We start from the raw sequence: 56931 nt of genomic DNA, 5'->3' as shown, positions 1-56931 counted from the left end.
TACGCATGACTTCGCGACCGACAAAGCGCTCTGGCAATATACCCAGGATCTGAAAAATCAGTTTCTGCGTAACGCCCCGCCGCTAAATAAAGTCATGTATGACAGCAAGATCCACGTTCTGAATAATGCGTTGGGGCTGCATACCGCCGTCTCTCGCGTGCAGGGCGGTAAGCTCAAAGCCAAAGCGGAGATCCGCGTCGCCACCGTGTTTCGCAGCGCCCCAGAACCCTTTTTACGCATGATCGTCGTTCATGAACTGGCGCATCTGAAGGAAAAAGAGCACGACAAAGCGTTTTACCAGCTGTGCTGTCATATGGAGCCTCAGTATCACCAACTGGAGTTCGATACCCGCCTGTGGTTAACGCAACAATCGTTAAAGCAAACTGCGTAGTCGCGCACTGGCTTTGTCTTCAGGGCATGCTAAATTGACGAAAGAATCCCTTTTCGCAGCCTGAAGGCCTTTATGATACGTTTCGCAGTAATTGGCACAAACTGGATCACCCGCCAGTTTGTCGATGCCGCCCATGAAACCGGCAAATATAAGTTAACCGCAGTCTATTCTCGTAGCCTTGAGCAGGCGCAGACCTTCGCCAACGATTACCCAGTCGAACATCTGTTTACCTCGCTGGAAGCGATGGCGCAAAGCGAGGCGATCGACGCCGTCTACATCGCCAGTCCAAACTCTTTGCATTTCCCGCAGACTGAGCTGTTTTTGCGGCACAAAAAGCATGTTATTTGCGAAAAGCCGCTGGCCTCCAACCTGGCGCAAGCTGAAGCCGCTATCACCTGCGCGCGTCAAAATCAGGTCGTGCTATTTGAAGCGTTTAAAACCGCCTACCTGCCTAACTTCCTGCTGTTACAGCAATCGCTCCCAAAAGTTGGAAAAATCAGGAAAGCGTTTATCAATTACTGCCAGTACTCCTCGCGCTATCAGCGCTATCTGGACGGTGAAAACCCGAACACGTTTAATCCGGCGTTCTCCAATGGCTCGATTATGGATATCGGTTTTTACTGCCTGGCCTCAGCGGTTGCGCTGTGGGGCGAACCGCAGAGCGTTCAGGCCAGCGCCAGCCTGCTAGAAAGCGGCGTAGATGCCCACGGCGTGGTGGTGCTGAATTACGGTGATTTCAGCGTTACGCTCCAGCACTCAAAAGTAAGCGACTCGGTATTAGCCAGTGAAATTCAGGGCGAATCGGGATCGCTGGTCATCGAGCATATCTCCGAGTGTCAGAAAGTGTGCTTCGTTCCACGTGGGGGGAAAACGCAGGATCTGACGACGCCTCAGCACATCAATACTATGCTGTATGAGGCAGAGGCTTTTGCCCATTTGGTTGAATCCGGCGAAGTGGATCACCCGGCACTGGCCGTCAGCCGTATCACCGCCAAACTGCAAACGGAGATTCGCCGCCAGACCGGCGTGTTTTTCCCGGCAGACGAAGCGGAAACATCGCTGACTGCGTAAAGGTGTGTAAAACGAATGTTGCAGGCCATTGACTGAATGCATGGCCTGTAATATTTTGTAACCCGCAAAGGGGAGTAACTTCGTTGTCGGTTGATCGTCATTACGATGTGTGAAAAACCACATCCGGTCGCCGGGCGATAACAAAGGAATACGCCACCGTATTCCTTTGTTGTTGTAAGTGAGACCTTGCCGAATGGCAAGGTCTATGCATAAAAAGCAGCGGCTAATGCCATTCGGCGTTGGCCGTTTTTTTTATGCATGGGGAAATACAATGAATACTGTCGGCACACCGTTGTTATGGGGTGGCTTCGCTGTCGTAGTGGTAATTATGCTGGCCATCGACCTGCTGTTGCAGGGTCGTCGTGGCGCACATACGATGTCAATGAAGCAGGCTGCGGCCTGGTCAATCGTCTGGGTAACGCTGTCGTTACTGTTTAACGCCGCCTTCTGGTGGTACCTGGCAGAAACCCAGGGGCGCGCCGTTGCCGACCCACAGGCGCTGGCGTTCCTTACCGGCTATTTGATCGAAAAATCACTGGCAGTAGATAACGTCTTTGTCTGGTTGATGCTCTTCAGCTACTTCTCCGTGCCGCCTGCGTTGCAGCGTCGGGTACTGGTGTATGGCGTGCTGGGTGCGATTGTGCTGCGTACGATCATGATCTTCGCGGGCAGCTGGCTTATCACCCAGTTTGAGTGGCTGTTGTACGTGTTCGGCGCGTTCCTGCTGTTTACCGGCGTGAAGATGGCGCTGGCGAAAGAAGATGCCTCCGGTATTGGCGACAGACCGTTAGTACGCTGGCTGCGCGGTCATTTGCGCATGACCGATACCATCGAAGATGAAAAATTCTTTGTGCGTAAAAACGGCCTGCTGTTTGTTACGCCGCTGATGCTGGTGTTGATTCTGGTTGAGCTGAGCGATGTGATTTTTGCCGTCGACAGTATTCCGGCTATCTTTGCCGTGACCACCGACCCGTTCATCGTGCTGACCTCGAACCTGTTTGCTATTTTGGGTCTGCGTGCGATGTACTTCCTGCTGGCGGGCGTGGCGGAGCGTTTCTCCATGCTGAAGTACGGCTTGTCGGTCATTCTGGTGTTTATCGGTATTAAGATGCTGATCGTCGATTTCTACCATATCCCGATCGCTATCTCGTTAGGCGTGGTATTTGGCATTCTGTTTGTGACGCTGATTGTTAACGCGTGGGTCAACCACCAGCACGATAAAAAACAGCAAATACAGTAAGTTTCATCTGCTAGCTGAAAAGCCCGACAGCACACTGCGTGCGTCGGGCTTTTTGTTTATCATGTCAAAATAATGTTAAGTTAAAGTTATAAAATATGATCTCAACGCGGAATCCAGGATATTTCGCTTCCAGAACCCCGTTCTTTCCTTATACTCAGCCAAGCAAACATTTGCCCCATCCAGAAAGATGCGTCAACAGAACGCACAAAGGTAAGGCAACAACACAATGAAAGGATCACGACATGACTACGCAACGTTCATCGGGGCTACTCTCGCGTTTGGCGCAAGGGAGCCTGGTTAAACAAATTTTGATCGGTTTGGTACTGGGGATTTTACTGGCACTGGTGTCAAAACCTGCGGCTGAAGCCGCTGGTTTGCTGGGTACGCTGTTCGTCGGCGCATTAAAAGCCGTCGCGCCAATTCTGGTTCTGATGCTGGTGATGGCTTCTATCGCCAACCACCAGCACGGGCAAAAAACCAATATCCGCCCTATTCTGTTCCTCTACCTGCTCGGAACATTTTCAGCGGCATTAACCGCCGTTGTCTTCAGCTTTGCTTTCCCATCAACACTGCATCTTTCCAGCAGCGCGGGGGATATCGTACCGCCGTCCGGGATTGTTGAAGTGATGCGCAGCCTGCTGATGAGCATGGTTTCTAACCCAGTTGATGCTCTGCTTAACGCTAACTATATCGGTATTCTGGTATGGGCCGTTGGTCTGGGCTTTGCACTGCGCCACGGTAATGAAACGACCAAAAATCTGGTCAATGATATGTCCAACGCCGTCACCTTTATGGTGAAACTGGTGATTCGTTTCGCGCCAATCGGTATCTTTGGTCTGGTCTCCTCCACGCTGGCAACCACCGGTTTCGTAACGCTTTGGGGCTACGCCCAACTGCTGACCGTACTGGTAGGCTGTATGCTGCTGGTGGCATTTGTGGTCAACCCGCTGCTGGTCTTCTGGAAAATTCGCCGTAACCCGTACCCGCTGGTGCTGGCCTGTCTGCGTGAAAGTGGCGTGTATGCCTTCTTTACCCGCAGTTCGGCGGCAAATATTCCGGTGAACATGGCACTGTGTGAGAAGCTGAATCTGGATCGTGATACCTATTCGGTGTCTATTCCGCTGGGAGCCACCATCAATATGGCGGGCGCGGCGATCACCATTACCGTACTGACGCTGGCGGCGGTGAATACGCTGGGTATTCCGGTCGATTTACCGACAGCGCTGTTACTCAGCGTGGTGGCTTCGCTGTGTGCCTGTGGTGCATCGGGCGTGGCGGGCGGTTCTCTGCTGCTGATCCCGCTGGCGTGCAACATGTTCGGTATCCCGAATGACATCGCCATGCAGGTTGTTGCCGTTGGCTTTATCATCGGCGTATTGCAGGACTCATGTGAAACGGCGTTGAACTCTTCTACAGACGTCCTGTTTACCGCTGCAGCCTGCCAGGCAGAAGACGAGCGTCTGGCAAATAACGCCCTGCGCGGCTAATCGCTGTTCCCCTCCGTCATCGGGCGGAGGGGTTCTCTTCTTGTGCGCTTTTTTCAATTTTGAACGGATCAATTCCGCGTTTCTGCATCCGCCGGAAACGAATAATGTTCAGGCCGTTCATTACCAGAAAACTCCCTTCGATCATCGTCCCACCAATCGACCCTAGCCAGAAATTATGGATAACCCAACAGGCGGTTGCGCACCACATGACGCAGCGCACGGTTAACCCTTTGCAGCGAAACAGCGCCCAGGTGCTGGCCAGCGTGCCAATTATTGGCAATAGCTCCATCGCATGCTGTAATTTCGCCAGCCCGAGAACCAGGGTGAGGACAATAAAAACGGTCATTACCCACAGTTTGCGGGTATGCATTGAGACAAGTGTGCGGATGGTGTTGAGTTCTGCGCTCATTCCCGCAGGCCAGGCACCCATCAGGAAAAAATGCACGCCGATGGTGGCGCTATAGACAGCGAGTTGCAGCCGGAACCGGCGCTCATCGCGATTGAAAAAGGTGGTAATACCGATCAGAAAGGCGATGACACCTACGCCCTGGGCCAGCCAATACGCGGTCATGCAAGCAACCCCAATTCTATCTCGTAGGCCGGATAAGGCGAGTTCGCCACCATCCGGCAACGGTTTGTGCCTGATGGCGCTGCGCTTATCAGGCCTACGGTTTGCGCAGACCTGCATGCAGGTACCATCAGGTATTTACTACAACGTTACGCCGCTTTTAAATATCGCTAACTCTCTAAAATCATTCCGCTCGTTGCAGGTTTGCTTGCCGTTGGCGAACTCGACGATGGTATCGACAAATTCTTCCAGCAACTGAGGCATCGCTTTACCATGGATCAACTGTCCAGCGTCAAAATCGATCCAGTGCTTTTTCTTCGCCGCCAGCTCGCTGTTGGTGGCAATTTTCACCGTCGGCACAAAACCACCGTAAGGTGTACCGCGACCGGTACTGAACAGCACCATATGACAGCCCGCGCCCGCCAGGGCACTGGTCGCCACCGCATCGTTACCCGGTGCGCTCAGCAGGTTCAGACCATGCGTCTTCAGGCGTTCGCCGTAGCGCAGTACGTCCACCACCTGGCTGGAGCCTGCTTTTTGCGTGCAGCCGAGAGATTTATCTTCCAGCGTGGTGATACCGCCCGCTTTGTTGCCCGGCGATGGGTTCTCGTAGATCGGCTGGTCGTGAGCAATGAAGTACTGCTTGAAGTCATTGACCATGGTGACCAGCTTGCCAAACGTTTCTTCATCGCGGCAGTGGTCCATCAGCAGCTGCTCGGCGCCGAACATTTCCGGTACTTCGGTCAGTACGGTGGTGCCGCCGTTAGCAATCACGTAGTCAGAAAAACGCCCCAGCATCGGGTTGGCGGTAATACCGGACAGGCCGTCAGAGCCGCCGCATTCCAGACCAAACTTCAGCTCGCCCAGCTTACCCGGTTCACGCTTATCGTTACGCATCACGTTGTACAACTGGTGAAGATGTTCAATCCCCGCTTCCACTTCGTCTTCCTGATGTTGGCAGACCATGAAGTGAACGCGCTCAGGATCGTACTCGCCTAAGGTTTCGCGGAAGGCATCAACCTGGTTGTTTTCACAACCAAGGCCAACCACCAGCACCGCACCCGCATTCGGGTGACGCACCATGTTTTGCAGCATGGTGCGGGTGTTAATGTGGTCGTCGCCGAGCTGTGAACAGCCGTAGGTGTGGCTGAAGAGATGCACGCCGTCGATTCCTTCGGCGTCGTTAGTCTCTTTCAGAAAACGGTTCTGCATCTGGCGCGCCATGGCGTTAACACAGCCTACCGTCGGTAGGATCCACAGTTCGTTGCGCACGCCAACATCGCCGTTGGCACGACGGTAGATCTGCACATCGCGATCCGCCGGTTGTGCAACTTCCGCCTGAAAATCAGGGTGGTAGCTATACGTGTCCAGGTCGCTCAGATTGGTGCGCGTGTTGTGAGCATGAATATGCTCACCCGCCGCAACGTCCACCAGCGTATGGCCAATTGGCAAACCGTATTTAATGACGTTTTCGCCTTTCGCAATATCACGTAAAGCGAATTTATGGCCACGAGAGACCGCCTGACGCAGGATTACCGCCTGCCCATCAACGGTGACTTCGGTTCCTTCAGCCAAATCAGCGAGCGCTACCGCGACGTTATCCAGCGCATGGATCTTGATGTATTGCATACCTTCACCCGGGCCTTAGTTCAGTTCAATGGCGAAGTAATCACGCGCATTGTTAAAGCAAATATTTCTGACCATTTCACCCAGCAACTGGATATCTGCCGGTGCTTCACCTGCAGCAACCCAACGGCCAATCATCTGGCACAGAATGCGACGGAAGTATTCATGGCGCGTGTATGACAAGAAGCTACGGCTATCGGTCAGCATGCCGACGAAACGGCTCAGCAGGCCGAGCTGGGCCAGCTGCGTCATCTGACGTTCCATCCCGTCTTTCTGATCGTTGAACCACCAGCCGGAACCGAACTGCATCTTGCCCGGCATACCTTCGCCCTGGAAGTTGCCGATCATGGTGCCCAGCACTTCGTTATCACGCGGGTTCAGGCAGTAGAGAATGGTTTTCGGCAGCAGGTTCTGTTCGTTCTGCTTGCTCAGCAGTTTGGACAGTTCTTCAGCCATCGGACGGTCATTGATGGAGTCGAAGCCAACATCCGCGCCCAACAGTTTGAACTGACGCAGGTTGTTATTACGCAGCGCACCGATGTGGTACTGCTGTACCCATTCGCGACGAGCATATTCCGCACCAAGGAACACCAGCACGGCGGTTTTAAACTGGGCAACTTCATGCTCACTCAGGGTTTCACCCGCCAGGCGACGCGCCAGAATGCTATCCAGTTCAGATTCGTTAGATTCGGCAAACAGCACCACGTCCAGCGCGTGGTCAGAAACCTTACAGCCGTGAGCCGCGAAGTGATCCAGACGTTTGGTCAGTGCAGCTTGCAGATCGCTGAAGCGGCGGATATCCGTGTCAGACACTTCACCGAGCTTCGCCATGTAGTCATTAAAGGTCGCCAGCTCAATGTTAAAGGCTTTATCCGGACGCCAGCTCGGCAGCACTTTCACATCAAAGGTACCGTCTTTAGCAACGGCCGCATGATGCTCCAGAGAGTCGATCGGGTCATCGGTAGTGCCGACCATTTTCACATTCATCTGCTGCATGATGCCGCGCGCGGAGAATTTATCCTGCGCCAGCAGCTCGTTGCATTGGTTCCAGATTTCATCAGCAGTCGCAGGAGAAAGCAGCTTACCTGTAATACCAAACGGGCGACGTAATTCGAGGTGGGTCCAGTGGTACAGCGGGTTACCGATAGTGTGCGGAACCGTAGCGGCCCATGCGTCAAACTTCTCGCGATCGGACGCATCGCCGGTACACAAGCGCTCAGCGACGCCATTGGTACGCATCGCACGCCATTTGTAGTGATCACCCTTCAGCCAGATGTCATACAGGTTACTAAAACGGTAGTTTTCAGCGATTTGTTGCGGTGGTAAATGGCAGTGGTAATCGAAGATCGGCTGGTCTTTGGCGTAATCATGGTACAGACGGCGGGCAAATTCGGTGTCCAGCAGGAAATCTTCAGTCATAAACGGGGTCATTATCGTCTTCCTCTCAACGAGTGCGTCAGATTGCTTATGTTTTGATGTTGACAAAGTTATCACACCAATTTCCATACACTGAAGATATTTTCGTGAGTTAGATCAACAAATGGTGACAAAAAAATTACTCTCAAAGAGGTAAATCACGCGTCAAGCCGCGCCAGTGCTGGCTTTGCTGAATCGAAATAATGACCACACGAAGATTCACACTTTTGTGATGGCACTCACCTTTTAAAGCTGTATGACAAGTTATCTTTTGGCCGTCGCGATACATAAGCCGACGGAATGCAAATTACCGATGTATAACCATCGGATTGACCGGTACGGAAACCGAATTAGCACAATTATTGACATGGCAAAGTTCGGGGAGTACCGGCTTTTTTTCGGTCCCCCCTCGTAAAAGAACATCCTCCGCCCTGAACTGGAAGATGACCGCTCGTTCGCGGACATAACAAAACGATGAGGTTTTACATGCGTAAAATTAAAGGGTTACGTTGGTACATGATTGCACTGGTGACGCTTGGCACCGTGCTGGGTTACCTGACACGTAACACTGTGGCGGCAGCTGCGCCAACTCTGATGGAAGAGTTACACATCTCCACTCAACAGTATTCCTATATCATCGCAGCGTATTCTGCTGCTTACACCGTAATGCAACCCGTTGCCGGCTACGTGCTCGATGTGCTCGGCACAAAAGTTGGTTACGCGATGTTCGCCGTTCTGTGGGCCGTCTTCTGTGGCGCGACCGCACTGGCTGGCAGTTGGGGTGGACTGGCACTGGCGCGTGGCGCAGTAGGTGCCGCTGAAGCCGCAATGATCCCTGCGGGTCTGAAAGCCAGTTCTGAGTGGTTCCCGGCAAAAGAACGTTCAATTGCCGTGGGGTACTTTAACGTCGGCTCTTCAATCGGTGCGATGATTGCTCCGCCGCTGGTCGTCTGGGCAATCGTCATGCACAGCTGGCAGATGGCATTCATTATTTCCGGTGCGTTGAGCTTCATCTGGGCGATGTGCTGGCTTGTGTTCTACAAACACCCGCGCGACCAGAAAAAACTGTCTGATGAAGAACGTGATTACATTCTGAATGGTCAGGAATCACAGCATAAAAACGCGACCTCGAAAAAAATGTCGCTCGGTCAGATCCTGCGTAACCGCCAGTTCTGGGGCATCGCGCTGCCGCGTTTCCTGGCTGAGCCGGCCTGGGGTACCTTCAACGCCTGGATCCCGCTGTTCATGTTTAAAGTCTACGGCTTTAACCTGAAAGAGATTGCGATGTTTGCATGGATGCCGATGCTGTTTGCTGACCTGGGCTGTATCGTTGGGGGCTACTTACCGCCTCTGTTCCAGCGCTGGTTCGGCGTTAACCTGATCGTTTCACGTAAAATGGTCGTTACCATGGGCGCATTGCTGATGATTGGCCCAGGGATGATTGGTCTGTTCACCAGCCCGTACATTGCTATCGCCCTGCTGTGCGTCGGCGGCTTTGCTCACCAGGCGCTATCCGGTGCGCTGATTACGCTTTCTTCTGACGTATTTGGTCGTAATGAAGTGGCAACGGCAAACGGCCTGACCGGTATGTCCGCCTGGCTTGCAAGTACGCTGTTTGCACTGGTTGTTGGCGCACTGGCTGACACTATCGGCTTTAGCCCGCTGTTCGCCGTACTGGCGGTATTCGACCTGCTCGGCGCACTCGTTATCTGGACGGTCTTGCAAAACAAATCGGCCAGCGAAGTCGATTCGGGCTCACAGACAGGCGATCCCGCTCCGCAAAATTAACCCGCTGTTGTTCATCAAGGGTATATAATGCGAAGCCGCCAGTTATCTGGCGGCTTTTTTATCGCCGCGAGTGGAGCAGTAATCGCAAAAGTGGTATAACAAATATAGTCTGCCGTATCATGCCTGGAGCGCATATGGAAATCACCGAACCACGACGTTTGTACCAACAACTTGCTGCTGATCTGAAAGAACGCATTGAGCAGGGCGTCTATCTGGTGGGTGACAAACTCCCCGCCGAGCGCTTTATCGCCGATGAAAAAAATGTCAGCCGTACCGTGGTTCGTGAAGCAATTATCATGCTTGAGGTTGAGGGCTACGTTGAGGTGCGCAAAGGATCGGGGATCCACGTCATTTCCAACCAACCCAGACATTATGTTGCGCCAGATGAAAACCTGGAATTTGCCAGCTACGGTCCTTTCGAGCTGCTCCAGGCGCGTCAGCTCATTGAGAGTAACATTGCCGAGTTTGCCGCCACCCAGGTGACCAAACAGGACATCATGAAGCTGATGGAGATTCAGGAGAAATCACGTAACGAAAAAAGCTTTCGTGACTCCGAGTGGGATCTCCAGTTCCATGTGCAGGTCGCCCTGGCAACGCAGAACTCGGCTCTGGCCGCGATTGTTGAAAAAATGTGGACTCAGCGTATTCACAACCCCTACTGGAAGAAATTGCACGACCACATCGACCTGCGCACGGTTGATAACTGGTGTGATGACCATGACCAGATCCTTCGGGCGCTGATTCGCAAAGATCCTCATGCCGCCAAACTGGCGATGTGGCAGCATCTTGAGAACACGAAGCAGATGCTGTTTAACGAAACCAGCGATGATTTTGAGTTCAATGCGGACCGTTATCTATTTACCGAAAATCCGGTCGTTCACCTCGATACAGCTGCTAACAGCGCAAAATAAACAATCTTATCAATGCAGGCGCGACCACGCGCCTGTTTCTGACACTTGGTAAGCGTTAGGTATAAAGTGTCAGCCTGTGTAAATCCTCTCGCCTCCCTCCATTGCGATAAGCAAAATCACAGTTCAACAACCGTAATTTCTATAACGGACTACGTTGACCTTTGTTACAATTAGATGCTGTTTGAATTTTTGTGTTTAAGAGCTTGCTAACTTCACAACTTTACAGGGAATAGTTCAGGCCGTGAGTTTGTAACAGACCACAAGTCATGTAAAAAATATTAATAAAATCGTGGTGTTACAAAATCCAGAAAACCGGCATGACGACAACCGATTCTCCAGGAATATTGAATGGAACTACTGACTCAATTACTAAATGCTTTATGGGCTCAGGATTTTGAAACGCTGGCCAATCCTTCCATGATTGGCATGCTCTATTTTGTACTCTTTACGATTTTGTTTCTGGAAAACGGACTGCTGCCAGCAGCCTTTTTACCTGGCGACAGCTTGCTGGTACTGGTCGGCGTACTTATTGCCAAAGGCGCAATGGGTTTTCCGCAAACGGTACTGCTGCTCACCACCGCAGCCAGCCTTGGTTGCTGGCTCAGCTATATACAAGGTCGATGGTTGGGTAATACCCGCACCGTGCAAAACTGGTTATCTCATCTTCCTGCACATTATCATCAGCGTGCGCATCATCTGTTCCATAAGCATGGCTTGTCTGCGCTGCTGGTCGGCCGCTTTATCGCGTTTGTCAGAACATTACTGCCGACCATCGCAGGATTGTCCGGCCTGAACAATGCGCGCTTTCAGTTCTTCAACTGGATGAGCGGACTGCTTTGGGTCCTTATTCTCACATCGCTGGGCTATCTGCTGGGCAAAACACCGGTGTTTCTCAAATATGAAGATCAGCTGATGTCTTGCCTGATGCTGCTTCCTGTGGTGTTACTGGTGTTTGGTCTGGCAGGTTCACTGGTTGTTCTTTGGAAAAAGAAATACGGGAACCGAGGGTAAATTATGCTGAAATCATGCATAACGCTCCGACGACTTGCCTGGTCCACCACTTTTATGTTGTTCATCGGCGCGTTGCTCCTGACCTGGTCGGTCATTCGCCAGCAGGAGTCAACGCTTGCCATTCGTGCCGTAAACCAGGGAGCCAGCATGCCTGATGGCTTCTCTATCTGGCATCACCTGGATGCCAACGGCATTCGTTTTAAAAGCATCACTCCGCAAAATGACGCCCTGCTGATTACCTTTGATTCCAGTGCACAGAGCGCAGCGGCAAAGGTCGTACTGGATCGAACGTTACCGCACGGTTTCGTTATCGCTCAGCAGGATGATAATAATCAGGCGGTTCAGTGGTTATCCCGCTTACGTGAGACCCCACACCGTTTTGGTTAATTTCCAGGAATCTGAATTAGATCACTCACTTTGGTGATTTCACCGTTTAGCGCCTATGATTAATAAACTGGGTTTATGACCCAACGTTTTATTATTCTGGAGCATCGACCCTAAACGACGAGGTCGAATCACAATGGAAGGTTCAAGAATGAAATACCGCATCGCTTTGGCAATTAGCCTTTTCGCTCTCAGTGCCGGCAGCTACGCCACCACCCTCTGTCAGGAAAAAGAACAAGACATTCAGCGGGAGATTAGCTATGCCGAAAAACACAACAATCAGAGCCGTATCAATGGGCTGAACAAAGCGCTGAGCGAAGTCAGAGCAAACTGTACTGACAGCAAACTGCGCGCCAACCATCAGAAAAAGATCGCCGAGCAGAAAAATGAGATTGCCGAGCGTCAACGTGACTTAGCCGAAGCTAAGCAAAAAGGCGATGCGGAGAAGGTAGCAAAGCGTGAACACAAGCTTGCTGAAGCTCAGCAAGAGCTAAAAGAACTCGAGACCCGCGATTACTAAGTACGGTAACTAGCCACTCAACTGGAGAAAACTATGTCGAAAGATAATGCTACGGAAAACCTGCGCGCTGAGCTGAAATCTCTTGCGGATACGCTTGAAGAAGTACTTAGCTCCTCTGGCGATAAGTCGAAGGAAGAGATGAGTAAAATTCGCAGCAAAGCCGAACATGCGCTGCGCGAGAGCCGCCATCGTCTGAGTGAAACCAGCGATGTAATTGCCAAACAGACCCGTGAGGCCGCGGCTAAAGCCGATAACTACGTGCGCGAAAACCCATGGACAGGCGTCGGCATTGGCGCTGCAGTCGGTGTGGTGCTTGGTGTACTGCTGTCGCGCCGTTAACAATGGCTGATTCTCAACACGCACAAGGTCCAGGCAAAGGCGTACTGGGTATTGGACAGCGGATCCTGACGATTCTCGTTGAGATCGTAGAAACACGCCTGCGGCTGGCCGTCGTTGAGCTGGAAGAGGAAAAAGCCAATCTCATCCAGATCCTGCTGATGCTTGGGCTGACTATGCTGTTCGCGGCGTTTGGCCTGATGAGCCTGATGGTGCTTATCATCTGGGCCATTGACCCTCAATACCGCCTGAACGCCATGATTGCCACCACCGTTGTGCTGTTGCTGTTAGCGCTGATTGGCGGGATATGGACGCTGCGTAAAGCACGTAAAACAACGCTGCTACGCCATACACGCCAGGAACTCGCTAATGACAGGCAAGCCCTGGAGGATGATGCATAATGAGCAGCAAAGTCGAACGTCAAAAGCGTAAGGCGCAACTGCTTGGACAGATCCAGCAGCAACGGCTGGATCTGTCTGCGACTCGCCGCGACTGGCTGGAAGCCACCGAGGTCTACGATCGTGGCTGGAAGACGCTACTGAACCTGCGTGGCTGGGTGTTGGTCGGGAGCAGTATTATGGCGGTTCGCACCATCCGCAACCCGAATCTGCTGGTACGCTGGGCTAAGCGCGGCTTTAGCGTCTGGAGTATCTGGCGTCTGGTGAAATCGACCATCAGACAGCAGCAACTGCGCGGCTAATCCTTTACTTACCCCCAACCTCAAAATTTTTGAAAAATACTGACAGTTTTCCTTGCTAACAATTCTCATTAAGCACGTTTATGATTCTCTCCATCGACAGCAACGACGCGCTCTGCAGCGTTGATGCACAAAAAAACACAATAAGCCGCCTGAGTGGTTTCCTGGAGAGTATGATGAAGAAATTAGAAGATGTTGGTGTACTGGTAGCGCGCATTCTGATGCCAATCCTGTTTATTACCGCAGGTTGGGGAAAAATCACCGGATATGCGGGTACCCAACAGTACATGGAAGCCATGGGCGTCCCAGGATTTATGCTGCCGCTGGTGATTCTGCTTGAGTTTGGTGGCGGTCTGGCAATTCTGTTCGGTTTCCTGACCCGTACAACTGCGCTGTTCACCGCAGGCTTCACATTGCTGACAGCGTTCCTCTTCCACAGCAACTTTGCGGAAGGTGTGAACTCCCTGATGTTCATGAAAAACCTGACCATCGCAGGCGGTTTCCTGTTGCTGGCTATCACCGGTCCAGGCGCATTTAGTATTGACCGCGTACTGAATAAAAAGTGGTAATCAAGCTATACTGAACACATCAAAAAGCGAGGAGATATCTCCTCGCTTTTGCTATCTGAGGAGGCGATAAAATGGGACAACTGATTGACGGCGTCTGGCATGACACCTGGTACGATACCAAATCAACCGGTGGAAAATTTCAACGTTCTGCATCGGCTTTCCGTAACTGGCTCACCGCGGATGGCGCGCCTGGCCCAACCGGTGAAGGTGGCTTTGCTGCCGAAAAAGACCGCTATCATCTGTACGTTTCTCTGGCCTGTCCATGGGCGCATCGCACGCTGATTTTGCGCAAACTCAAAGGGCTGGAACCGTTTATTTCCGTTTCTGTTGTGCATCCGCTGATGCTGGAAAACGGCTGGACCTTTGACGACAACTTCCCGGCGGCAACCGGCGATACCCTGTATCAGCACGAATTTCTTTATCAGCTCTATTTACACGCCGATCCGCACTACAGCGGTCGGGTGACCGTTCCGGTACTGTGGGACAAAAAGAACCACACTATTGTCAGCAACGAATCTGCAGAAATCATCCGCATGTTTAACACCGCGTTTGATGCGCTGGGCGCGAAAGCCGGAGATTACTATCCCCCTGCCCTGCAAAGCAAAATCGACGAGCTGAACGGCTGGATTTATGACAACGTTAATAACGGTGTGTATAAAGCCGGATTTGCCACCAGTCAGGAAGCCTACGACGACGCCGTGGATAACGTCTTTCAATCTCTGGCACGACTGGAGCAGATCCTTGGGCAACATCGTTACCTGACCGGCGACCAGTTAACCGAGGCCGACATTCGCCTGTGGACCACGCTGGTACGCTTTGATCCCGTGTATGTCACCCACTTCAAGTGCGACAAACACCGGATTAGCGACTATCTGAACCTGTACGGTTTCCTGCGTGATATCTACCAGATGCCGGGTATTGCGGAAACCGTCAATTTCGATCATATCCGCAATCACTACTTCCGTAGCCACAAAACCATTAACCCAACCGGCATTATTTCTGTTGGGCCGTGGCAGGACCTCAACGAACCCCACGGGCGTGACGAGCGTTTCGCCTGATTTACACTGGCCCCCATCTGGGGGCTAAATAATTAATACCGCAAATATTTACCATCATTTCATTCACAGCTATTCTTAATTTGATTGCTTTAAAAACAAGTAATTGAATGCAGAACGAGGCAAAAATGGATTGGTATTTAAACGTATTAAAGAATTACTTTGGTTTTGGTGGCCGCGCGCGTCGTAAAGAATACTGGATGTTTGTGCTGGTCAACATCATCTTCACGTTCGTGCTGGGTATTCTGGACAGAATGTTTGGCTGGGAGCGCGCCGGTGGAGAAGGCATATTAACGACGATTTACGGGGTTCTGGTCTTTATTCCGTGGTGGGCGGTACAGTTCCGGCGTTTACATGACACCGATCGTTCAGCCTGGTGGCTACTGGTGCTGCTGATCCCGATCGTAGGCTGGCTGGTGATCATCATTTTCAACTGCCAAAACGGGACTCAAGGGAGCAACCGCTTCGGCGCTGACCCTAAACAACCATCCTGACGTCATACACCCTTTTGTAGGCCGGATAAGGTGCAATTGCACCGCATCCGGCGGAACAGTCAGACTATTTACCCGCAAACAGCTTGGGGATTTCCCGCAGACACCAGGATTTCGCCTCGCCCATGCTGTCACGACGCCAGGCCATAATAATATCTATCTCGCTTGTCGATTCCGGACTAACGACCCGCAGCCGACCAGCCGCAATATCCTCTTCCACCAGCGGGTACGGCATCGTCGCCACGCCCAATCCGGCCAACAGCGCCTGACGTTTATCTTCTATCGTACTCACCGTCAGACGCGGCTGCTTATCCAGCAGTTGAACCGTCAGCACCGGACGTTCACGGGCGGTATCCGCCACCGCGATCCCACGGTATTTAACGCGGGTGACTTCCGATAACGGTTCCGGCTCCTGATGGATGGGATGATCCGGGGCCGCTACATAGACGTTCATCAGCGAGTACAGCTTGCGCGAGTTGATTTCTGAGGATGAGCGAAAATGCATATCCGGCGCAATCACGATATCCGCCCGCCCCTGCTCAAGACGCTCCCACGCCCCGGCCAGAACTTCGGTAATAACGGAAAGCTGGGTATTGGCCTTCCCGGCAAGCCTGTCGATCAGCGGGAAAAACGCCGCCGTCGGCACCAGCGCTTCGGTTACGATGGTCAGATGCGTTTCCCAACCGCGAGCCAATGCTTCGGCATCGGTGGTCAGTTTATCCGCAGCTTCCAGCAGTACGCGCCCACGCTCCAGCAGCATACGCCCAACGTTAGTGAATTTTGTGCGGTGGCCTGAACGGTCAAACAGCACCACGTCCAGCTCTTCCTCCAGCTTCTGCATGGTATAGCTAAGTGCGGAAGGAACGCGTCCCAGTTCATCTGCCGCAGCAGCAAAACTACCGCGCCTGTCTATTGCGTCCATGACGCGTAACGCTTCAAGCGTTAAAGCCCTTTCTTTGGCCATCTCGTTCTCATTCAGGAAATTTGAACATACCGGGCAGAATATCTGGCTAACAATGCAGCGTCTAGCCATTTAACATAAAAGGAAGTAAAGAGAGGTCAAGAACTATGATTACTACCCGTACAGCCAAACAATGCGGGCAAGCAGACTACGGCTGGCTGCAGGCCCGTTATACCTTCTCCTTTGGACACTATTTTGATCCTAAACTGCTGGGTTATGCCTCGCTGCGTGTTCTGAACCAGGAAGTTCTGGCACCGGGGGCCTCTTTCCAGCCACGGACCTATCCGAAGGTGGATATCGTCAATCTGATCCTCGAAGGGGAAGCGGAGTACCGAGACAGCGAAGGCAACCATATCAAGGCCAAAGCAGGTGAAGTTTTGCTGCTCGCGACACAGCCCGGGATTAGCTATAGCGAACACAATATCAGCAAAGACAAACCGTTAACCCGGATGCAGCTCTGGCTGGACGCCTGCCCGCAGCGTGAAAACGCCTGTGTACAGAAAGCCACGCTGGGCACCGGTAAGCATCAGTTGCTGGCCTCGCCGGACGGTGAACAAGGCAGCCTGCATCTGCGCCAACAGGTATGGGTGCACCACGTTGAGCTGCAGCAAGGTGAATCGTTGAGTTTTCAGTTACATGGGCCACGTGCTTATTTACAGTCGATTCACGGCAGATTCCATGCGGTGACGTCTGGCGCCGAAAAAGAAGCACTCACCTGTGGCGATGGGGCATTTATTCGTGACGAAACTAACATAACGTTAGTCGCCGATACCCCGCTGCGCGCTTTGCTGATAGATTTGCCCGTATAGTCAGGGAAAACAATGGAGTACGACTATTGAGCAAGAAATCATCAAAAAAACGCCAGCCTCAGGTTGAGCCGAAAAAACAGGAAACAGTTACCTTCGGCTATGAAGAAATGCTGACAGAGCTGGAAGCGATTGTGGCCGATGCCGAACTACGGCTGGAAGACGAAGAAGCCGCCTGAACAGGCGGCTTAGACTTATGCCGGGTGGCGGCAACGCCTTACCCGGCCTATAGATTAATGTGCCTTACTGGCCATGATCTCAATAATCTGCTTGTCGGTTTCCTGCATTGAACGACACGCCAGCGCACACAGGTTAGCGATAGATTGTTCCACGTTATGCGCCACAATCCCTTCGTTGCCGGTTACAGCAGTATCATCCAGCGCCATCAGCACCGCTTTCCACGCCGCGGAAGCACTGGTTGAGACTTTCATCGCGCAGCTGTTTGAAGCGCCATCGCATATCATTCCGCTCACGTCGCCAATCATGCTGCTGATCGCCATCGCGATGGTGTTGTAGCGACCATCTACGATCCATGCCATCCCCGCTGCTGCCCCCATCGCCGCCGTGGTTGCTGCACACAGTGCAGACAAACGCGGAAGTTGATGATGGATGTAGATAGCGCTCAGATGAGACAACATTAGCGCACGCGCCAGTTTCTCCTCATCCGCGCCAAAGTGCTCGGCCACCACCATCACTGGAACAGTCGCGGTAATGCCCTGATTACCGGAGCCGGAGTTGCTCATGGCCGGCAGAGTCGCCCCGCCCATTCGCGCATCCGATGCCGCACTGGTGCGGATTAGAATAGAGGTGGAGAGATCGTTCGCCAGCAGGCCACGCGCACACTGCTTCTCAAGCGTGGTTCCGATGTGCAATCCCCAGTTACCGCGCAGTCCTTCCTGAGACAGCGCACCGTTCAGTTTTGCCGCATCGAGGATAAAGCGGATCGACTCAAACGGTACCGCGTTCACGAACGCCAGAATCTCTTCCAGCGAGGTGTGAGACAACACCGCCAGCGGCGACTCCTGTTCCTCTTCCTGAGCATTCTGTTCTGTGGTGAACACCACGCCTTTGTTGCTCTCAATGTGAACTATGTTGGTATGACCGCCCACAATCGTCACGCACGCCCATCCTTCAGCGCTGTAAACCTTCGCGCGGGAAAAGAGGATATCCTCGCAAGGCTCCTGCAGCATCACCGCAACCTTGCCAGCGCTCAGCATCGCTTTCGCATCGGCGATCGCTTGTGGCGACGCATCTTTCAGTACCTCTAAACCGGCACGGGCATTTCCCCCCAGCGCACCCAGCGCCGCCGCGACAGGTAACCCGACCATTCCGGTACCCGGCACGGTAACGCCCATGCCGTTTTTCATCAGGTTCGGTGAGACCCACGCGTCAATGCGTTCAACCGCGCCGTCCAGCTCAGAGGAGGCAACCGCCGCCGCCAGAGCCAGAGAGATAGGTTCTGTACAGCCCAACGCAGGCTTAACTTCTTCCTGCACTGCGCGGATAAAACTATCCCATAATGGATTCAATGTAGTCTCAAACATAACAACAACCTTTGCTCAAATATCTCAGGAAAATGCCAGGAACGGAGAAACGCACAGCAACAGGCCCGTGAAAATAATCAGATACAGGGAAGCGCCTTTGTATTTGTGCAGTGCAGGAACTTTGTAGACCAGCCAGGCCGGGATCAGACAACCCACCATGCCGAAGATAGGGCTACAAATAGAGGTGAAGCTCAGTACCGGCGCGTTGAGCACAATTGCGCTCCAGGCCAGCAGGATGGCAAAAATCATAATGCCGCGCTGAACAAAGGTTTCGTTGATTTTCTCAGCCGGCATATAGCGGCGCAGAATGTTCATCACGATCCCTTGAGTCGCTTCACGGAAACCTAAGTAGACGCCGAAGAAAGCGGTCATAACGGCGAAAATGTTCAGAATAACGCTGACGATTTTCACCCAGCCAGCACCCGCACCATTGATAAATTGCGCGGCAATCGCCAGAGCGGAAATGTTCTGCTCATAAGCTTTAACCGCTTCGTCGTGGCCCATCGCCAATGTGAAGGAAACGGCGTAGAAAAAGACGGTAACAAACAGAATACCGAACGCGATGTTCATGGCACGCAGAGCTTTATGGCGCGCCACTTCGATGGATTTGTTGCGTGAACGGTATGAGATAACCATCGGGCTTAAGGTCTGAATAAACAGAATCGAGGTCAGCGTAAACGGCAGAGTGATGATCGCATTTTTGATCAGCAGCGCCATCGGCGGCAGTGAACCTGCGTTATGCAGATGCCACATCCCTACCATCGACACGCCAAGTGCTGCCACAACCAGCAGCTTGGTCAGTACCATACCGGTGGAGATTTTAAACAGCATTTGTTCCCCGCGTGACGAGATAGCCACCAGGATGCAAATCAGTACCAGGCCATAGAACGGGCTGTCGGACAGTAAACCTTCCGTCACGCCAAACGTGTGCAGATAAGAGGCGCTGTCATTGGTGATGGCGGTGGAATAAACGAACATCCAGATAACCAGCATCACAAAATACAACGCACCTAACAGGATGCCCCAGTTCTTACCCAGATAGCCGCTGATCACGCTCGGGTAGTCTTTACACTCTGGGGACTCAGCCAGCGTGTTGATAAACAGGCGCTGGAACAGGTACATGGCTGGGTAACCGATGATAGAGGAGAGCAAGAACACCCACAGCCCCATCAATCCTACCTGGACAGGAAGAAAAACAATCCCCGCGCCAATTGCCATACCGATACTCATAATGACCCAGCCGGTATCCGTGCTGTCGAATTTAATAGCTTCGCGCCATTCGCTTTCGGTCATTCCCGCCCGACGTGCCGGAGCAGATGCGTCGAGTATTACGCTACTATTCGTTGCCGTTTCCATAATTTTCCGCTCAATTTGTAGGTAGAGGTTTTTATATTTTTTTCGTACTGCATCAATGCGATACGCAGTACTTAGGTGCAGGTGAGCTATTGGAGTAATGAAGAAATCATACGCGCAGGATCAGAGAAAAACTTCACAAACAAACCCCTGTAATTTCTAAAAGTTAAGAAATAATTTCTCTTTTAATAACATTAAATGTATTAAATTTCTGTTTTTGAAGCAGATCACAACAAAAAAAGGTTCACTAAAGCGTAATACTGATGGGTTAACGCCTCAGTTTTAGAAAGTATCGCCTGTGTGGGTAGAAGTGATGAATATGCGCTCTCAGAGAAAGGGTTCCGTTCACCTCATGTTCATTGTTTCTCTGAAACATCGATTCCCGTGAACGTGTAAAGGGCGTTCTCCGCCACGTCCTTTACAATCCCGGCTCCCGGCACGGAAAATTGCCACTTCGTGGTTCCTTCCGCTTATTCCTTCAGGCTTTCGGGCCGGGAGCGATGAAGCGATGACCCATGTCCGACTGAAAATCGATGAGGCGTTGACGGCTGACGGCATAAGACGAATGACAAAATTGCCGGGAGCAATTTTGAACAGCGCTTGCGATGGCCCCGAAGGGGTGAGCCCCAGGGATGGGGCGAATAATCGCGTAGCGACGATTTTCCCGCCGGGAGCTTGGGTTGCAAGGGAGGAGGCGGTGAGCCTCCCTTGCCCGTTCACGGGTAACTGCGTTTAATAGAAATGAAACCACTGAGGTGAACGGAACCCTGAGTAAGAATCACATGTTCTCCATACATGCTTAACTGAGCGAAATTACACTAAAGTGCACCTTTTCTATCATGCCAAATTGATGGATTCATTGCCGGATGGCGGCGCTTACGCCTTATCCGGCCTACAAACGCACCTTTTCATCTCAGGTACAAACCACTTTAATCGCCAGGCCACCGCGCGACGTTTCGCGGTATTTGTCGTTCATATCTTTGCCCGTTTCATACATGGTCTCGATCACTTTATCGAGCGAAACGCGTGGCTCAGATGTGCGACGCAACGCCATACGCGCGGCATTGACGGCTTTTACCGCGTTGATCGCATTGCGTTCAATACACGGTATTTGCACCTGTCCAGCAACCGGATCGCAGGTCAGCCCCAGGTTATGCTCCATGGCGATTTCCGCCGCAATACAAACCTGCGACGGGCTACCGCCGAGCAACTCGGTCAGCCCGGCAGCCGCCATTGAACAGGCTACGCCAATTTCACCCTGGCAGCCGACTTCAGCACCAGAAATAGAGGCGTTCATCTTATACAGCGCCCCTATCGCCCCCGCGGCCAGCAAGTAGCGGGCAATGGAGTTTGCATTCACCGGACGGCGGAACTTGTCGTAATAGGCCAGGACCGCAGGGATAATTCCACATGCGCCGTTGGTCGGTGCCGTCACAACCCGGCATCCGGCGGCGTTTTCTTCGCTCACGGCCAGCGCGAACATGTTGATCCAGTCGATAACGTTCATCGGGTCGCTGGACAGATTATCGCTGGAAACCAGCAACCGGCGTAATGCCACGGCGCGGCGCGGGACGTTCAATGGACCCGGCAGGACGCCTTCGGTATTCATGCCGCGCTCGATTCCGGCGTGCATGACGTCCCAGATGGCGGCAAAACCAGCATCGATTTCTTCTTTGCTACGCATCGCCAGTTCGTTCTGCATCATCAGGCCGGAAACGGATAGCCCGTTGCGCACGCACAATTTCAGCAGTTCGCTGGCGGAATGAAAATTGTAGGGCACGTGTGCTTCAACATCATGCGCCTGACCAAATTGCTCCTCTTCAACGATAAAACCACCGCCGACGGAGTAATAGGTTTTGCTTAATAGCGTCTCGGTGTCGTTCCATGCGGTGATACGCATGCCATTTTCATGGCGCGGTAGCGTTTCGGCGTGAAAGAGGATATTTTTGTCTGGGGAGAAATCGACAATATGCGTGCCCTCTGCAACCGGTAAACGTCCGGTACGGGCCACTTCCTGAGTAAAACCAGCGATAGAATCTATATTAACGTTTTGCGGACTGTTACCGGCCAGTCCCATCATGATGGCGACATCTGTCGCATGACCTTTTCCGGTCAGGGAAAGCGATCCATAAAGATCGACCACAATATGCGTAGCTTTGGGAAGTTCCCCGCTGCTGACCAACAGATCGATAAAGCTTTTACCTGCGTTCATTGGCCCCACGGTATGGGAGCTGGAAGGTCCAATGCCAATCTTAAAAATATCGAATGCGCTAATCATATCCACACCCTCGGATTGCCGTTCAGTGAAGACCAGGTTTCACACTCATTAAGGATCGGGGCGATCCTGAGATCGCCCCGCAAGGGATTACAGCGTGTCGCCACGTACGGCGATGGCTTCAATCTCCAGCTTCACATCCTTGGGTAAGCGGGCGACCTGCACGCAGCTGCGCGTGGGGTAGATTGCCTTATGCTCATCAAAGAACTGCTGGTACACCTGGTTAATGGTGGCGAAGTCGTTCAGGTCGGAAACGAAAACGGTCGTCTTCACGATATCGCTTACTTTCAAACCTGCGGACTCGACGATCGCTTTCACGTTTTCCAGACTTTGACGCGCCTGATCGGCTACGTTTTCAGCCACTTCACCTGTCTGTGGACACACCGGGATTTGACCTGACGTCAACACCATGCTGCCCAGATCCACACCCTGTACGTAAGGCCCAATCGCCCCTGGCGCACATTCGGTTGCAATTACTTTTCTCATAGCCCCTCCAGCGTCAAAGCGCCTGGGTGAAAGTACGTGAAATAACATCCTGCTGCTGTTCGCGGGTCAGCGCGTTGAAGCGCACCGCATAGCCAGACACGCGGATCGTCAGGTTCGGATAGTTTTCCGGGTGCTCAATGGCATCCATCAACATTTCACGGTTCATAACGTTAACGTTCAGATGCTGACCACCTTCCACATGTGCTTCATGGTGGAAGTAACCGTCCAGCAGACCGACCAGGTTGGTTTTACGCACTCCATCCTCTTTGCCCAGCGCTGCCGGCACAATGGAGAAGGTGTACGAGATACCGTCTTTGGCATAGGTGAACGGCAGTTTGGCAACCGAGGTTAACGACGCTACCGCACCTTTGCGATCGCGGCCGTGCATCGGGTTCGCCCCTGGCGCAAACGGCGTACCTGCGCGACGTCCATCCGGCGTGTTACCGGTTTTCTGTCCGTACACCACGTTGGAGGTAATGGTCAGAATGGACTGCGTCGGCACCGCGTTACGGTAGGTTGGCAACACCTTAATTTTCTTCATAAAGCGTTCGACCAGGTCGCAGGCAATGCTGTCTACGCGCTCGTCGTTGTTACCGTATTGCGGATAGTCGCCTTCGATTTCGAAATCAACCGCCAGACCATTTTCATCGCGAATCGGTTTCACGCGAGCGTATTTGATAGCCGACAGAGAATCCGCCGCCACGGACAGACCCGCCATACCACAGGCCATCGTGCGATAGACATCACGATCGTGCAGCGCCATCAGCGAAGCTTCGTAGCTGTACTTGTCGTGCATATAGTGGATGATGTTCAGCGCGCTGATGTACTGCACCGCCAGCCAGTCCATAAAGTGGTCCAGGCTCTCCATCACCGTGTCGTAGTCCAACACGTCATCCATCAGCGGTGCCGTTTTCGGCCCGACCTGGATTTTCAGCTTCTCATCCACGCCGCCGTTGATTGCATACAGCAACGTTTTGGCGAGGTTGGCACGCGCCCCGAAGAACTGCATTTGCTTGCCGATAACCATCGGGCTGACGCAGCAGGCAATGGCATAGTCATCGCTGTCAAAGTCGGCACGCATCAAATCGTCGTTTTCATACTGCAAAGACGAAGTGATGATAGACACCTGGGCGGCGTACTTTTTGAAGGCAATCGGTAGCTGCTCAGACCAAAGCACCGTCAGGTTCGGCTCAGGTGCCGGGCCCATGGTGTGCAGCGTATGCAGATAGCGGAACGAGTTTTTCGTCACCAGCGTGCGGCCATCCAACCCCATACCGCCGATAACTTCGGTCGCCCAGATAGGGTCGCCTGAGAACAAGGTGTCGAATTCCGGCGTACGCAGGAAGCGCACCATACGGATCTTCATAATGAAGTGGTCGATCAGCTCCTGCGCCTGCTGCTCGTTTAAAATTCCCGCTTTGAAATCGCGCTCAATGTAGATGTCGAGGAACGATGCGGTACGGCCCAGCGACATAGCGCCACCGTTCTGAGATTTCACCGCAGCCAGGTAAGCAAAGTACACCCACTGCACCGCTTCCTGCGCATTACGCGCCGGACGGGAGATATCGCAGCCGTATTTCGCCGCCATTTCCTGCATTTGCAGCAGGGCGCGACGGTGTTCAGACAGCTCTTCGCGCAGACGAATCGTGGCTTCAAGATTCTGGCCCCACTCCAGGTTCGACTGGAGATCGGCAAACTGCAGTTCACGCTCACGAACCAGATAGCGGATACCGTACAGCGCGACGCGGCGATAGTCACCGATGATACGACCACGACCGTAACCATCCGGCAGGCCGGTCAGCACCCCGGATTTACGGCAGCGCAGCATATCCGGAGAGTAGGCGTCGAATACGCCCTGGTTATGGGTTTTACGCAGTTCAGTAAACTGGTATTCAAAATCAGCATCCATCTCACGACCATAAGCATCAAAAGAGCTTTTGATCATGTTGATGCCGCCAAAAGGATGCAGAGCGCGCTTGAGCGGCTTATCCGTTTGCAGACCGACGATTTTTTCCAGTTCTTGTTCAATATAACCCGCATCATGCGCGGTTATCGTGGTAGCAATATTGGTATCGAAATCAACCGGCGCGTGCGTCGAGTTTTCAATACGGATGCCCGCCATAACTTTTTCCCACAATGCAGTGGTCGCAGGCGTTGCTTCGGCGAGGAAAGATTCATCCCCTTCATAAGGCGTATAGTTGTGCTGAATAAAATCACGGACATTAATTTCTTCTTTCCAGTCCGTACCTTTAAAGCCATTCCAGGCCTCGGCATACAGCATATCGCTGGTATCGATATTTACCTTCATGAAAAATAATCTCTCTGCTGAAAATTAATTATGCAAATTCTACTGGTGTATTAATTTTGCCTAAGGCAATGGCATCACGTGCAATCATTTTCTCTTCATTTGTGGGAATTACCGCACAAATAACACGAGCATCTTTATTAGAGATAATTCTTTCGCCATGGGAATTTGGCAGGCTATTCATCTCGCTGTCGATATTCACACCTAAAACGGCAAGGTGTTCAATAACCAGACGACGAATTAATACCGAGTTCTCACCTATTCCACCGGTGAAAATAATCCCATCAAGACGATGCAGCGATGCGGCATGTCCGGCGATATGGCGTGAAATACGATGCACAAACGTTTTAATCGCCAGCTGCGCACGCTCATGTCCCTCGTGCCAGGCTTTTTCTAACGTACGTAAGTCAGAGGACAAACCGGAAATACCCAGTAAACCGGACTCTTTATTCACTACGCGCTCAAGGTCGCTCAGCGTCTGGTTGGTTTCGCTGGCAATCCACGCCATGGCGCCGAAATCGACGTCGCCGCTGCGTGTGCCCATCATCAGCCCTTCCAGCGGCGTCATGCCCATTGAGGTATCAACGCTCTGTCCATTACGTACCGCACAGATTGACGCGCCGTTGCCCAGGTGCGCCACAACCAGACCGGAGTCATCACTCTGCAGGTCGAGAAGCTCATGCGCTCGCTGAGAAACATAGCGATGCGACGTGCCGTGGAAGCCATAACGACGAACGCCCAACTCCTCAAAATATTTCCACGGTAAACCGTACAGATAGGCCTCAGGAGCCATCGTCTGGTGGAAGCTGGTATCAAATACCGCAACCTGCTGCACACCCGGGAAAAGGTGCTGAGCGGATTCGATCCCACTCAGGTTCGCATAATTATGTAGCGGTGCTAATGGTGATACCCGGCGAATATTATCGATAACTTCGTCAGTAATAATTGCTGATTCGGTAAAGATATTTCCGCCGTGGGCAATGCGGTGGCCAATTAAGGCCACGCTGTCCATTAAATTACGTTTCTCCAGTTCAACGGCAATTGCTTTTAATGCGTCTTCGTAGCTGTGGTGAGCCAGCTTAGCTGGCTCTCCTCCATTAATTGCTATGAACGCATTTTCAGAGTTAATACCGTCTGCAATTCCCGCCATTAAAACTTCACAGTTTGCTGCATCCAACACTGAGAATTTAATGGAAGACGAACCACAGTTAATAACCAGTACTACCGGAAACTCATTCATTTCACTACTCCGCTCATCCTGAGCTTAAGGATTAAAACAGTTTGTAGACGATGTTCAGGATGGTCAGCAGACCAATCACGGTAACAAACACGTTATCCAGACGGCCACGGTATTTCGCCAGTGATGGCGCTTTACGGATGGCATACATCGGCAGCAGGCAGAGCAGAGAGGCAATAATCGGCGCGCCCATTGCTTCAATCAGGTCCAGGATGTTCGGGTTGGCGTAAGCCACAACCCAGGTGGAGCCCATGATGAAGATCATGCTGATGGTATTAAGTTTGCCGGCAGAAACTTTCGTTTTATCGCCTTTATAACCAAACTTCAGCACCAGACCGTTCAGACCTTCCAGCGTGCCCAGATAGTGGCCGAAGAAAGATTTGAAGATAGCAACCAGGGCGATGATTGAAGCACCGTACTCCAGAACGGTCGCGAAGGTGGACTTCGTACCGGACAGTGAAGCGAAGTGGTTTGCCAGGTAAGACAGTACTGGAATGTTCTGTGCTTTCGCATCCGCCATGTTTGCCGGAGACAGCGTGAACAGGCAGCTAAAGGCGAAGAACATAACCACGGCAACCATCAGCATACTGGCGCGAGAGATGATTTTAGAACACTTCTGCTCGGTGAACTCGCGACCAAAATCTTTCTCATACTCTTCACGTTTGGAGACCACGAAGGAAGAAACAATCGGTGAGAAGTTGAAAGAGAACACCATGATGGAAATACCCAGCCACACGGTAACCAGGATACCGTCATGGCCGGTCAGTGCGATATTGCTGAGATCAACCTGATCGATAACCGCAGAGTTCCAGTATGGGATCAGGGACAGAGAAATAAGCACCAGGCTGGCAATGAACGGCCATACCAGGTAGCTCATCACTTTAACCATCAGATCTTTACCAAACCAGATGACGAATGCCATCAACAGCAGCAGGAAGAGTGCCACGAAGCCACGGTTTAACGCTGGCATCTGCAGCTGGTTTTCCCAGAAGGTCATAAAGGTGTTGGTAATGGTGACGCCATAAATCCACAGCAGCGGACAAATCGCAAAGAAGTAGAGGAACGTGATAACCACGCCACCCGTTTTACCAAAATGCTCTTCAACCGTTTCTGTGATGTTGCCGGAAGGGTTAGAACCGGAAAGACACAGGCGTGCCAGCGCACGGTGGCAATAGAAGGCGATGGGGTATGCTAGCACCAGCATGATCAGAATGGGGATCAGTCCGCCAAAACCTGCGCGGATAGGGAAGAACAGCACCCCAGCGCCGATGGCTGTACCAAATAAACCCAGTGTCCAGGTGGTGTCCGATTTGCGCCAGGACGACTGTTTTGTCTGGCTGGATACAATGCTATCAGTAGTACTCATATCCTATCCTCAACGAAGTATATTAAGCGTCAACTAAACCAGTAATTTGAGATACACGAGAAAGGTCGATATTACCGCCAGAAATAATGCTGACTGTTTTTCTGTTCTGGATATAGCTATCTAATTTCCCGCTTAATAATGCTGCGCATGCCAGCGCGCCGGCACCTTCAGTCACAACTTTATTTCGCTGAATTAATGCCACCATGCTGTTGCGAATTTCGTCTTCGCTGACCAGGACAATGTCATCCACCAACTCACGAACAATTTCATACGTTAAAGTACCCGGGCGGGAAACATCACAACCATCCGCCAGGGTGCCGGTCGTTCGGTGCGTGGTTATTTCTCCAGCGTGGAAAGAAGCCGCCATGCCGTGAACGTTTTCAGACTGCACGCCAATAATTTTAATGGTCGGGTTAATAGATTTAATTGCCACCGCAATACCAGCAATCAGTCCGCCACCGCCAATTGGCACAATCACGTTATCGACATCGTACAGATCTTCCAGAATTTCCAGACCAATAGTGCCCTGACCAGCAATAACTTTCGGGTCATCATAGGGTGGAATAAAGATACGGCCTTCAGTTTCCACAATCTCGCTAACCTTAGCGATGGTGTCGTTGAAGTTGTCGCCGTGCAGTACAACTTCTGCAGAATAATCGCAGGTTGCCGCTACTTTAGACTTCGGTGCGCCTTTCGGCATCACCACTTTGCCGTCGATTCCGAGCATAGCGCAGGAGAGAGAAACGCCTTGCGCATGGTTACCTGCAGAGCAAGCCACCACGCCCTTACATCTTTCAGCTTCGGTTAATGAACTGAGCTTGTTAAAAGCACCACGGATTTTAAATGAACCGGTACGCTGCATGTTTTCAAATTTGAGGAAAATTTCCCCTTTGCAACGTTCACTAAAATAGTTAGAGCGAGGCATTCCCGTTTTATAAATTTTCCCCGCAAGTCTTTTTTTCGCTTCGAGGATATCTTCAATTGCAACTGGGAGATCGTATGTAATGTGCATTAGAACCTCTTACCTGGGTATTAAAGTAAATAGATAGCCGTGACCATTGTCAGATATAGACAGATGGCGTTTATTTCGTGTTAAAAAAAATTCAATTTTTAATCAATTTCAATTAATTGCCTTCGTCTCCGACAATTATATGATGAATACTCTTTGGCTAATTCCACCAAAATAGATGCTGCTTTTTTAATTCGATAATTTTTCGACCACACGGCGGCATAACGCGCGACGGGTAAAGTTTCTTCTACCGGGATAGTAATAAACTGGTTTGAGCCAAACGGTGTGGTCATATCGCAGGGAATTACTGTTAAGAAATCAGCATTGAGAACAAGATTATAAATCGTAACGACAGAGTCTGTTTTAACGATGTTTTCACTGCTGATGCCATTATTCTGTAACGTGGTAAGAAGTTCGCTGTAGTACCCCATATTCGTTTGTGGCAACACCCACTGTTCGTTTTTCAACGCGCTCAGCGAGGTGATGCCGGTGCATGTTCGGGACTTGCTGGCAACCAGGATAAAGTCTGACTCAAAGAGCGGCTCAACGTGCAGATCATACAGTTTCATCTCATCACTCAGCGTACCGATGGCGAAATCCAGACGTCCGTCACGAATCGCCGGTAAGAAGGAGGAGAGCTGAGCTTCATACATAGAAACCTGCGCCTTCGGGAACACTTCTTTGAATTTCTTAATCATGCCGGACATGATGGTGAAGGCAATCAGTGAAGGAAAGCCAAACGACACATCAACGACCGCGTTGCTCGTCATGCTGTTCATCTCATCAACCATGTTTTTCATTTCACGGGTAATAGATTCAGACCATGAGAGCATCACCTGACCTGCCTGAGTCAATGTCACACCAGTATTTTTACGTACTACCAACTCAATACCAAAATAAGCCTCAACATCATTGATGATTTTACTGACAGCGGGTTGAGTTAAACCTAATTCTTTTGCAGCTGAGCCGATAGAACCGCTTCTAATGACTTCCTGAAAGACCACTAAGTGCTGTGTTTTAGGGAGTGTAATAGTATTCATATCGACCTGCGTTAATTACTTTGTTGACGGCAGGAAGTGTACCAAATTAAGCGAACAAGGATATGTGCTACCCCTCACAAATCCCCTTGACTTACATTTTGTAAGACTATCGTTAAAATTTAAATCACTTAATAATCATATAGATATGAATTATCGATCTCGCTTTATCCTGACTTTAATCAAAAAAAGATGGGGGGATAACGATTTTTTATGGCTATAACACCTCCATTTTTTCCACTATTTTTTAAAACCATGAAAGGCTATATTTCAATCAATTACAGAACAATTATCAGGCAAGATGGCGCTTAAATTTAATAAACAACTTATCAAATTTAATTATATTTTAATGATTATGGTGATTAAATAACGTTATGCATCACATTTTTTCGCCATACTTGTTTATAAAGAAACATTACATTTATTAAAATTCAATCTAAAAAATACAAACAATTATCATATGCAACATTATATTAACACTGATTTTGTGCAATTTATTAGCAAGTAATTTTGTGATGGAGATCGATTGCGTTCGATTATTCTCGATAAAAACGTATCGCGCAGCGTTTTGTGTTGGTCGTCACAAAATTAGAAATATCCACCGACACATTCCCCTCAGATAAAAGAAATTCGGTGCATAAATAATAGGGATATAAAAATTAGATAAGAAGGAAATAAGCGCCTGCATCCTCGAAAACCAATCTCAATGCTCGCTGTAAAACCTCTGCCGGATGGCGGTGTAAACACCTTATCCGGCCTACAAAACCAGTCTCTCCCCCAGTAGGCCTGATAAGCACAGCGCCATCAGGCATGGCAACCGCCCAGAAAGCAAAAACCTCACCGAAGTGAGGTTTTATAAAGAGTGAAGCTGACCGATAAGCCGCGTTCTTTTGAGCATAGCGTCGTGGACAGTCATTCATCTGGCTTACCCTGAAAGCAAAAACCCCGCCGAAGCGGGGTTTTATAAAGAGTGAAGCTGAACGATAAGCCGCGTTCTTTTGAGCATAGCGTCGTGGACAGTCATTCATCTGGCTTACCCTGAAAGCAAAAACCCCGCCGAAGCGGGGTTTTATAAAGAGTGAAGCTGACCGATAAGCCGGGTTCTGTCGTGGACAGTCATTCATCTAGGCCAGCAATCGCTCACTGGCTCAAGCAGCCTACCCGGGTTCAGTACGGGCCGTACCTTGTGAACCCCTATTTGGCCTTGCTCCGGGTGGAGTTTACCGTGCCACGGACTGTTACCAGCCGCGCGGTGCGCTCTTACCGCACCCTTTCACCCTTACCTGATCCCACTTGCGTGGGCCATCGGCGGTTTGCTCTCTGTTGCACTGGTCGTGGGTTTCCCCCCCAGGCGTTACCTGGCACCCTGCCCTATGGAGCCCGGACTTTCCTCCCCTCCGCCCGTCTCCCCCGAAGAGGACGACGACGAAGCGGCGACTGTCTGGTCAGCTTCGGCGCGCAGTATAGAGGGTTTGCGGGGCAATGTCACCCCGCACTGCGCATTCCTATCGCTAACGTGGCAGCGATGTTTCTTGAGGCGCGATAAATATTATCAAATGCCCCACGGAAGGCCTCTTCCAGCGTGCTGATGCTGGTCAATACGCTAAACACCGCATCGATACCATATTGATGCACTACCTCCACATCGCGCGTCAGGCTACCACCAATACCAATAACCGGTTTGTGGTACTTCTTCGCGACATTTGCCACGCCTACCGGCACTTTGCCGTGAATGCTCTGGCTGTCGATCCGCCCTTCGCCGGTCACCACCAGCGTACAGTCGTGAATATGCTCTTCCAGATTGAGCGCCTGGGTCACAATCTCGATACCGCTGCGCAGCTCGGCGCCTAAAAAAGCCATTAACGCCGCGCCCATTCCGCCTGCCGCACCGGAGCCTGGCACATCTTTCACATCGACCCGCAGCGATTTTTTAATGATGTCGGCATAATGAGACAGATTACGGTCCAGTTCGAGAATGCGTTCTTCCGTCGCCCCTTTCTGCGGGCCAAAAATGCGCGAAGCGCCAGAATCGCCGATGAGAGGATTAGTCACATCGCAGGCCACGCGAATGGAACAGGTTTTTAAGCGCGGATCCAGACCCGAGATATCGATGGAGTTCAGACTCATCAGGCTTCCACCACCGTAGCCAATCTCTGTCCCGTTGGCGTCGCAAAGTTTTGCCCCCAGTGCCTGCACCATACCCGCGCCACCGTCGTTGGTCGCACTGCCGCCGATGCCAATAATGATGCTCTGCGCACCGCTATCCAGCGCCTGCAAAATCAGCTCTCCGGTACCGCGTGACGTAGTGACTAAAGGGTTGCGCTTTTCAGGAGGCACCAACGCCAGACCGCTGGCTGCCGCCATTTCGATAAACGCGGTTTTACCATCTCCAGACATGCCCCAGCAGGCATTCACTTTTTCGCCCAGCGGCCCCGTTACTTGCGCTGAATGTTCACTCCCTTGCGTCGCGGCAATCATGGCTTCGACCGTTCCTTCGCCGCCATCGGCAACCGGAACAGAAACATATTGCGCATCGGGGAAAATTTCCCGAAATCCTTTTTCTATTGCCTGAGCTACCTCGGTGGCAGAAAGGCTTTCTTTATAAGAGTCTGGGGCAATTACGATTTTCATAGTTATGTAGCCTGACAGTGCCGCGCAAGGCAAGAAATACAGGGCGCGCATCCGCGCCCTTCTTGTTAGCGAGTGACTTCCACTTTCGCCAGTTTTTCGTAGTAGCATGCGAGCGCACTGTGATCGGCTGTACCCAATCCATCTGCACGTAGCGCCTGCATCATCTCCATGACTGCAGCAGTCAGCGGCAACTGAGCGCCAACGCCATGAGAGGTATCCAGCGCGTTCGCCAGGTCTTTGATATGCAGGTCAATACGGAAACCTGGTTTAAAGTTGCGATCCATCACCATCGGCGCTTTCGCATCCAGCACGGTGCTGCCTGCCAGCCCGCCACGGATCGCCTGATACACCAGGTCAGGATTCACACCCGCTTTGGTCGCCAGCGTCAGCGCTTCAGACATCGCGGCAATGTTCAGCGCCACAATCACCTGATTCGCCAGCTTGGTGACATTACCCGCGCCAATTTCACCGGTATGCACCACGGAGCCTGCCATCGCTTTCAGCAGATCGTAGTACTTGTCGAAAATCGCTTTATCACCGCCGACCATCACCGACAACGTGCCGTCAATCGCTTTTGGCTCGCCGCCGCTGACCGGCGCATCCAGCATATCCACGCCTTTCGCTTTCAGCGCATCGCTAATTTCACGGCTGGCTAACGGCGCGATGGAGCTCATGTCGATAAGCACTGTGCCCGGTTTCGCCCCTTCAATAATGCCGCCTTCACCCAGTGCCACTTCCTTAACATGCGGAGAGTTCGGCAGCATGGTGATGATCACATCACACTGCTCAGCGATATCTTTCGCCGTGGCGGCGGTTTCAGCGCCTGCGGCAATTACTTCCGCAATGGATTCCGGGTTACGGTCAGCAACCACCAGCGAGTAACCTGCCTTGAGGAGGTTTTTACTCATTGGTTTACCCATAATACCGAGGCCAATAAAACCAACTTTCATTGTCATGTCTTTATCTCTCTCTACTGTCGATGGTGGTTATTTCTTAAAAGAATCAGCCAGTTTCTGCGTGGCTGAACGGAACACGCCAAGGTCGCTGCCAACGGCAACAAACGTCGCGCCCCACTCCAGATAACGACGCGCATCCGCCTCTACCGGGGCCAGAATGCCGCTTGGTTTGCCGTGTGCTTTCGCGCGGGCAAAAATGTGCTGGATAGCTTTCTGCACATCAGGATGTGACGCATTGCCGAGGTGGCCTAGCGCCGCGGCCAGATCGCTTGGTCCGACGAAGACACCGTCAACGCCTTCTGTCGCCGCGATTGCGTCAACGTTATCAACGCCCTGCTGACTTTCGATCTGCACGATGATGGTGATGTTCTTATTCGACTGCGCAAAGTAGTCCGGTACGGTGCCAAACATATTGGCGCGATGGGATACGGACACGCCACGAATACCTTCCGGCGGATAGCGGGTCGACGCCACAGCGTTAACCGCTTCTTCTTCCGTCTCAACGAACGGGATCAGGAAGTTGTAAAACCCGATATCCAGCAGGCGCTTGATAATCACTGGCTCGTTGGTTGGTACACGCACTACCGCCGCGCTGTCGCTGCCTTTCAGCGCCATTAATTGCGGAATAAACGTCGAGATATCATTCGGCGCATGTTCGCCATCCAGTACCAGCCAGTCAAAACCTGCCAGACCTAAAACTTCGGTACTGATTGGGCTGGCCAATGCAGACCAGCAGCCAATCTGAATTTGTTGCGCCGCGAGGGCCGCTTTAAACTTATTCGGGAAAATCGTGTTATTCATCGCCTATACCTTTGTTTATTTCTGCAATTCCATACGTTTAATGTCACCGACAATAAACAGGTAGCAAACCATTGCCATCAGCGCCGAGCACCCTACAAACATCAGCGCAGCATTAAATGAGTGCAGCTCGCTCACCAGATACCCAATCACCAGCGGGGTGACGATGGAAGCCACGTTGCCAAATACGTTAAATACCCCACCGCACAGACCGACAATCTCTTTCGGCGCGGTATCGGAAATCACCGGCCAACCCAGCGCGCCGAAACCTTTACCGAAGAAAGCCAGCGCCATCAGCGCCACCACAAGAGCGGTATTATCGGTGTAGTTACACAGAATAATGGTCGATGCGAGCAACATGCCGAGCACTATCGGCAGCTTACGCGCCAGGGTAATGCTGAAACCACGTTTAATCAGATAATCAGAGAACACGCCGCCGAGCACGCCACCGAAAAACCCGCACAGTGCCGGAATCGAAGCCACCATGCCCACTTTCAGGATCGACATACCTTTTTCCTGAACCAGGTAAATCGGGAACCAGGTGAGAAAAAACCAGGTAATTGTGTTGATAAAATACTGGCCAAAGAACACACCAAGCATCATACGGTTCGTGAGCAACTGCTTGATATAATGCAGTTTAGGACCACCTGACTTCACATCGCCCGGCTTTTTATGGTCCATATCCACGACCGCGCCGTTTTCAGAGATAAACTTCAACTCTTCTTGCGACATGCGCGGGTGATCGGTTGGGTTATGAATAAACTTTACCCACAGTCCGGTAAGCACAAAACCAATCACGCCCATTACGGTAAAGACGTGCTCCCAGCCCCAGGCGAAGGTCAGCCAGCCCAGCAGCGGGGAAAACAGCGCCAGGGAGAAATACTGTGCAGAGTTAAAAATCGCAGATGCCGTACCGCGCTCTTTCGTTGGGAACCAGGCCGCCACGATACGGGCATTAGCCGGGAAGGATGGCGCTTCCGAGAAGCCCAGCATAAAGCGCATGATGAACATTGAAATACCCGCCCAGGCCAGCGGGAACATGTCCACAAAGCCCTGCAGGAAGGTAAACAGTGACCAGAAGAACAAACTGTAGGTGTAGACTTTCTTAGAGCCGAATTTATCCAGCAGCCAGCCGCCGGGGATTTGCATCAACAGGTAAGCCCAGCCGAAGGCGGAGAAAATGTAACCCATTGAGATGGCGCTGAGATGTAACTCTTTCGCCACTTCAGTTCCGGCAATAGACAGCGTCGCACGGTCCGCATAGTTAACGGCTGTAACAATAAATATTATCAGCAATATTAAATAACGGGTGTGCGTACCTTTCTTTTTCTCGACAACTGTATCCAATATCATTCTATTTACCTCGGGCACATAAAAGGTTTTTATTATTATTTTGTGGGTATTTCTCGTGATAAATTACCGATAATAGAAATAGATAATAATTTATCAGGCGTTATGAAACCGTGATTTAGTATAATCATCAACACAACGTTAATCATTGTTCAAACGCTCATTAAACTAGCGTTATTTAATTAATGTTTTGGGCATATGCACACATGCCTGGGCGCTAATGCACACATTTACGTATTGCTACCCTCGGCGACGCGGCCTTGCTGAGTTTAAGTGATCATCATCACATTCTTCACGTTAAACTCCTGACATTCTTATTTCACGATACCGAATCTTTATTACTTACAATTAGATTCAAAATATAAATATCCACACTATTATCACCACCTTGTTGGAGAATACTGGACAATGGCCGACATCGAAATCAGACAAGAATCGCCAACGGCGTTTTATATTAAAGTTCACGAAACAGATAATGTGGCGATAATTGTCAATGACAATGGTCTGAAAGCCGGAACGCGTTTTCCGGACGGACTGGAACTCATTGAACATATTCCCCAGGGTCATAAAGTGGCGCTATTGGATATTCCTGTTCATGGCGAAATCGTGCGCTATGGCGAAGTGATAGGCTATGCCGTTCGCCATATCCCACGTGGCAGCTGGATTGATGAATCAATGGTTGAGCTGCCCAAAGCCCCGCCGCTGGAGACGCTGCCGCTGGCAACTAAAGTGCCAGAGCCGCTGCCGCCTCTTGAGGGTTATACCTTTGAAGGTTACCGCAATGCTGACGGTAGCGTCGGCACCAAAAATCTACTCGGCATTTCCACCAGTGTGCACTGCGTGGCGGGTGTGGTGGATTATGTGGTGAAAATCATTGAGCGCGATCTGCTGCCTAAATACCCGAACGTTGACGGCGTGGTGGGGCTCAATCATCTGTACGGCTGCGGCGTGGCGATCAATGCTCCAGCCGCCATCGTGCCGATTCGTACCATTCACAATATTGCGCTAAATCCGAACTTTGGCGGTGAAGTGATGGTCATCGGCCTCGGTTGCGAAAAACTGCAGCCTGAGCGGCTGCTGGAAGGCACGCACGATGTGAAAAGTATTCCGGTCGACAGCGCCAGCGTCGTCAGCCTACAGGATGAAAAGCACGTCGGCTTTCAATCAATGGTCACCGATATTCTGCAAGTGGCCGAACATCATCTGGCAAAGCTCAATCAGCGCCAACGTGAAACTTGCCCGGCTTCAGAACTGGTGGTCGGCATGCAGTGCGGCGGTAGCGATGCGTTTTCCGGCGTGACGGCCAACCCGGCGGTGGGTTATGCCTCCGACCTGTTAGTACGCTGCGGCGCGACCGTAATGTTCTCTGAAGTAACAGAAGTGCGCGATGCCATCCACCTTCTGACCCCACGTGCGATTAACGAAGAAGTCGGTAAACGCCTGCTCGAAGAGATGGCCTGGTACGATAACTACCTTGATATGGGCAAAACGGATCGCAGTGCCAACCCTTCTCCGGGCAACAAGAAAGGCGGTCTGGCAAACGTGGTGGAAAAGGCGCTAGGTTCGATTGCCAAGTCTGGCAAGAGCGCGATTGTCGAAGTATTGTCGCCGGGTCAGCGTCCAACCAAACGTGGCCTGATTTACGCTGCAACCCCCGCCAGTGATTTTGTTTGCGGTACACAGCAGGTCGCTTCCGGGATCACCGTGCAGGTGTTCACCACTGGTCGCGGTACGCCGTATGGCCTGATGGCCGTGCCGGTGATTAAAATGGCGACACGCACCGAGCTGGCCAACCGTTGGTTTGACCTGATGGACATTAACGCAGGTACCATCGCCACCGGAGAAGAAACCATTGAAGATGTGGGTCTGAAACTGTTCGAATTTATTCTCGACGTCGCCAGCGGGCGTAAGAAAACCTTCTCGGACCAGTGGGGACTGCATAACCAGCTGGCGGTGTTTAACCCGGCGCCAGTGACCTGATTATCTACCGTATTTTCTTAATGAGCATGCCTTCGGGCATGCTTTTTTTTCGCCGCAACCTTTCGTAAACCTCCCATTTCTTTCGAAACTTTCATTTATCAGATCAAAATCACAAAAAAACGTTACGAAACCCTATACTTTATTTCGAAGAAAGAAATCGAAAGACTTCGGAGGAAGTATGTTTATCATCTCAAGCAAAATGATGCTGAAGAAGGCGCAGCAAGAAGGCTATGCCGTACCGGCGTTTAACATTCACAACCTGGAGACCTTACAGGTTGTCGTGGAAACAGCAGCCGAACTACGCTCTCCGTTGATCGTCGCCGGCACACCTGGCACTTTTAGTTATGCCGGGGTCGGTAACATCGTTGCAATCGCCAGTGAACTGGCAAGAAGCTGGAACCATCCTCTCGCCATCCATCTCGATCACCATGAAAGCGCCACCGATATTGAAGCGAAAGTCGCTACAGGCATTCGCTCCGTGATGATCGATGGTTCCCATCTGCCGTTTGCCGACAACATTGCATTAGTTAAACACGTAACAGACTACTGCCACCGCTATGACGTTAGCGTTGAAGCTGAGCTGGGACGGCTGGGTGGGCAAGAAGATGACCTGATCGTGGACGGAAAAGACGCGCTATATACCCACCCAGAACAGGCTCGGGAGTTCGTGGAAAAAACGGGTATCGACTCACTGGCTGTCGCGATTGGCACAGCTCATGGTCTGTATAACGCTGAACCTAAACTGGATTTCGATCGACTAGCCGAGATTCGTCAGCACGTTGATATCCCACTGGTTTTACATGGCGCATCTGGCCTGCCTACACATGATATTAAGCGCGCAATCTCCTTAGGGGTCTGCAAAGTTAACGTCGCTACCGAACTTAAAATCGCCTTTGCTGGCGCACTCAAAACCTACCTGAGCGCACATACCGATGCGAACGACCCACGGCATTACATGATGCCAGCAAAAGCGGCCATGAAAGAGGTAGTACGTAGGGTGATTGCCGACTGCGGCTGCGAAGGAAAGTTGTAATTGATTAATTAATTCGAATTGTACGGGTTCTGACAAAGGTCTGTTTTTAAAGCTGGATCACGAAAGATGCTTTTACCCTTTGCCTTCAATCCAAAAATATTATGAAGATAAACAAAAGATATCGGAGATAGAAGTGAAAGAAATAATCTCTCGTCATAAAGCAGGTGAGCATTTAGGTATTTGTTCTGTTTGTTCAGCCCATCCGCTGGTTATTGAATCTGCATTACGTTTTGATCTCAATACGAACACGAAAGTTCTAATCGAAGCGACCTCTAATCAGGTTAATCAGTTTGGTGGTTATACCGGGATGAAACCCGCTGATTTCCGTGACTTTGTCTATAGCATCGCACAAGCGGTTGGTTTTCCTCGCGAAAGGCTGATTCTGGGTGGCGATCATCTCGGCCCTAACTGCTGGCAAAACGAACCTGCGGCAGAAGCGATGGAAAAATCCGTAGCCTTAATCAAAGCTTACGTTGCCGCAGGGTTCAGCAAAATCCATCTTGATGCTTCGATGTCCTGTGCTGACGACCCAACGCCGTTAGATCCAATGGTTGTTGCCCAGCGAGCAGCCGTACTTTGCCAGGCCGCAGAAACAACGGCAACCGAAGAACAGAAACACCATCTGACTTACGTTATTGGAACAGAAGTTCCCGTACCAGGCGGAGAAGCCAGCACCATTGGCACCGTTCATGTCACACGCGAAGAAGATGCCGCCCGGACACTGGAAACCCATCAGGTTGCCTTCCGCGCATTAGGGCTTGAAGAGGCGTTAACTCGTGTAATCGCCATTGTGGTTCAACCCGGCGTCGAGTTCGATCACACCCAAATCATTCACTACCAACCACAAGCAGCAGAAGCGCTATCCGCCTGGATAAAAGAGACACCAATGGTCTACGAAGCGCATTCTACCGATTATCAAACCCGCCAGGCATACCGTGCTCTGGTACGCGATCACTATGCAATATTGAAAGTGGGTCCGGCACTCACCTTTGCCCTGCGCGAAGCTATTTTTGCTCTTGCGCAAATGGAAAATGAACTGATCTCCCCAGAACAACGGAGCCGGGTTCTGGAAGTAATTGACGAAGTAATGTTGAATGAACCGGACTACTGGAAAAAATATTATCGCCCAACCTGGAGCCAGGCGATGGTCGATATTCACTTCAGCCTCTCCGACCGTATTCGTTACTACTGGCCGCATCCCCGCATTCGTCAAAGTGTAGAGAAATTAATCACCAACCTTAATGACATCGCTTTACCACTGGGACTCATTAGCCAGTTTATGCCCGTGCAATTTGAACGCCTGACTGAAGGGACGTTAACCGCCACACCACACAATCTGATTATCGACAAAATCCAGGACGTTCTGCGCGCCTATCGCTTTGGTTGCGCACCAGTAATTGCCTGAAATCTGGAGAATATATGAGCCAACTTTTTGTTCGAACAGGAATTAACTTTAGCTCGTGTCAGCATGCGCTGACACATATTGGGGAGGAGATGCTGGCCAAAGGGGTCGTGTATGAAAGCTATCCGCAGGCCCTGATTGAGCGTGAAGCAACTTTTCCAACCGGAATAGCGCTGGAACGTCATGCCGTTGCGATTCCACATTGTGAAGCTGTGCATGCGATATCCCCTGCTATCTATCTGATTCGCCCGGATACACCGGTCAACTTTCAACAAGCAGATGATGACGAAGAGATAGCCGTCTCTTTAATTATCGCCTTAATCGTTGAGAACCCGACTGCGCAGCTGAAGCTCCTGCGTCGTCTGTTTAGTGAGCTACAAAACCCGAACACCATTGAAGCATTGCTGAATGCGCCTGATGCAGAACTGGCCATGCTCTTTCGGGAAAAAATCCTTGAGTCTGAGCCCTGCGCACAGGCTTGATAAAAAACTGATAATAAAAGGAATACCCTATGAAACGTAAAGTAATTGTGGCCTGTGGCGGTGCTGTAGCAACTTCAACAATGGCGGCAGAAGAAATTAAAGAACTCTGTGAAGCCAACAATATCCAACTCGACCTGGTTCAATGTCGGGTAACAGAAATCGAAACCTATATGGATGGAGCGGATCTTATCTGTACCACCGCCCGCGTTGACCGTACGTTTGGCGATATCCCAGTGGTCCACGGCATGCCTTTTGTTTCAGGTGTGGGTATCGAAGCATTACAGCAAAAAATACTGACTATCCTCGTGGGGTAACGCCATGTTTAGCGAAATAATGCGTTATATCCTGGACTTAGGTCCAACGGTTATGCTGCCGTTAGTGATCATCATCTTCTCAAAATTGCTGGGAATGAAGCTCGGGGATTGTTTTAAATCAGGTTTGCATATCGGGATTGGCTTCGTCGGTATCGGTCTGGTGATCGGCCTGATGCTGGACTCTATTGGCCCTGCCGCAAAAGCAATGGCAGAACAATTTCAAATCAACCTGCATGTCATCGATGTCGGTTGGCCTGGCTCATCACCAATGACCTGGGCTTCGCAAATTGCGTTAATTGCGATTCCAGTCGCCATTGGGGTGAATATCCTGATGCTGGTTACCCGCATGACCCGTGTGGTGAACGTCGACATCTGGAATATCTGGCATATGACATTTACCGGTGCCATGTTGCATCTGGCGACCGGCTCATACTGGCTGGGCATTCTCGGCGTGGTTGTTCATGCCGCCTTCGTCTATAAACTGGGTGACTGGTTTGCCAAAGACACGCGCGACTTTTTTGGCCTGGAAGGCATTGCCATTCCACACGGTTCCTCGGCATACCTGGGCCCGATAGCTGTCCTGGTTGATACGATCATTGAAAAAATCCCCGGACTGAACCGCATTCATTTCAGCGCGGATGATGTCCAAAAACGCTTCGGACCCTTCGGCGAACCTGTAACCGTCGGTTTTGTGATGGGATTAGTGATCGGCATGCTGGCTGGATATGACGTTAAAGCTGTGCTGCAACTGGCGGTGAAAACGGCTGCCGTTATGTTGCTCATGCCGCGTGTCATTAAACCGATTATGGATGGCCTGACTCCTATTGCTAAACATGCCCGTAAACGCCTGCAGGCAAAATTTGGCGGACAGGAGTTCTTAATCGGTCTGGATCCTGCACTACTGCTCGGCCATACGTCGGTGGTTTCCGCCAGTCTAATCTTTATCCCGCTGACCATTCTGATTGCTGTTCTGGTACCCGGAAACCAGGTTCTGCCATTCGGCGATCTCGCGACCATTGGTTTCTTTGTCGCCATGGCGGTAGCCGTTCATCAGGGGAACCTGTTCCGCACGCTGATCTCTGGCGTCATCATTATGGGTATCACCCTGTGGATAGCCACACAAACTATTGGTTTACATACCCAGCTTGCCGCTAATGCAGGCGCATTGAAAGCCGGTGGCATGGTGGCCTCAATGGATCAGGGCGGCTCCCCAATCACCTGGCTGCTAATCCAGCTCTTCACCTGGCAGAACGTGGTGGGCTTCATCATCATCGCTGCTATTTACCTGTTGGGTGTATTGCTGACCTGGCGTCGGGCACGTAATTTCGTGGCGGCTGAAAAAGCGGCAGCCATAACGGAAAGCCAGACCGCATCTTAATTTCTGGGGAGCATTTGCTCCCCTTCACATTTCTGGAGACACTTATGAAATCAGTGGTTATTCACGCTGAGGGCGACGTACGCGTTGAAGAACGTCCCATACCACAACTGCAAACTGATGAAGATGTATTGGTCAAAGTGGTCAGTTCAGGGCTTTGCGGCTCAGACATTCCCCGTATCTTCAATCATGGTGCGCACTATTATCCAATCACGCTCGGGCATGAGTTCAGTGGTTATGTTGAGTCCTACGGCGCAAGCGTAACCGACTTACAACCCGGTGATGCCGTGGCCTGCGTACCGCTGCTTCCCTGCTTTCATTGCCCTCAGTGCGAGCGGGGATACTTCTCGTTATGTAAACAATATCAGTTTGTCGGTTCACGAAGCGAAGGCGGGAACGCAGAATATGTGGTTGTAAAACGCGCCAACCTGTTCCACCTGCCTTCAGATATGCCGATTGATGATGGCGCATTCATTGAACCGATTACCGTCGGTCTGCATGCTTTTCATCTGGCTCAGGGATGCGAAGGGAAAAATGTGATTATCGTTGGTGCTGGTACTATCGGTTTGCTGGCAATGCAATGTGCCCGTGAACTCGGTGCAAAAAGTATCACGGCGATTGATATCAACCCGCAAAAGCTGGCATTAGCAAAAGAACTGGGGGCAACCCATGTGTTTAATAGTCGTGAGATGAGTGCGGCTGAGATCCACGCGGGCCTGGAAAATATTCAGTTTGACCAACTCGTGCTGGAAACAGCGGGAACCCCGCAAACTGTGACGCTGTCGATTGAGATTGCAGGCCCTCGTGCTCAACTAGCGTTAGTCGGCACATTGCATCACGATCTGACGCTTGCTTCAGGTGTCTTTGGGCAAATATTACGTAAAGAATTAACCATTCTTGGCAGTTGGATGAACTATTCCAGCCCATGGCCTGGAGAAGAGTGGGAAACCGCTGCCCGTTTATTGACGGAAAAACGCTTACAGCTTGAGCCGTTAATTGCTCACACTGGCGATGCCGAAAGCTTTGCCAGCACCGTCAAGTCACTCCACGGCGCGCCGATGCAAGGAAAAATTCTACTCAAACTATCCTGAACCCATGAGCCAGCAACCTGCGCTGGCTCACATTTACTTTCGAAATTTGGCGTTCACCTTTCGCAATCCTTCGATTAAACTAGTGATAATTAAATTATCAGGCAAATCAATATGAACTCATTTGAGAGAAGGAATAAAATTGTCGACCTGATTAACACGCAAGGCAGCGTACTGGTAATGGACCTTTCGAATACCTTTGGTATTTCTGAAGTAACCATTCGCGCCGACCTACGGTTATTAGAAGAGAAGGGTCTGGTCACCCGTTTTCACGGCGGTGCGGCAAAACCAGGAAGCCATCTGGCTGAAGGTGACAATCAGGAAGTGTTATTAGAAGATCGGTATCAGCTTGCCAGCGATCCCAAAAAACGGATTGCCCAGGCCGCAACGGCAATGGTTGAGGAAGGAATGACCGTAATTCTGGATAGCGGAAGCACCACCTTATTGATTGCTGAAGCGCTAAACCGAAAAAGTAATATCACCGTTATTACCAATAGCCTGCCTGCCGCGTTCACGTTATCGGAAAACAAAGACATTACGCTGGTCGTCTGCGGCGGCACTGTGCGCCACAAAACGCATTCAATGCATGGCACTATCGCTGAACGTTCCCTACAAGGAATAAGCGCTGACCTGATGTTCGTGGGCGCTGACGGGATTGATGCTACTAACGGTATTACGACCTTCAACGAAGGTTATTCGATTAGTAGCGTGATGGCGGCGGCAGCACATAAGGTCATTGCCGTACTGGACGCGACAAAATTTAATCGACGTGGTTTTAATCAGGTGCTGCCAATGGAAAAGATTAACTGCGTAATAACCGACGACAGTATCAGCAAACAGGATAAATCAGCGCTGGCCAAAACAGGCGTTGAACTGCTGGTCGTTTAAATTACCCGCCACATCTCCCCTTTTGTCGCGCCAACGCGTTGCAGTTTACCTTTTAGCTGCAACGCTTTCAGATAGCGTTCTACGGTCCGGACTGAGATTTCACACTCATTAGCGATACCTTTGGCGGATCTGCTCGGCTGATTCGACAATATTTGTAGAATGCGTTTGTCTATATCCAGTAAATCAGCCGACATTTCTTCCGACAAGGCTGATGGTTTTCCCAATCCCTCCTGCAAAGCAGAGATAAAGAGGAGATGCCCTACCAGCCATCGCAGCCCAATGCCCCATCAACTCACCAATTTCAATGACCTGGATGAGGATCAATGGAGTGACCACGAAAGGCGGTTGGTAGGTGCTCACTTTTACTCTCCCTGTTGTTCCAGCGCGTGCTTATACAACGCATTTTTTTTCACGCCATGGATTTCAGCAGCCAGCGCGGCGGCCTTTTTCAGCGGCAGTTCTGCCTGCAATAAGGCCAACGTACGCAGCGCATCGGCAGGAAGGTCGTCTTCCTGCGCTTTATGCCCTTCGACAATCAGCACCATTTCACCTTTACGACGGTTTTCATCTTCCTTGACCCACGCCAGCAATTCACCGACCGGTGCACCGTGAATAGTTTCCCAGGTTTTGGTCAGCTCGCGCGCCAGCACCACGTAACGGGATTCGCCCCACACGGCAACCATGTCTTCCAGGCTATCCAGCAAGCGGTGGGTAGATTCATAAAAAATAAGCGTACGCGGCTCGGCCTCAATAGCTTTCATCGCATCACGACGCCCTTTCGATTTGGCAGGCAGAAATCCTTCATAGCAAAAACGGTCTGAAGGCAGGCCTGCAGCGCTCAGGGCAGCAATCGCCGCACAAGGACCAGGCAGAGGAACAACGCGGATCCCCGCTTCGCGACAGGTACGCACCAGATGGTAGCCAGGATCGTTAATCAGCGGCGTTCCGGCATCGGAAACCAGCGCAATGTTTTGTCCTTCTTTGAGCTTCGCGACCAGCGTTTCGGCCTTTTGCTGCTCGTTGTGGTCATGTAGCGCGAACAGACGCGCGTTAATCGCGAAGTGTTGTAACAATAATCCTGTATGACGAGTGTCTTCAGCGGCAATCAAATCAACGGCTTGTAAAACTTCGAGCGCTCGTTGGGTAATATCAGCCAAATTTCCTATAGGAGTAGGTACAATAAAGAGTTGGCCTTGAGAATTATCCGCCGATTCGTGTTGTTTCATTGTGTCGTCCGTATTGCCGATTTAATATTGAGCATTGAGTAAAAAAATATCACTGGATACAGTATGGTACCCTCAACATTTTCTCGTTTGAAAGCCGCACGCGCGCTACCAGTCATTCTGGCAGCACTGATTTTCGCAGGCTGTGGCACCCAGGCGCCAGACCAGAGTGCAGCCCATATGCAGGGCACTGCGCAGGCTGATTCCGGCTTTTATCTGCAACAAATGCAGCAAAGCTCAGATGATAGCAAGACCAACTGGCAATTACTCGCCATTCGTGCACTGCTGAAAGAAGGCAAGAGCCAGCAGGCAATCGAACTGTTTAACCAGCTACCGCAGAAGCTAAGCGATACCCAGCAGCGTGAGCAGTCACTGCTGGCCGTCGAGATTAAGCTCGCGCAGAAAGATGTCGCTGGCGCACAGGCCCTGCTGGATAAGTTAACTCCCGCCGATTTCGATCAAAACCAACAGGCACGCTACTGGCAGGCGCAAATCGACGTCAACCAGGGCCGCCCATCTCTGACGCTGCTGCGCGCCCTGATCGCCCAGGAACCGCTGCTGGCCGCGAATGCTAAGCAGAAAAATATGGACGCCACCTGGCAGGCGCTGTCGTCCATGACCCAGGAGCAAGCTCAGGCGCTGGTCATCAATGCTGATGAAAATGTGCTGCAAGGCTGGCTGGATCTTCAGCGCGTCTGGTTCGATAACCGTAACGATCCGGACATGATGAAAGCCGGTATTGCGGACTGGCAGAAACGTTATCCGCAAAACCCAGGGGCAAAACTGTTACCAACACAGTTGGTTAACGTGCAGAGCTTTAAGCCCGCCTCCACCAGCAAAATCGCCCTGCTGTTACCACTGAACGGTCAGGCCGCTGTATTTGGCCGTACTATTCAGCAAGGCTTTGAAGCTGCGAAAAACATGGGCACTCAACCTGTCGCAGCCCCTGTTGCTGTCGCACCTGCCGCAGTTCCAGCTGCTACGACTACTACGGAACAGCCGCAAACGACTGACGGCGTTGCCAGCCCGTCTCAGGCGTCAGTAAGCGATCTGACCAACGAGACGCCGGCTCAGCCAGAAACACCTGCTGTGCAGCCCGCAGCACCCGCTCAGCCAACAACCGCCAGCGCACCGGCGAATCCGTCCGCTGAGCTGAAAATCTACGACACTTCATCACAGCCGCTGAACCAGATCCTGACTCAGGTTCAGCAGGATGGCGCCAGCATCGTGGTTGGCCCACTGTTGAAGAACAATGTTGAAGAGCTGATGAAAAGCAACACGCCATTGAACGTCCTGGCGCTTAACCAGCCGGAGTCGGTGAAAAATCTGCCGAACGTCTGCTACTTCGCCCTGTCGCCAGAAGATGAAGCGCGCGACGCCGCACGCCACATCCGCGATCAGGGAAAACAGACGCCGCTGTTGTTGATTCCACGGAGTTCATTAGGCGATCGCGTTGCCAACGCCTTTGCACAGGAATGGCAAAAACTGGGTGGCGGCGTGGTATTGCAGCAGAAGTTCGGCTCCACCGCTGAACTTAAAATGGGCGTCAACGGCGGCTCAGGGATTTCCCTGACAGGCAGCCCGGTGGCCTCCTCTGTGCCAGCCCAACCCGGCGTGACGATTGGCGGTCTGACCATCCCGGCAGCACCTACCGATGCGCAAATCACCGGCGGTAGCGGTCGTGTTGATGCCGTGTATATTCTGGCGACGCCGGAAGAAATTGCATTTATTAAGCCGATGATCGCCATGCGCAACGGCAGCCAGAGCGGAGCAACACTGTACGCCAGCTCTCGTAGTGCGCAGGGCACTGCCGGCCCGGATTTCCGTCTGGAGATGGAAGGCTTGCAGTACAGCGAAATTCCGATGCTGGCAGGCGCTAACGCGCCTCTCATGCAGCAGGCGCTTGGCGCGGTTCGTAACGACTACTCGCTGGCGCGTATGTATGCCATGGGTGTCGATGCCTGGTCGCTTGCCAACCACTTCTCGCAAATGCGTCAGGTGCAGGGTTTCGAAATTAACGGTAATACCGGGGCCTTAACCGCAACGCAGGATTGTGTGATTAACAGGAAGTTATCATGGCTCAAATACCAGCAAGGACAAGTCGTCCCCGCCAGTTAACGAGTAAACAGACCGGTGACGCGTGGGAATCCACCGCGCGTGACTGGCTGCTGAGCAAGGGACTGCATTTTATCGCCGCCAACGTGCGTGAACGTGGCGGCGAAATCGACTTGATAATGCGTGAAGGCAACACCACCGTATTTGTTGAGGTTCGCTACCGACGCTCAGCACAGTTCGGCGGTGCGGCGGCGAGTGTGACCCGGAGCAAACAACACAAATTATTACAGACCGCCCGCTTGTGGCTTGCGCGCCACAATGGGAGTTTTGATACTGTGGATTGCCGGTTCGATGTGTTAGCCTTCACCGGAAATGATGTTGAGTGGTTTAAGGACGCGTTCAACGACCGCTCATAGTTGAAGATTCAGAGCCTGGTTCTTAAGGATTAGCGTGTTAGATAGAATTAAAGTCTGCTTTACAGAAAGCATTCAAACTCAGATAGCTGCGGCTGAAGCACTTCCGGATGCAATCTCCCGTGCCGCCATGACGCTGGTTCAGTCCCTGCTCAATGGCAACAAAATTCTCTGTTGTGGTAATGGGACGTCCGCTGCCAACGCACAGCATTTTGCTGCCAGCATGATCAATCGTTTTGAAACAGAACGCCCAAGTTTACCTGCGATTGCACTAAATACTGATAATGTGGTCTTAACTGCGATTGCCAACGATCGCCTGCACGACGAAGTTTATGCAAAACAAGTCCGTGCGCTGGGACATGCAGGTGATGTTCTGCTGGCAATCTCTACGCGTGGTAATAGCCGCGATATCGTAAAAGCCGTTGAAGCCGCCGTGACACGCGACATGACAATCGTCGCGCTGACCGGGTATGACGGAGGGGAACTGGCCGGATTACTGGGGCCACAGGATGTTGAAATCCGTATTCCCTCACACCACAGCGCCCGCGTTCAGGAAATGCACATGCTGACGGTCAACTGCCTTTGCGATCTTATCGATAACACGCTTTTCCCTCACCAGGATGATTAAGGAGTACACATGAAGGCATTTTCGCCGCTTGCTGTGATTATCGCTGCACTGCTGCTGCAAGGCTGTGTCGCTGCCGCCGTTGTTGGAACTGCAGCTGTCGGGACTAAAGCCGCGACGGATCCTCGTAGTGTCGGCACCCAGGTTGATGACGGAACCCTGGAATTACGCGTCAATACGGCGTTGTCGAAAGATGCCCAGATCAAGAAAGAAGCGCGAATCAACGTGAGCGCATATCAGGGTAAAGTGCTGCTGGTCGGCCAGTCGCCGAATAGCGAACTGTCTGCACGTGCAAAACAGATTGCGATGGGCGTAGAAGGTACGACTGAGGTCTTTAATGAGATCCGTCAGGGCCAGCCAATTGGTCTGGGCGATGCGTCCAACGATACCTGGATAACCACCAAAGTACGTTCCCAGTTACTGACCAGCGATCAGGTGAAATCCTCTAACGTGAAAGTAACGACTGAGAACGGGGAAGTGTTCCTGTTAGGTCTGGTGACCGAGCGTGAAGCGAAGGCGGCGGCGGATATCGCCAGCCGGGTAAGCGGCGTGAAACGCGTCACGACAGCCTTTACGTTTATTAAGTAACACGCCTGTAGATGGCATCTTATCCGGCCTACAGAACGTAATCGTTTGTAGGCCGGATAAGATGCCATCCGGCATTTTTTTATTTAGCCCTTTCGCGTAGCTCAGAAGAGGTCAGGATCGAAACCCCTTCATGCCCAGGCGCCAGCGCTTCTGCCAGCATTGCCCGAGCAACATCGCGCGCTTCAATCGACTTCCAGTTACCCGGCAGCAGCCTGAACAACGGCGCTAAAAACATCTCATTCGTCCGCTGCTTGTCCCTATCACCCAGGAGCATTGAAGGCCGGACAATCGTCAGCCGTGGCCAATTCTGCGCGATCAGCGCCTGCTCCATTTCACCTTTCACCCGATTATAAAAAAACGGTGAATTCGCATTGGCACCCATCGAACTCACTACCAGCATATGCTGGGCGCCTAACCTACGTCCCGTCAGGGCCGTATCTACCACCAGCGTATAGTCAGCATGGATAAACGCCTCTTTGCTGCCCGCTTCACGCCGGGTAGTCCCCAAACAACAAAAGACAATATCGACCGGATCGGTGACCTGCGCCAGAGCATCGGTTAGCTGCGGATCATGGGGGTTATAGATACCAACCGTATCAGCCAGCGGTCGACGCGTTGGTGCCGTGATGGCATTGACCCGGGGTTCATTGAGCAGCATACGCAGCAAATGTCCGCCCACCAGCCCCGTGGCTCCCGTTATTAACACCTGACTCATCGCTTATCTTCCCCAGGGTCTTCAATCACTCTTCTAACTATAGATCACGCAGCCAGTGCATCTTTTTACCGAAGCCCAGCGTGTTGTCCGTAAATTTGACTTCATCCAGTCGAATCTCCCATACGGGCGCTGGCAGCATTCTGGCAACGGGGAAACGGCGGTTGTAGGCTTTACGCGCGTCTTCGCTCTCCTGCCCCTCAAGACGCCGGATTTCCCCTTTAAACTGTACGCCACGAATCAGAGCGACGGTTTTAGGCTGACCGTTTACTGTACCGGCAATCGGCGCGCGGGGTCCGGACATCTGCGCATGACGCGTTTTCTCTTCAGTCAGCACATAGAACACCATCTTCTGCGCATCAAACAGGTAAAACGCATTGGCGCACCACAATTCACCTTCATGGTGTACGCACCAGGTCACGACGTGCTGTTTTGCCAGCCAGCGAGACACCGCAGTCAGTGTTTCCATTTCTGTTCTCTTTTATACTGTAGGCCTGAAAATTATCACGTCGATGGTAACAATGACACCCTGGTATCTGTACCTGATCCGTACCGCTGACAACGCCTTATACACCGGAATAACCACCGATGTGCAGCGCCGCTATAAGCAGCATCAAAGTGGGAAAGGCGCGAAGGCGCTACGCGGAAAGGGGGAACTCACGTTGGCATTTGCGGCGCAGGTTGGCGACCGTTCACTGGCCCTGCGCATAGAGTATCGCGTCAAACAGCTCACCAAGCGGCAGAAAGAGCGCCTTGTCGAAGGCGAAGGGCTTGAGGCGCTACTGAGCAGCCTGCAAACCCCGGAGCTTAAAAACGATTGAAGTGGTCGTGGTATTCCACAAGGCCCGTCACGCCTTCCAGCGCATCGTCCGCCAGGCGATGAACCTGGAACGCGCTTTCGGTGCCCGGCCAGCGGCAACGCAGGTCATGATGGGCCGCCAGCTCAAAGCCAAAGCGGCTGTACAGGGCCGGATCCCCCAGCGTAACCACAGCTGCGTAGCCAAACTCGTTCAGTGAATCGAGTCCTTCATAGACCAGCTGACGCGCCAGGCCCTGCCCCCGGTAGTTTTCATCCACCGCGAGCGGCGCCATGCCGACCCATTGCAGATCTTCACCCTGAACATCGACTGGGCTGAACGCGACGTAACCCACTACCTGACCTTCGTCATCGGTAGCAACCAGACCCAGCGTTAAGAAACCATCTTCACGCAGGTCGTGCACTAATTTCGCTTCCGCATCGCTCTCAAATGAACGGCGCAGCAGCGCATCAATACCTGGGGCATCAATGGGAATTTCAACTCGAATCAGCATGGCTCACCTACCGAGGTCTGTTTGGTTTCTGGCGACGTTTTCATCCCCGCCTCAACAAAATCTGCCAACTGCATCAACATGACGCGCAATGCTTTAGGCATCTGCTCCAGTTCGATGGCATCCATCAGATTTTTTACGTATAGCCCTAATTCTGTATCACCTTCAATCACCAGACGACGCTGGAAGAAAAGCGTATCCGGATCCTGCTTGCGGGCCACGATCATCAGCAGATCGCTGGCATCGGCGCTAAAACTCACATCCGCATCTGCATTCTGGCTGACGATAAGTTTATCGTTCTCAACAGAGGTATACCATTTGAGGTCAATGTCACGCACATGAATGCTCAGCCAGCGACCTTCGAGAAACTCCAGCTCCCCATCGGCCAGCGCCTGACTAAACTGCCAGCTCAGGACCTGCTCCAGAACCTGGCGCTTCAGCGCAAAGGGCGTCAGTTTAACTGGTACACTCATCAGAGAAGGACCAAATTGTACTAAGCGTGAACGCAGTTTATCCAACACGAGCTTTACTCCCTGTTTCAATAGTCCTGCTATTTTGCCATATCAAATAAACGACATAGCGGCATAAATCAACAATTCGATGCGAAATTGTTACCTCTTTATTGGTGTCACCAATACGACTTTAACTGCCTCAAATCAAAAATTGTCTCAGCAAGGTTAACTAAAATCCCCATTCGTTAACATTTCTGCGCCCATCACGGCGCAACGTTCAGGATAAATTATGGAGCTGCTCTGCCCTGCCGGAAACCTACCGGCGCTTAAGGCGGCCATCGAGAACGGCGCTGATGCTGTCTACATCGGGCTGAAAGATGATACCAACGCCCGTCATTTCGCCGGCCTTAATTTTACCGAGAAAAAATTGCAGGAAGCGGTGAGTTTTGTCCATCAGCACCGCCGTAAGCTGCACATTGCGATTAACACCTTTGCGCACCCGGATGGTTACGCGCGCTGGCAACGTGCCGTGGATATGGCAGCACAACTCGGTGCAGATGCGCTGATCCTTGCCGACCTCGCCATGCTTGAGTATGCCGCAGAGCGCTACCCGCATATTGAGCGCCATGTCTCTGTTCAGGCATCTGCAACCAATGAAGAGGCAATTAATTTCTATCATCGCAACTTTGACGTCGCCCGTGTGGTACTGCCGCGCGTGCTGTCTATTCATCAGGTGAAACAGCTTGCTCGCGTCACGCCAGTTCCCCTGGAAGTGTTCGCCTTCGGTAGCCTGTGCATTATGGCGGAAGGCCGTTGCTATCTTTCATCCTATCTGACGGGTGAGTCTCCTAACACGGTTGGTGCCTGCTCGCCTGCCCGTTTTGTCCGCTGGCAACAGACCCAACAAGGGCTGGAATCCCGTCTTAATGAAGTGCTGATCGACCGCTACCAGGACGGAGAAAACGCCGGTTATCCGACGCTATGTAAAGGTCGCTATCTGGTTGACGGCGAGCGTTATCATGCGCTGGAAGAACCCACCAGCCTGAACACGCTGGAGCTGCTGCCGGAACTGCTGGCAGCCAATATTGCCTCGGTGAAAATCGAAGGACGTCAGCGCAGCCCGGCCTATGTCAGTCAGGTGGCGAAAGTGTGGCGTCAGGCGATCGACCGCTGTATGGCCGACCCGCAAAACTACGTCCCGCAGGCCGCGTGGATGGAAACGCTCGGTTCAATGTCCGAAGGCACACAGACCACGCTTGGCGCGTATCACCGTAAATGGCAGTGAGAGAAGCAATGAAATATTCCTTAGGGCCGGTGCTGTGGTACTGGCCGAAAGAAACGCTGGAAGATTTTTATCAGCAGGCTGCCGTAAGCCAGGCCGACGTTATCTATCTTGGTGAAGCGGTATGCAGTAAACGCCGCGCCACCAAAGTGGGCGACTGGCTCGATATGGCGAAATCGCTCGCTGGCAGCGGTAAACAAGTTGTGCTGTCAACACTGGCGCTGGTGCAGGCCTCTTCTGAACTGGGAGAGCTGAAGCGCTATGTCGAAAACGGTGACTTCCTGCTGGAAGCCAGCGATCTCGGAGTGGTAAACATGTGCGCCGAGCGTAAGCTGCCGTTTGTCGCCGGGCATGCGCTCAACTGCTACAACGCAGTTACCCTGCGTATGCTGCTCAAACAAGGCATGGTGCGCTGGTGTATGCCGGTAGAGCTTTCCCGCGACTGGCTGGCAAACCTGCTCAACCAGTGTGATGAGCTGGGTATTCGCAATCAGTTTGAAGTTGAGGTGCTGAGCTACGGGCATCTGCCGCTGGCGTACTCTGCCCGCTGCTTTACCGCACGCTCTGAAGACCGTCCAAAAGACGAGTGTGAAACCTGCTGCATAAAATACCCGAACGGGCGTAATGTGCTGTCGCAGGAGAATCAGCAGGTCTTTGTCCTCAACGGGATCCAGACCATGAGCGGCTATGTTTACAACCTCGGCAACGAACTGACATCGATGCAGGGGCTGGTTGATATTGTGCGTCTGTCCCCTTCAGGCACTGAAACATTCGCCATGCTCGACGCCTTCCGCGCCAATGAAAATGGCAGTGCCCCATTACCGCTTGCTGCCCACAGTGACTGTAACGGCTACTGGAAGCGACTGGCTGGACTGGAGCTGCAGGACTAGCCGGATACGGCATAAATACCTTATCGGGCCTACAAATAGCGATCCCGTAGGTCCGATAAGCGCAGCGCCATCGGGCATGTTATATTCGGTACCCGCCGTATAAAGCTCACTTTGTTAACAACATTCGCTAATCTTTAATGCAGTATTAAAAGATTAACCGGTAACAAAGTGAGCCGTTATGACTGACAAAACTATTCCGTTCTCGGTGCTGGATCTGGCGCCGATCCCTGAAGGATCCTCGGCAAAAGAGGCCTTCACACACTCGCTTGATCTCGCTCAACTGGCCGAAAAACGCGGTTATCACCGCTATTGGCTGGCGGAACATCACAACATGACCGGCATCGCCAGCGCTGCTACCTCAGTGCTGATTGGTTATCTGGCTGCTAATACCACCACGCTGCATCTCGGGTCTGGCGGCGTGATGCTGCCTAACCATTCGCCGCTGGTGATCGCCGAGCAGTTCGGTACCCTGAATACGCTGTATCCGGGACGAATCGATCTCGGGCTTGGTCGCGCACCGGGCAGCGATCAGCCAACCATGCGCGCACTGCGCCGCCATATGAGCGGTGATATCGATAACTTCCCACGCGACGTCGCTGAACTGGTGGACTGGTTCGACGCCCGCGATCCTAACCCCCATGTACGTCCGGTTCCCGGCTACGGCGAGCAGATCCCCGTCTGGTTATTAGGCTCCAGCCTGTACAGCGCACAACTGGCGGCCCAGCTTGGTCTGCCGTTTGCCTTCGCCTCGCACTTTGCTCCGGATATGCTGCACCAGGCACTGCATCTGTATCGCAGCCAATTCAAGCCCTCAGCGCGGCTGGAAAAACCGTATGCGATGGTGTGCATCAACATCATAGCCGCCGACAGCAATCGCGACGCCGAGTTTCTTTTCACCTCCATGCAGCAGGCATTTGTGAAGCTGCGTCGTGGCGAAACCGGCCAGCTACCGCCGCCGGTAGAGAATATGCATCAGCTGTGGTCCGCTTCTGAGCAGTACGGCGTACAACAGGCGCTGAGCATGTCGCTGGTCGGTGATAAGGCAAAAGTGCGACATGGTCTCGACGCCATTTTGCGTGAAACCCAGGCTGATGAGATTATGGTTAACGGCCAGATTTTTGATCATCAGGCACGTCTACATTCGTTTGATTTGGCGATGGATGTGAAGCAGGAATTATTGGGATAGTACTATTTGTGCCGGATGGCGGCTACGCCTTATCCGGCCTACACGGTGATGTAGGCCCGGTAAGCGTAGCACCACCGGGCAACGGTTTTACTGATAAACCGGTAACAAATTAACGCTCGACAGAATATGGATAACCGCGTTGCCGATACCGAATACCAGGATCAGCGCAATCATCGGCTTACCGCCCCAGACACGGAATTTCGGGCTACCGAAACGCTCGCGAGATTTACGGGCCAGCAGCGCCGGAACAATGGCGGCCCAGATGGTTGCCGCGAGTCCTGCATAGCCAATGGCGTACAGGAAACCGTTCGGCCATAGCAAGCCACCGATAATTGGCGGGACAAACGTCAGCAATGCCGTTTTGAAACGTCCCATTGCCGAGTCATCAAAGCCAAACAGATCCGCCAGATAGTCAAACAGACCGAGCGTAACACCGAGGAATGAACTCGCCACCGCAAAGTTGGAGAACACCACCAGCAGCAGATCCAGACTGCGGCTATTTAACACACCGCTCAGCGCCTGTACCAGCACATCAATGTTACCGCCTTGCTGTGCAATACCAATAAATTCCGGACGCGGGATATTACCCATCGTCCCCAGTAACCACACGGTATACAGCACCAGCGCCAGCAGCGTGCCGTAAACCAGACACTTAACGATGGTCTTCGGATCTTTGCCGTAGTACTTCATCAGGCTCGGGACATTGCCGTGATAGCCGAATGAGGCCAGACAGAACGGCAGCGTCATCAGCAGGTACGGCGTATACGAAGCGTTGCTTTCCGCCACGTTAAACAACGTTGTGGGCTGAACGTGCCCTAATAAACTGCCGAAAGTCAGGAAAAAGGTAATTACCTTCGCACCCAGCACAATCGCCGTCATGCGGCTCACCGCTTTGGTGCTTAACCACACCACAAACGCCACCAGCAGCGCAAAACCAAGACCTGCCGCACGTGCAGGAACGTTCAACGACATCTCCGAGAAGGTGTGGTGCAGGATTGATCCACTCGCCGAGATATACGCGTAGGTCAGAATATAGAGAACGAAAGCAATCGAGATGCCGTTCACCACGTTCCAGCCTTTGCCCAGCAGATCTTTCGTGATGGTGTCAAAACTGGAGCCAATGCGGTAATTGAGGTTAGCTTCAAGGATCATCAGTCCGGAGTGCAGCATGCAGAACCAGGTAAAGATCAGCGCCGCCATTGACCAGAAGAACCACGCCCCGGACATGACCACTGGCAGAGAAAACATCCCCGCGCCAATAATGGTGCCGCCGATGATCACCACGCCGCCGAGCAGCGAAGGTGACGTTTGGGTGGTGGTTAGTGTTGCCATTTAGCCATCTCTCCAGTCATTTATCTTGTGACTACATCTCAATGTGCTGCACTGTACCAGTACACGAGTACAATTGAAATAAAAAAAGCCCCGATTGTTAAGATCGGGGCCGTATATTTTACTTTACAGCTATAAAGCTAAAAGGCTTATGCATCACCGCCGAAACGACGACGACCAGCAGAGTCATCACGGCGCGGAGCAGAAGAATCGTCACGACGCGGACCACGGTTACCTTCACGACGTTCGCCGCTAAAACGACGACCATCGCCACGACCGCCTTCACGACGTTCACCGCTAAAGTTACGACCTTCACCGCGACCGCCTTCACGACGCTCACCGCTGAAACGACCACCGCCACGACGCTCACCACCGGTGTGCGGAACTGCATCGCCAACCAGCTGCATGTTCATCGGCTTGTTCAGGATGCGAGTACGGGTAAAGTGCTGCAGCACGTCGCCCGGCATACCTTTCGGCAGTTCGATGGTGGAGTGGGAAGCAAACAGCTTGATGTTACCGATGTAACGGCTGCTGATATCACCTTCGTTAGCAATCGCACCAACGATATGACGAACTTCAACACCGTCATCACGGCCCACTTCAATGCGGTACAGCTGCATGTCACCAACGT

General features: G+C 51.9%; 59 protein-coding genes, 1 other RNA gene and 1 pseudogene (2 of these 61 running past the window's edge). 33 read left to right on the top strand and 28 right to left on the bottom strand.

The annotated features are described in order from the left end of the window. The 4 genes from OGY06_RS01850 to sstT all read left to right on the top strand — a co-directional run. Positions 1-391 carry the 3' portion of a M48 metallopeptidase family protein gene (locus tag OGY06_RS01850; RefSeq protein ID WP_003828546.1) on the top strand. It extends 110 nt beyond the left edge of the window, so the window shows 391 of its 501 coding nt (coding positions 111-501); its start codon lies beyond the left edge, outside the window; it ends in the stop codon at positions 389-391. Between the two features lie 72 nt (positions 392-463). After that, positions 464-1462, top strand: coding sequence for a Gfo/Idh/MocA family protein (locus tag OGY06_RS01845; RefSeq protein WP_126956998.1), 999 nt, complete (start codon positions 464-466; stop codon positions 1460-1462). 271 nt (positions 1463-1733) lie between these two features. Next, on the top strand, positions 1734-2702 hold the full coding sequence (locus tag OGY06_RS01840) for a TerC family protein (protein WP_003828551.1): 969 nt from the start codon (positions 1734-1736) through the stop codon (positions 2700-2702). A 242-nt stretch (positions 2703-2944) separates the two neighbouring features. After that, the gene (sstT, locus tag OGY06_RS01835; RefSeq protein WP_286604516.1) at positions 2945-4189 is read left to right on the top strand and encodes a serine/threonine transporter SstT; all 1245 of its coding nucleotides are present in this window, start codon (positions 2945-2947) and stop codon (positions 4187-4189) included. A 16-nt stretch (positions 4190-4205) separates the two neighbouring features. Here sstT and OGY06_RS01830 read toward each other — a convergent pair whose 3' ends face one another. From OGY06_RS01830 to uxaC, 3 genes are all read right to left on the bottom strand, one after another. Continuing rightward, complete coding sequence (locus OGY06_RS01830; RefSeq protein WP_063941813.1) at positions 4206-4760, bottom strand: YgjV family protein; 555 nt, start codon at positions 4758-4760, stop codon at positions 4206-4208. Positions 4761-4898: 138 nt separating this feature from the next. After that, positions 4899-6386 (bottom strand): UxaA family hydrolase, encoded by a 1488-nt coding sequence (locus OGY06_RS01825; protein ID WP_003828555.1) that lies wholly within the window; start codon positions 6384-6386, stop codon positions 4899-4901. 15 nt (positions 6387-6401) lie between these two features. After that, positions 6402-7814, bottom strand: coding sequence for a glucuronate isomerase (gene uxaC, locus OGY06_RS01820; RefSeq protein ID WP_003828556.1), 1413 nt, complete (start codon positions 7812-7814; stop codon positions 6402-6404). A gap of 471 nt (positions 7815-8285) precedes the next feature. Between uxaC and OGY06_RS01815 the strand changes: the two genes are divergently transcribed. The 11 genes from OGY06_RS01815 (at position 8286) to OGY06_RS01765 (ending at position 15564) form a co-directional block, all read left to right on the top strand. Continuing rightward, entirely contained in the window at positions 8286-9587 is a 1302-nt protein-coding gene (locus OGY06_RS01815) for an MFS transporter (RefSeq protein ID WP_003828557.1), read from the top strand. A 134-nt stretch (positions 9588-9721) separates the two neighbouring features. Next, complete coding sequence (exuR, locus tag OGY06_RS01810; protein WP_003828559.1) at positions 9722-10498, top strand: transcriptional regulator ExuR; 777 nt, start codon at positions 9722-9724, stop codon at positions 10496-10498. A gap of 348 nt (positions 10499-10846) precedes the next feature. Continuing rightward, positions 10847-11509, top strand: a complete 663-nt coding sequence (yqjA, locus tag OGY06_RS01805) for a DedA family general envelope maintenance protein YqjA (protein WP_003828561.1) — start codon at positions 10847-10849, stop codon at positions 11507-11509. 18 nt (positions 11510-11527) lie between these two features. Next, positions 11528-11896 carry an EnvZ/OmpR regulon moderator MzrA gene (gene mzrA / locus OGY06_RS01800; RefSeq protein WP_162623447.1) on the top strand — a complete coding sequence of 123 codons (369 nt, stop codon included), beginning with the start codon at positions 11528-11530 and terminating at the stop codon, positions 11894-11896. 148 nt (positions 11897-12044) lie between these two features. Further along, entirely contained in the window at positions 12045-12413 is a 369-nt protein-coding gene (locus OGY06_RS01795; protein ID WP_032934183.1) for a DUF1090 domain-containing protein, read from the top strand. Positions 12414-12446: 33 nt separating this feature from the next. Next, a complete protein-coding gene (locus OGY06_RS01790; protein ID WP_003024832.1) occupies positions 12447-12752 on the top strand; it encodes an ElaB/YgaM/YqjD family protein in 306 nt (101 codons plus the stop codon). A gap of 2 nt (positions 12753-12754) precedes the next feature. Further along, positions 12755-13150, top strand: coding sequence for a phage holin family protein (locus OGY06_RS01785; protein ID WP_003828567.1), 396 nt, complete (start codon positions 12755-12757; stop codon positions 13148-13150). Then, a complete protein-coding gene (locus tag OGY06_RS01780; RefSeq protein WP_003828569.1) occupies positions 13150-13449 on the top strand; it encodes a YqjK-like family protein in 300 nt (99 codons plus the stop codon). Before OGY06_RS01785 ends, OGY06_RS01780 begins: the two co-directional genes overlap by 1 nt. Positions 13450-13622: 173 nt before the next feature. Continuing rightward, on the top strand, positions 13623-14015 hold the full coding sequence (locus tag OGY06_RS01775) for a DoxX family protein (protein WP_003024847.1): 393 nt from the start codon (positions 13623-13625) through the stop codon (positions 14013-14015). A gap of 71 nt (positions 14016-14086) precedes the next feature. Then, positions 14087-15073 carry a glutathionyl-hydroquinone reductase YqjG gene (gene yqjG / locus OGY06_RS01770; protein WP_008785878.1) on the top strand — a complete coding sequence of 329 codons (987 nt, stop codon included), beginning with the start codon at positions 14087-14089 and terminating at the stop codon, positions 15071-15073. A 125-nt stretch (positions 15074-15198) separates the two neighbouring features. Further along, positions 15199-15564 (top strand): DUF805 domain-containing protein, encoded by a 366-nt coding sequence (locus tag OGY06_RS01765; RefSeq protein ID WP_003828575.1) that lies wholly within the window; start codon positions 15199-15201, stop codon positions 15562-15564. Positions 15565-15628: 64 nt separating this feature from the next. On the opposite strand, the gene yhaJ is transcribed toward OGY06_RS01765, so the two are convergent. Next, complete coding sequence (gene yhaJ, locus OGY06_RS01760; protein WP_003024855.1) at positions 15629-16525, bottom strand: DNA-binding transcriptional regulator YhaJ; 897 nt, start codon at positions 16523-16525, stop codon at positions 15629-15631. A gap of 104 nt (positions 16526-16629) precedes the next feature. On the opposite strand from yhaJ, the gene OGY06_RS01755 reads away from it, so the two are divergent. Then, the gene (locus OGY06_RS01755) at positions 16630-17331 is read left to right on the top strand and encodes a pirin family protein (protein ID WP_003024860.1); all 702 of its coding nucleotides are present in this window, start codon (positions 16630-16632) and stop codon (positions 17329-17331) included. A 26-nt stretch (positions 17332-17357) separates the two neighbouring features. Next, positions 17358-17507 carry a protein YhaL gene (locus OGY06_RS01750; protein ID WP_003828578.1) on the top strand — a complete coding sequence of 50 codons (150 nt, stop codon included), beginning with the start codon at positions 17358-17360 and terminating at the stop codon, positions 17505-17507. Positions 17508-17561: 54 nt separating this feature from the next. Here OGY06_RS01750 and OGY06_RS01745 read toward each other — a convergent pair whose 3' ends face one another. The 15 genes from OGY06_RS01745 to garP form a co-directional block, all read right to left on the bottom strand. Beyond that, complete coding sequence (locus tag OGY06_RS01745; protein ID WP_063941816.1) at positions 17562-18872, bottom strand: L-cysteine desulfidase family protein; 1311 nt, start codon at positions 18870-18872, stop codon at positions 17562-17564. Positions 18873-18896: 24 nt separating this feature from the next. After that, positions 18897-20228, bottom strand: coding sequence for an SLC5/6 family protein (locus tag OGY06_RS01740; protein ID WP_003828582.1), 1332 nt, complete (start codon positions 20226-20228; stop codon positions 18897-18899). A gap of 910 nt (positions 20229-21138) precedes the next feature. Continuing rightward, complete coding sequence (gene tdcG / locus OGY06_RS01735) at positions 21139-22503, bottom strand: L-serine ammonia-lyase (RefSeq protein ID WP_286604513.1); 1365 nt, start codon at positions 22501-22503, stop codon at positions 21139-21141. Positions 22504-22590: 87 nt separating this feature from the next. Beyond that, the gene (locus OGY06_RS01730; RefSeq protein ID WP_003828585.1) at positions 22591-22986 is read right to left on the bottom strand and encodes an enamine/imine deaminase; all 396 of its coding nucleotides are present in this window, start codon (positions 22984-22986) and stop codon (positions 22591-22593) included. A gap of 13 nt (positions 22987-22999) precedes the next feature. Then, positions 23000-25294, bottom strand: a complete 2295-nt coding sequence (gene pflB / locus OGY06_RS01725; RefSeq protein WP_043017750.1) for a formate C-acetyltransferase — start codon at positions 25292-25294, stop codon at positions 23000-23002. Positions 25295-25322: 28 nt separating this feature from the next. Continuing rightward, entirely contained in the window at positions 25323-26531 is a 1209-nt protein-coding gene (tdcD, locus tag OGY06_RS01720) for a propionate kinase (protein WP_003828589.1), read from the bottom strand. Between the two features lie 31 nt (positions 26532-26562). Beyond that, positions 26563-27894 carry a threonine/serine transporter TdcC gene (gene tdcC, locus OGY06_RS01715; RefSeq protein WP_003828591.1) on the bottom strand — a complete coding sequence of 444 codons (1332 nt, stop codon included), beginning with the start codon at positions 27892-27894 and terminating at the stop codon, positions 26563-26565. Between the two features lie 22 nt (positions 27895-27916). Further along, positions 27917-28906, bottom strand: coding sequence for a bifunctional threonine ammonia-lyase/L-serine ammonia-lyase TdcB (tdcB, locus tag OGY06_RS01710; RefSeq protein ID WP_003828594.1), 990 nt, complete (start codon positions 28904-28906; stop codon positions 27917-27919). Between the two features lie 98 nt (positions 28907-29004). Further along, positions 29005-29943, bottom strand: coding sequence for a transcriptional regulator TdcA (gene tdcA / locus OGY06_RS01705; RefSeq protein ID WP_126956990.1), 939 nt, complete (start codon positions 29941-29943; stop codon positions 29005-29007). Positions 29944-30599: 656 nt separating this feature from the next. Next, positions 30600-30968 carry a hypothetical protein gene (locus tag OGY06_RS01700; protein WP_206160146.1) on the bottom strand — a complete coding sequence of 123 codons (369 nt, stop codon included), beginning with the start codon at positions 30966-30968 and terminating at the stop codon, positions 30600-30602. Positions 30969-31016: 48 nt separating this feature from the next. Continuing rightward, an RNA gene (gene rnpB / locus OGY06_RS01695) (RNase P RNA component class A) lies at positions 31017-31393 on the bottom strand. A gap of 32 nt (positions 31394-31425) precedes the next feature. After that, on the bottom strand, positions 31426-32571 hold the full coding sequence (garK, locus tag OGY06_RS01690) for a glycerate 2-kinase (RefSeq protein ID WP_032934186.1): 1146 nt from the start codon (positions 32569-32571) through the stop codon (positions 31426-31428). Between the two features lie 65 nt (positions 32572-32636). Then, positions 32637-33527, bottom strand: coding sequence for a 2-hydroxy-3-oxopropionate reductase (gene garR, locus OGY06_RS01685; protein ID WP_003828600.1), 891 nt, complete (start codon positions 33525-33527; stop codon positions 32637-32639). 30 nt (positions 33528-33557) lie between these two features. Continuing rightward, positions 33558-34328, bottom strand: a complete 771-nt coding sequence (garL, locus tag OGY06_RS01680; RefSeq protein WP_008785889.1) for a 2-dehydro-3-deoxyglucarate aldolase — start codon at positions 34326-34328, stop codon at positions 33558-33560. Between the two features lie 15 nt (positions 34329-34343). Beyond that, positions 34344-35678, bottom strand: coding sequence for a galactarate/glucarate/glycerate transporter GarP (gene garP / locus OGY06_RS01675; protein WP_003828604.1), 1335 nt, complete (start codon positions 35676-35678; stop codon positions 34344-34346). A gap of 405 nt (positions 35679-36083) precedes the next feature. Here garP and garD point away from each other — a divergent pair, with 405 nt between their 5' ends. From garD to OGY06_RS01635, 8 genes are all read left to right on the top strand, one after another. After that, the gene (gene garD / locus OGY06_RS01670) at positions 36084-37655 is read left to right on the top strand and encodes a galactarate dehydratase (RefSeq protein WP_126317350.1); all 1572 of its coding nucleotides are present in this window, start codon (positions 36084-36086) and stop codon (positions 37653-37655) included. 178 nt (positions 37656-37833) lie between these two features. Then, positions 37834-38688, top strand: a complete 855-nt coding sequence (locus OGY06_RS01665; protein WP_286604510.1) for a tagatose bisphosphate family class II aldolase — start codon at positions 37834-37836, stop codon at positions 38686-38688. Between the two features lie 133 nt (positions 38689-38821). After that, on the top strand, positions 38822-40093 hold the full coding sequence (gene gatZ, locus OGY06_RS01660; protein ID WP_003828612.1) for a tagatose-bisphosphate aldolase subunit GatZ: 1272 nt from the start codon (positions 38822-38824) through the stop codon (positions 40091-40093). 14 nt (positions 40094-40107) lie between these two features. Then, complete coding sequence (gene gatA, locus OGY06_RS01655) at positions 40108-40572, top strand: PTS galactitol transporter subunit IIA (protein ID WP_003828615.1); 465 nt, start codon at positions 40108-40110, stop codon at positions 40570-40572. A gap of 29 nt (positions 40573-40601) precedes the next feature. Beyond that, complete coding sequence (gene gatB, locus OGY06_RS01650) at positions 40602-40886, top strand: PTS galactitol transporter subunit IIB (protein WP_003828616.1); 285 nt, start codon at positions 40602-40604, stop codon at positions 40884-40886. Positions 40887-40890: 4 nt separating this feature from the next. Then, positions 40891-42264 carry a galactitol-specific PTS transporter subunit IIC gene (locus tag OGY06_RS01645; RefSeq protein WP_003828618.1) on the top strand — a complete coding sequence of 458 codons (1374 nt, stop codon included), beginning with the start codon at positions 40891-40893 and terminating at the stop codon, positions 42262-42264. 44 nt (positions 42265-42308) lie between these two features. After that, a complete protein-coding gene (gene gatD / locus OGY06_RS01640) occupies positions 42309-43352 on the top strand; it encodes a galactitol-1-phosphate 5-dehydrogenase (protein ID WP_063941602.1) in 1044 nt (347 codons plus the stop codon). Between the two features lie 111 nt (positions 43353-43463). Then, positions 43464-44237: a DeoR/GlpR family DNA-binding transcription regulator gene (locus tag OGY06_RS01635; RefSeq protein WP_003828620.1), complete on the top strand. Its 774-nt coding sequence runs from the start codon at positions 43464-43466 to the stop codon at positions 44235-44237. Here the strand turns inward: OGY06_RS01635 and OGY06_RS01630 are convergent. The 3 genes and pseudogenes from OGY06_RS01630 to rsmI form a co-directional block, all read right to left on the bottom strand. Beyond that, the gene (locus OGY06_RS01630; protein WP_032934188.1) at positions 44234-44431 is read right to left on the bottom strand and encodes a winged helix-turn-helix transcriptional regulator; all 198 of its coding nucleotides are present in this window, start codon (positions 44429-44431) and stop codon (positions 44234-44236) included. The genes OGY06_RS01635 and OGY06_RS01630 overlap by 4 nt on opposite strands. 52 nt (positions 44432-44483) lie before the next feature. Then, a pseudogene (locus OGY06_RS23255) lies at positions 44484-44597 on the bottom strand (Fic family protein); the annotation flags it as partial. Positions 44598-44599: 2 nt separating this feature from the next. Then, positions 44600-45463 (bottom strand): 16S rRNA (cytidine(1402)-2'-O)-methyltransferase, encoded by an 864-nt coding sequence (gene rsmI / locus OGY06_RS01620; RefSeq protein WP_003024942.1) that lies wholly within the window; start codon positions 45461-45463, stop codon positions 44600-44602. A 63-nt stretch (positions 45464-45526) separates the two neighbouring features. Between rsmI and OGY06_RS01615 the strand changes: the two genes are divergently transcribed. The 4 genes from OGY06_RS01615 to dolP are packed head-to-tail and all read left to right on the top strand — an operon-like array spanning position 45527 to position 49141. Next, on the top strand, positions 45527-47578 hold the full coding sequence (locus tag OGY06_RS01615; protein ID WP_197385473.1) for a penicillin-binding protein activator: 2052 nt from the start codon (positions 45527-45529) through the stop codon (positions 47576-47578). Next, positions 47536-47931, top strand: coding sequence for a YraN family protein (locus OGY06_RS01610; protein ID WP_003828625.1), 396 nt, complete (start codon positions 47536-47538; stop codon positions 47929-47931). Before OGY06_RS01615 ends, OGY06_RS01610 begins: the two co-directional genes overlap by 43 nt. 34 nt (positions 47932-47965) lie before the next feature. Then, the gene (gene diaA / locus OGY06_RS01605) at positions 47966-48556 is read left to right on the top strand and encodes a DnaA initiator-associating protein DiaA (RefSeq protein ID WP_003024948.1); all 591 of its coding nucleotides are present in this window, start codon (positions 47966-47968) and stop codon (positions 48554-48556) included. Between the two features lie 9 nt (positions 48557-48565). Next, a complete protein-coding gene (gene dolP / locus OGY06_RS01600) occupies positions 48566-49141 on the top strand; it encodes a division/outer membrane stress-associated lipid-binding lipoprotein (RefSeq protein ID WP_003024954.1) in 576 nt (191 codons plus the stop codon). Between the two features lie 79 nt (positions 49142-49220). On the opposite strand, the gene OGY06_RS01595 is transcribed toward dolP, so the two are convergent. Further along, on the bottom strand, positions 49221-49856 hold the full coding sequence (locus OGY06_RS01595) for an NAD(P)H-binding protein (RefSeq protein ID WP_003828632.1): 636 nt from the start codon (positions 49854-49856) through the stop codon (positions 49221-49223). A 37-nt stretch (positions 49857-49893) separates the two neighbouring features. After that, a complete protein-coding gene (locus OGY06_RS01590) occupies positions 49894-50322 on the bottom strand; it encodes a YhbP family protein (protein WP_003828634.1) in 429 nt (142 codons plus the stop codon). 52 nt (positions 50323-50374) lie between these two features. Here OGY06_RS01590 and OGY06_RS01585 point away from each other — a divergent pair, with 52 nt between their 5' ends. Continuing rightward, positions 50375-50674, top strand: a complete 300-nt coding sequence (locus tag OGY06_RS01585) for a GIY-YIG nuclease family protein (RefSeq protein ID WP_003828636.1) — start codon at positions 50375-50377, stop codon at positions 50672-50674. Here OGY06_RS01585 and OGY06_RS01580 read toward each other — a convergent pair. Together OGY06_RS01580 and ubiT are read right to left on the bottom strand one after the other, a co-directional pair. Next, entirely contained in the window at positions 50661-51164 is a 504-nt protein-coding gene (locus OGY06_RS01580; protein WP_003024966.1) for a GNAT family N-acetyltransferase, read from the bottom strand. The genes OGY06_RS01585 and OGY06_RS01580 overlap by 14 nt on opposite strands. Further along, positions 51158-51682, bottom strand: coding sequence for a ubiquinone anaerobic biosynthesis accessory factor UbiT (ubiT, locus tag OGY06_RS01575; protein WP_003828637.1), 525 nt, complete (start codon positions 51680-51682; stop codon positions 51158-51160). The genes OGY06_RS01580 and ubiT overlap by 7 nt, the downstream gene beginning before the upstream one ends. Before the next feature lie 220 nt (positions 51683-51902). Between ubiT and ubiU the strand changes: the two genes are divergently transcribed. From ubiU to OGY06_RS01560, 3 genes are all read left to right on the top strand, one after another. Continuing rightward, on the top strand, positions 51903-52898 hold the full coding sequence (ubiU, locus tag OGY06_RS01570) for a ubiquinone anaerobic biosynthesis protein UbiU (protein ID WP_003024971.1): 996 nt from the start codon (positions 51903-51905) through the stop codon (positions 52896-52898). Between the two features lie 8 nt (positions 52899-52906). Further along, a complete protein-coding gene (locus OGY06_RS01565; protein ID WP_412098584.1) occupies positions 52907-53785 on the top strand; it encodes a U32 family peptidase in 879 nt (292 codons plus the stop codon). Positions 53786-53963: 178 nt separating this feature from the next. Next, positions 53964-54971: a luciferase-like monooxygenase gene (locus tag OGY06_RS01560; protein WP_286604508.1), complete on the top strand. Its 1008-nt coding sequence runs from the start codon at positions 53964-53966 to the stop codon at positions 54969-54971. A gap of 87 nt (positions 54972-55058) precedes the next feature. Here OGY06_RS01560 and mtr read toward each other — a convergent pair whose 3' ends face one another. Further along, the gene (gene mtr / locus OGY06_RS01555; protein WP_003828642.1) at positions 55059-56303 is read right to left on the bottom strand and encodes a tryptophan permease; all 1245 of its coding nucleotides are present in this window, start codon (positions 56301-56303) and stop codon (positions 55059-55061) included. A 146-nt stretch (positions 56304-56449) separates the two neighbouring features. Further along, positions 56450-56931 carry the end of a DEAD/DEAH family ATP-dependent RNA helicase gene (locus tag OGY06_RS01550; RefSeq protein WP_003828643.1) on the bottom strand. Its footprint extends 1447 nt past the window's final position, so only the last 482 of its 1929 coding nucleotides appear in the window; the start codon falls outside the window, past its right edge; its stop codon occupies positions 56450-56452.

The sequence above is a fragment of the Citrobacter sp. Cpo147 genome, from assembly GCF_030332405.1.
GTDB classification, from domain to species: domain Bacteria; phylum Pseudomonadota; class Gammaproteobacteria; order Enterobacterales; family Enterobacteriaceae; genus Citrobacter; species Citrobacter portucalensis.
The sequence above is the reverse complement of the archived record's forward strand: the minus strand, read 5'-3'. Positions and strand labels throughout refer to the sequence as shown.

Excerpts from the sequence above, each read along its gene's own strand:
- OGY06_RS01815 (WP_003828557.1), top strand. The coding sequence starts at position 8,286 with ATGCGTAAAATTAAAGGGTTACGTTGGTACATGATTGCACTGGTGACG.
- OGY06_RS01825 (WP_003828555.1), bottom strand. The coding sequence starts at position 6,386 with ATGCAATACATCAAGATCCATGCGCTGGATAACGTCGCGGTAGCGCTC.
- OGY06_RS01745 (WP_063941816.1), bottom strand. The coding sequence starts at position 18,872 with ATGTTTGAGACTACATTGAATCCATTATGGGATAGTTTTATCCGCGCA.
- OGY06_RS01665 (WP_286604510.1), top strand. The coding sequence starts at position 37,834 with ATGTTTATCATCTCAAGCAAAATGATGCTGAAGAAGGCGCAGCAAGAA.
- OGY06_RS01630 (WP_032934188.1), bottom strand. The coding sequence starts at position 44,431 with ATGTCGGCTGATTTACTGGATATAGACAAACGCATTCTACAAATATTG.
- yqjG (WP_008785878.1), top strand. The coding sequence starts at position 14,087 with ATGGGACAACTGATTGACGGCGTCTGGCATGACACCTGGTACGATACC.
- OGY06_RS01765 (WP_003828575.1), top strand. The coding sequence starts at position 15,199 with ATGGATTGGTATTTAAACGTATTAAAGAATTACTTTGGTTTTGGTGGC.
- OGY06_RS01790 (WP_003024832.1), top strand. The coding sequence starts at position 12,447 with ATGTCGAAAGATAATGCTACGGAAAACCTGCGCGCTGAGCTGAAATCT.
- OGY06_RS01845 (WP_126956998.1), top strand. The coding sequence starts at position 464 with ATGATACGTTTCGCAGTAATTGGCACAAACTGGATCACCCGCCAGTTT.
- OGY06_RS01565 (WP_412098584.1), top strand. The coding sequence starts at position 52,907 with ATGAAATATTCCTTAGGGCCGGTGCTGTGGTACTGGCCGAAAGAAACG.
- OGY06_RS01740 (WP_003828582.1), bottom strand. The coding sequence starts at position 20,228 with ATGGAAACGGCAACGAATAGTAGCGTAATACTCGACGCATCTGCTCCG.
- OGY06_RS01780 (WP_003828569.1), top strand. The coding sequence starts at position 13,150 with ATGAGCAGCAAAGTCGAACGTCAAAAGCGTAAGGCGCAACTGCTTGGA.
- garK (WP_032934186.1), bottom strand. The coding sequence starts at position 32,571 with ATGAAAATCGTAATTGCCCCAGACTCTTATAAAGAAAGCCTTTCTGCC.
- ubiU (WP_003024971.1), top strand. The coding sequence starts at position 51,903 with ATGGAGCTGCTCTGCCCTGCCGGAAACCTACCGGCGCTTAAGGCGGCC.
- dolP (WP_003024954.1), top strand. The coding sequence starts at position 48,566 with ATGAAGGCATTTTCGCCGCTTGCTGTGATTATCGCTGCACTGCTGCTG.
- tdcA (WP_126956990.1), bottom strand. The coding sequence starts at position 29,943 with ATGAATACTATTACACTCCCTAAAACACAGCACTTAGTGGTCTTTCAG.
- OGY06_RS01610 (WP_003828625.1), top strand. The coding sequence starts at position 47,536 with ATGGCTCAAATACCAGCAAGGACAAGTCGTCCCCGCCAGTTAACGAGT.
- OGY06_RS01700 (WP_206160146.1), bottom strand. The coding sequence starts at position 30,968 with ATGAATGACTGTCCACGACGCTATGCTCAAAAGAACGCGGCTTATCGT.
- OGY06_RS01775 (WP_003024847.1), top strand. The coding sequence starts at position 13,623 with ATGAAGAAATTAGAAGATGTTGGTGTACTGGTAGCGCGCATTCTGATG.
- uxaC (WP_003828556.1), bottom strand. The coding sequence starts at position 7,814 with ATGACCCCGTTTATGACTGAAGATTTCCTGCTGGACACCGAATTTGCC.
- OGY06_RS01615 (WP_197385473.1), top strand. The coding sequence starts at position 45,527 with ATGGTACCCTCAACATTTTCTCGTTTGAAAGCCGCACGCGCGCTACCA.
- gatD (WP_063941602.1), top strand. The coding sequence starts at position 42,309 with ATGAAATCAGTGGTTATTCACGCTGAGGGCGACGTACGCGTTGAAGAA.
- garD (WP_126317350.1), top strand. The coding sequence starts at position 36,084 with ATGGCCGACATCGAAATCAGACAAGAATCGCCAACGGCGTTTTATATT.
- garR (WP_003828600.1), bottom strand. The coding sequence starts at position 33,527 with ATGACAATGAAAGTTGGTTTTATTGGCCTCGGTATTATGGGTAAACCA.
- garP (WP_003828604.1), bottom strand. The coding sequence starts at position 35,678 with ATGATATTGGATACAGTTGTCGAGAAAAAGAAAGGTACGCACACCCGT.
- OGY06_RS01755 (WP_003024860.1), top strand. The coding sequence starts at position 16,630 with ATGATTACTACCCGTACAGCCAAACAATGCGGGCAAGCAGACTACGGC.
- OGY06_RS01585 (WP_003828636.1), top strand. The coding sequence starts at position 50,375 with ATGACACCCTGGTATCTGTACCTGATCCGTACCGCTGACAACGCCTTA.
- garL (WP_008785889.1), bottom strand. The coding sequence starts at position 34,328 with ATGAATAACACGATTTTCCCGAATAAGTTTAAAGCGGCCCTCGCGGCG.
- tdcG (WP_286604513.1), bottom strand. The coding sequence starts at position 22,503 with ATGATTAGCGCATTCGATATTTTTAAGATTGGCATTGGACCTTCCAGC.
- OGY06_RS01785 (WP_003828567.1), top strand. The coding sequence starts at position 12,755 with ATGGCTGATTCTCAACACGCACAAGGTCCAGGCAAAGGCGTACTGGGT.
- OGY06_RS01840 (WP_003828551.1), top strand. The coding sequence starts at position 1,734 with ATGAATACTGTCGGCACACCGTTGTTATGGGGTGGCTTCGCTGTCGTA.
- tdcB (WP_003828594.1), bottom strand. The coding sequence starts at position 28,906 with ATGCACATTACATACGATCTCCCAGTTGCAATTGAAGATATCCTCGAA.
- gatA (WP_003828615.1), top strand. The coding sequence starts at position 40,108 with ATGAGCCAACTTTTTGTTCGAACAGGAATTAACTTTAGCTCGTGTCAG.
- gatB (WP_003828616.1), top strand. The coding sequence starts at position 40,602 with ATGAAACGTAAAGTAATTGTGGCCTGTGGCGGTGCTGTAGCAACTTCA.
- OGY06_RS01590 (WP_003828634.1), bottom strand. The coding sequence starts at position 50,322 with ATGGAAACACTGACTGCGGTGTCTCGCTGGCTGGCAAAACAGCACGTC.
- OGY06_RS01645 (WP_003828618.1), top strand. The coding sequence starts at position 40,891 with ATGTTTAGCGAAATAATGCGTTATATCCTGGACTTAGGTCCAACGGTT.
- OGY06_RS01830 (WP_063941813.1), bottom strand. The coding sequence starts at position 4,760 with ATGACCGCGTATTGGCTGGCCCAGGGCGTAGGTGTCATCGCCTTTCTG.
- OGY06_RS01795 (WP_032934183.1), top strand. The coding sequence starts at position 12,045 with ATGAAATACCGCATCGCTTTGGCAATTAGCCTTTTCGCTCTCAGTGCC.
- rsmI (WP_003024942.1), bottom strand. The coding sequence starts at position 45,463 with ATGAAACAACACGAATCGGCGGATAATTCTCAAGGCCAACTCTTTATT.
- tdcC (WP_003828591.1), bottom strand. The coding sequence starts at position 27,894 with ATGAGTACTACTGATAGCATTGTATCCAGCCAGACAAAACAGTCGTCC.
- OGY06_RS01730 (WP_003828585.1), bottom strand. The coding sequence starts at position 22,986 with ATGAGAAAAGTAATTGCAACCGAATGTGCGCCAGGGGCGATTGGGCCT.
- OGY06_RS01580 (WP_003024966.1), bottom strand. The coding sequence starts at position 51,164 with ATGCTGATTCGAGTTGAAATTCCCATTGATGCCCCAGGTATTGATGCG.
- tdcD (WP_003828589.1), bottom strand. The coding sequence starts at position 26,531 with ATGAATGAGTTTCCGGTAGTACTGGTTATTAACTGTGGTTCGTCTTCC.
- sstT (WP_286604516.1), top strand. The coding sequence starts at position 2,945 with ATGACTACGCAACGTTCATCGGGGCTACTCTCGCGTTTGGCGCAAGGG.
- OGY06_RS01595 (WP_003828632.1), bottom strand. The coding sequence starts at position 49,856 with ATGAGTCAGGTGTTAATAACGGGAGCCACGGGGCTGGTGGGCGGACAT.
- yqjA (WP_003828561.1), top strand. The coding sequence starts at position 10,847 with ATGGAACTACTGACTCAATTACTAAATGCTTTATGGGCTCAGGATTTT.
- exuR (WP_003828559.1), top strand. The coding sequence starts at position 9,722 with ATGGAAATCACCGAACCACGACGTTTGTACCAACAACTTGCTGCTGAT.
- OGY06_RS01635 (WP_003828620.1), top strand. The coding sequence starts at position 43,464 with ATGAACTCATTTGAGAGAAGGAATAAAATTGTCGACCTGATTAACACG.
- pflB (WP_043017750.1), bottom strand. The coding sequence starts at position 25,294 with ATGAAGGTAAATATCGATACCAGCGATATGCTGTATGCCGAGGCCTGG.
- OGY06_RS01560 (WP_286604508.1), top strand. The coding sequence starts at position 53,964 with ATGACTGACAAAACTATTCCGTTCTCGGTGCTGGATCTGGCGCCGATC.
- mtr (WP_003828642.1), bottom strand. The coding sequence starts at position 56,303 with ATGGCAACACTAACCACCACCCAAACGTCACCTTCGCTGCTCGGCGGC.
- yhaJ (WP_003024855.1), bottom strand. The coding sequence starts at position 16,525 with ATGGCCAAAGAAAGGGCTTTAACGCTTGAAGCGTTACGCGTCATGGAC.